A 56263-nucleotide genomic window follows, 5' to 3' on the forward strand; every position below is an offset into this window, starting at 1 on the left:
GCTCTACCTCGACGTCGGCAGCCACCCCGAGTACGCCACCCCGGAGTGCGACGACATCGTCGACCTCGTCACGCACGACAAGGCGGGCGAGCGCATCCTCGAAGGCCTGCTGCTCGACGCCGAGGCGCGCCTGCACGAGGAGGGCATCGCCGGCGACATCTACCTGTTCAAGAACAACACCGACTCCGCCGGCAACTCCTACGGCTGCCACGAGAACTACCTCGTCGGCCGCGCGGGGGAGTTCAGCAAGCTGGCCGACATCCTGATCCCGTTCCTGGTGACCCGGCAGATCGTCGTCGGCGCCGGCAAGGTCGTGATGACGCCGCGCGGGGCGTCGTACAGCGTGAGCCAACGCGCCGAGCACATCTGGGAGGGCGTCAGCAGCGCCACCACCCGCAGCAGGCCCATCATCAACACCCGCGACGAGCCGCACGCCGACGCGGAGCGGTTCCGGCGCCTCCACGTCATCGTGGGCGACTCCAACATGAGCGAGACCACCACGATGCTCAAGGTGGCGTCGTGCGACCTCGTGCTGCGGATGATCGAGGAGGGCGTGGTCATGCGCGACCTCACGATGGAGAACCCGATCCGCGCGATCCGCGAGATCAGCCACGACCCCACCGGCCAGCGCAAGGTCCGCCTGGCCAACGGCCGCGAGGCCAGCGCGCTGGAGATCCAGGCCGAGTACCTCGGCAAGGCCCGCGACTTCGTCGACCGTCGCCAGATCTCCACCCCGACCATCGAGCGGGCGCTCGACCTGTGGGAGCGCGGCCTCAAGGCCGTCGAGTCCGACGACCTCGGTCTCGTGGACCGCGAGATCGACTGGGTCATCAAGCTCAAGCTGATCGAGCGCTACCGCGCCAAGCACGGCCTGTCCCTCGGCGACGCCCGCATCGCGCAGCTCGACCTCGCCTACCACGACATCCACCGGGGGCGCGGTCTCTACTACCTCCTCGAGAAGCGCGGCGCGGTCGCCCGCGTGAGCAGCGACCTGAAGATCTTCGAGGCCAAGAGCGTGCCGCCGCAGAACACCCGTGCGCGCCTGCGAGGCGAGTTCATCCGTCGCGCGCAGGAGCGGCGTCGTGACTTCACCGTCGACTGGGTGCACCTCAAGCTCAACGACCAGGCGCAGCGCACGGTGCTGTGCAAGGACCCGTTCAAGGCGTACGACGAGCGGGTGCAGCGCCTCATCGACGGCATGTGACCTCCCCGTGACCTGCCCGCGCGGGCGTCACGGCGGTGTCGCGGCGGTGCGCGTGGGGTGTGCTGGATAGGGTGTCCGGGCAACGCCGACCGATCGAACAGGTGAATCCGTGTCTCGTGTACGTTCCGCTGCCCTCAGCGGTGTCCTCTCCCTCAGCATGCTCGGCCTTGCCGCGTGCGGCTCCGGCTCCAGCGACCCGCAGGAGGGCGGCGAGTCGCTCAGCTCGGTGACCATCGAGGGCGACCAGGGCTCGGAGCCGAAGGTCACCTTCGACGGCCGCCTCGACGGCTCGAAGGACGAGACCGAGGTCCTCGTCGAGGGCGACGGCGAGGAGGTCGCCGAGGGCGACACCGTGAAGGCCAACTGGTGGATCGGCAACGGCTTCACCGAGAAGAAGGCGCAGAGCACCTGGACCAAGGACGGTGCCCCGCAGTCGGTGGAGATGTCGGAAGACATCCTGCCGTTCCTGCGCGAGACGGTCATCGGCAACCAGGTCGGCGACCGAGTCGTGCTGCTCACCAGCGCCGAGGAGGCGTTCGGTGAGGGCGGGCGCCCCGACATCGGCATCGGCAACAAGGACGCTGTCCTGGCGGTCGTCGACATCCTCGGCCGGTCCGAGACGGTGCCGCCGCTCGACGGCCCGCAGGGCGAGGACAAGAAGCCCGCGGGCTGGGCGCCGGAGCTGGTCGAGAAGGACGGTGTCATCACCGGCCTCGACTTCAGCACCGCCCACAAGCCCAGCGGCAAGCTGATCGCCACCACCCTCGTGAAGGGCGACGGCGCCAAGGTGAAGGCCGGCCAGACCCTCACCGTCAACTACCTCGGCCAGGTCTACGACGCCGACAAGCCGTTCGACGAGTCCTACAGCGGCGAGCCGGCCGAGTTCCCGATCGGTGTCGGCCAGGTCATCCCGGGCTGGGACGAGCGCCTCGTGGGTCGCACCGTCGGTTCGCGCGTGATCCTCGAGATCCCGCCGGCAGACGGCTACGGCGAGCAGGGCAACGAGCAGGCCGGGATCAAGGGCACCGACACCCTGTTCTTCGTCGTCGACATCCTCGGCGCTTCCTGACCCGACCGACCGGCGCAGGGGAGAGGGGGACAGGCATGGTGCAGCCACGGGCAGAACGGCTGATGAACCTCCACATCCTGCTGCTCGGCGCCAAGCGCTTCATCGGCAAGGACGCGATCCGCGAGGCGTGCTACCCCGAGCACGCCCGCGGGCCGGCCGGCGACGAGGCGTTCGAGCGTGCTTTCGAGCGCGACAAGGACGCCCTGCGCCAGATCGGCGCCGTGATCGAGGTCGGGAGCGCTGACGCGTTCTTCGACGACGAGATCGGCTACCGCATCCCGACCGAGCAGACCTCGCTCCCCGAGATCCGGTTCGAGTCCGACGAGGCGGCCGTGCTCGGGCTGGCCGCCCAGGTCTGGCAGCAGGCGACCCTCGCGAAGGCGACGGGCCGGGCGCTGGCCAAGCTGAAGGGACAGGGCGTCGAGATCGACCCGTCACGCCTCGAGGTCGTCGCCCCGGCCATCACCGCCGACGAGCCGGCCTTCGAGCCGCTCTGGGACGCGATCGGCAAGCGTCGTCAGGTCAGCTTCCCCTACCAGCGCGCCGACGAGACCGCACCCACCACCCGACGGCTCCAGCCCTGGGGTCTCGCGCGCTCCTCGGGCCGTTGGTACGTCGTGGGCTTCGACGTCGACCGCGGTGCCGAGCGCGTCTTCCGGCTGTCCCGCATCGTCGGCACCGTCCGTGCCAGCGGCAAGTCCGGGGCGTACGACGTCCCGCCAGGCACCGACGTGCGCGAGGTCGCCCGGCGGCTCTCGCCGTCGTACCCCTCCGTCCGGGCCGAGGTCCGGGTGCGGCAGGGCACCGGCGTCGGCCTGCGGCGGCGAGCGGAGTCGTTGACGCCGATCGCCGACCGCCCCGGGTGGGACGCCGTGGTCGTCCAGGGGCCCGTGCACGAGCTGGCCGACGAGGTGCTCACCTACGGCGCCGACGTGGTCGTGGTGGCGCCGCAGTCCCTGCGCGACGACGTCGTCGCCCGGCTCCGCGCCGTGGCCTCATCGCGTGAGTCGTCATGAGCCACCCCACGAAGCTCTCGTCCTCCCCCGCTTCGCTCCTCCGGTCGACACCTCCGAGGGGACCCCGACCATGACCGCGCAGACCGGCGACACCGCGCCCGACCAGGTGGCGCGCCTGCTCGCGCTGGTGCCCTACCTCCTGGCACGCGGCGAGGTGCGCCTCGAGGACGCCGCCGCCCACTTCGGCACCCACGCGGACCAGATCGAGCGCGACCTGCGGCTGCTGTTCATGACCGGGGTGTCGCCCGGGCTGCCCGGCGACCTCATCGAGGTCGACCTCGAGGCACTGGAGGGCGACCGGATCATCCGGGTCGACAACGCCGACTACCTCGCCCGGCCGGTGCGTTTCTCGCCCGCCGAGGCCACCTCGCTCGTCGTGGCCTTGCGCACGATGGTCGACACCGCCCCCGCCGAGGCACGCGAGGTCATCGAGCGGACCCTGGCCAAGCTCGAGGAGGCCGCCGGCCAGGACGGCGAGGGCCTGCTCCGCCTGCACGTCACGCCGACGCCGCTCGAGAGCAGCGCCGTCGTCCCGGTGCTGGAGTCGGCGCTGGCCCACGGCCACCAGGCCGAGATCACCTACCACGTGCCGTCCCGCGACCGGGAGTCCCGCCGCGTCGTCGATCCCCGCGGGCTGGCCCGGGTCGAAGACCTGCTCTACCTCGACGCCTGGTGCCACACCGCCGGGGGCGACCGCGCCTTCCGGGTCGACCGCATCGTGGCCGCCACGGAGCTCGACAGCCCCGTCGCCGACCCGGGCGCACGCGCCCGCGACCTCACCGGCGGCTGGTTCACCGACGCCGAGACCACGACCGTCACCCTGCGCCTGGCACCCCCGGCGCGCTGGGTCGTCGAGTACTACCCGGTGACCGGCCGGCGACCGGGTCCCCACGGCACGATCGACGTCGACCTCGAGGTGGCCAGCGAGGAGTGGGTGAAGTCCCTGCTCCTGCGCCTGGCGCCCCACGCCGAGCTGCTCGCACCGGCCGCGTACGCCGACGCTTTCACGACCGCGGCCCGGGCGGCGCTCCGCATGTACGAGGACGACGGCGTAGACTCCGACTGACCCCCAGCACGTGATGCACCACACCACCAATGACGGAGTGACCCACATGATCAACCCGATGATCGGCATGCCGCAGGGCCTGGAGTGGCTCGTGATCCTGGCGATCGTGGTGCTCGTGTTCGGTGCCGCCAAGCTCCCCGACCTGGCCCGCAGCTCGGGTCAGGCGCTGCGCATCTTCAAGACGGAGACCAAGAGCCTCCGCGACGACGAGGACGACGACAAGACCCCGGAGCAGCGCGAGATCGAGGCCCGCAACGAGGCCCGCGACCCGGCCGCGGGTGGCGAGGTGCGCAACGACACCTCCGGTGAGGTGCTGCGCGAGCGGCGCGACGACACCACCGCCTGATCGCCGGAGTCCAGATTGAGGATCGCCGGTCTCGTCGGCCTGTTCAAGGGGCCGTCGTCCGACGCCGTCGGCCCCGACGGGCGGATGGCACTCGCCGACCACTTCCGCGAGTTCCGCGCGCGGCTGCTGCGCTGCCTGCTGGTGTTCGGCGTCGCGCTCGCGGTGGCGATCGTCTTTCGTCACGCGATCTACGACGCGGTCTACGGCCCCTACCAGGAGGCCCAGAAGACACTGGCGGCCGGCACGTCGATCGCCACGACCAGCGGCGCAGGCGCAGGCCTGCTCCTCTGGCTGACCCTGTGTGGCTTCGCCGCCGCCATCGTGACCGCGCCCTACTGGCTCTACCAGATCTGGGCGTTCGTGCTGCCCGGGCTCTACGCCCAGGAGCGGAAGATGAGCCGCGTCTTCGTGGCCGTCGCCGGACCGCTCTTCCTCACCGGCATCGTCCTGGGCTACGTCACCCTGCCGATCGCGCTCGAGGTGCTGATCGGCTTCAACCCCGACGGCGTCACGAACCTGATCGACTTCAACGACTACCTGCAGTTCTTCACCCGCACGCTCTTCGTGTTCGGGCTGGCCTTCAACATCCCGGTCTTCGTCGTGCTGCTCAACTTCGCGGGCGTGGTGAAGGGGTCCGCCCTCAAGGCCTACCGACCGTGGATCGTCATCGGCACCTTCATCTTCGCCGCCGTCGCGACCCCCTCGGCCGATCCCTTCACGATGACCCTGATGGCGGTCCCGATGGTGCTGCTGTTCTTCGCCTCCGAGGCCATCGCGCGGTTCAACGACAAGCGCCGCGCCCGCCGCGCTCCCAACGCCGGCCTCTCGCCGGACGAGCTGTCCTCCATCTGAGGCCCCCCAACCGGTTCTGACAGGGTGGACCCATGCAGGCCACCCTCACCGACATCGACCCGTTCGACCTGCCGGAGTGGCTCGGCACCGGCGACGTGGTCTGGCGCGCCGACGAGGGCCTCCAGACCGGGCACCTCGTCCGCGGTCGGCTGGCGGCGGACCAGTCCGACCACCTGGCAGGGGCGTCGCAGGAGATCGTGTGCGACCTGCTGGCTGTCGACGAGGCCTACCCGGAGCCGGTCGTGGACGACGCGACCCGGCTGCGGGTCCACCAGGCGTGGCGCCACGGGCAGGTCGTGATCGGCGAGCACGGCTCGCGCATGGTCCTGGCCGTCCCGGGGACCCGCTTCGGCCCCGAGCTGGTGCTCGACGCCCTCGGCCGGCTGGCCCGCGCAGTCGGAGCACGCGCCGAGCGGTACGCCGTCCTGCTGCGGCTGGGCTGACCGCCACCGCCGTCCGGGCGTACGGGAGAGTCGAGCCGACCGGTCGGTGCCGGGGGATAGGTTGGCGCCATGCACGACCCGGCTGCGCCCGACCGCCTCGTGCGGGGGCGGGAGATCGCCCTGCTGACCAACCCGACGTCGGGTCGCGGGCGGGGAGCACGCCACCGCGACGTCGCCCTGGCCCGGCTGCGGGAGAGCGGCTTCGTCGTGCGCAACCTCGCGGGTCGCGACGCCGACGAGGCGGCCGACCTGGCGCGTGCGTGCGTCGCCGACGGGGTCGAGGCTCTCGTGGTGTGCGGCGGCGACGGCCTCGTGCACCTCGGGGTGCAGGCCGTGGCCGGCACCGGCGTACCCCTGGGCGTGATCCCCAGCGGCACCGGCAACGACTTCGCGCGCTACCTCGACCTCCCGCGCACCGATCCCGTGGCGGCTGCCGACCGGGTCATCGCCTCGCGGCGGCGCACCATCGACCTGGCCCGCAGCGGCGACCGGTGGTTCGTGACCGTGCTCGCCGCCGGCTTCGACGCGATCGTCAACGAGCGGGCCAACGCGATGACCTGGCCCCGTGGCCAGATGCGCTACAACCTCGCCACGCTCGCGGAGCTCCGCACCTTCCGCCCGATCCCCTACGTGCTGCAGCTCGACGGCGAGACCGTCGAGCACGAGGCGATGCTCGTCGCCGTGGGCAACGGACCGTCGTTCGGGGGCGGGCTCCGGATCACCGAGGGCGCCCTCCTCGACGACGGGCTGCTCGACGTCGTCGTCATCACCCGGATGAGCAAGCCCAAGCTGGTCCGCTCCTACCCGCGGCTGTTCACCGGGAGGATCGACGGCGTGGCGGAGTACGTCCACCGGCGGGTGCGGACCGTCACTGTGGCGGCGCCCGGCATCGTGTCGTACGCCGACGGCGAGCGCTTCGGCCCGCTGCCCCTGACCGTCGAGTGCGTCCCCGGCGCGCTGGACGTGATTGCATGAGGACCTGATGAGCGAGCACGACGACCAGCCCACGCCCGCCGAGCGCTACGCCGCGTTCCAGCGCGAGAAGCCCTTCCCGATGCTCAAGGACTTCGAGGGCCTCTACGGCTTCGAGCTCGACGACTTCCAGCTCCGCGCCTGCCGGGAGATCGAGGACGGACGCGGCGTGCTCGTCGCTGCCCCGACCGGGTCCGGCAAGACGGTCGTGGGCGAGTTCGCCATCCACCTGGCGCTCCAGACCGGACGCAAGGCCTTCTACACGACGCCGATCAAGGCCTTGTCCAACCAGAAGTACCACGACCTGGTCAAGCGCTACGGCGCCGACAAGGTCGGCCTGCTGACCGGCGACAACGTGATCAACGGCGAGGCACCGGTGGTCGTGATGACCACCGAGGTGCTGCGCAACATGCTCTACGCCGGATCGCGCACGTTGCTCGGCCTCGGGTTCGTGGTCATGGACGAGGTGCACTACCTCGCCGACCGGATGCGCGGGGCGGTGTGGGAGGAGGTCATCATCCACCTCCCGGAGTCGGTGACGCTCGTGTCCCTCTCGGCGACGGTCTCCAACGCGGAGGAGTTCGGCGAGTGGCTGGCCACCGTCCGCGGTGAGACCACGACGATCCTGGAGGAGAAGCGGCCGGTGCCGCTGTTCCAGCACGTCATGGTCGGCCGCCGCTTGCTCGACCTCTTCGCCTCCTCCGACGTCGACGCCAGCGCCGGCTTCGTGAAGGAGGGCGCGCCGGTCAACGACGAGCTGACCCGCATCGCCCGCGACGACTGGGCGAGCTCGCGGCTGATGCGCGACCGGCGTTCGCCGCGCAAGGGCAAGCCCGGGTCGCCCAAGAACCCCCGATCGGTGGGCAACGGACGCCGGGTGTGGATCCCGAGCCGCGTCGAGGTCGTCGAGCGCCTCGACCGCGAGGGCCTGCTGCCGGCGATCGTGTTCATCTTCAGCCGGGCCGGGTGCGACGCGGCCGTGACCCAGCTCGTGCAGGCCAACACCCGCCTGACGACCGCCGCCGAGCGCGACGAGATCTTCGCCCGGGTCGAGGAGGCGTCACGCACACTGCCCGAGGAGGACCTCCACGTCCTCGGCTACCACGAGTTCCTCGACGGGCTGACCCGCGGCGTCGCCGCCCACCACGCCGGGCTGCTGCCGGCGTTCAAGCAGGTCGTCGAGGAGCTGTTCCAGGAGGGCATGGTCAAGGTCGTCTTCGCCACCGAGACCCTGGCCCTCGGCATCAACATGCCCGCCCGCACGGTGGTGATCGAGAAGCTGTCGAAGTGGAACGGCGAGACCCACGCCAACCTGACGCCGGGGGAGTACACCCAGCTCACTGGTCGCGCGGGGCGGCGTGGCCTGGACATCGAGGGCCACGGCGTCGTGCTCTACCAGCCGGGGATGAACCCCGGTGAGGTCGCCGGCCTCGCCTCCACCCGCACCTACCCGCTCCGCTCCTCCTTCCGGCCGTCCTACAACATGGCGGTCAACCTCGTGCACCAGTTCGGCCGGGCGACGTCGCGTGAGCTGCTCGAGCAGTCCTTCGCCCAGTTCCAGGCCGACAAGGCCGTCGTCGGGCTGGCCCGGCAGGTGCACAAGGCCGAGGAGGCCCTCGACGGCTACCGCGAGGCCGCGACGTGCCACGTCGGCGACTTCATGGAGTACGCCGCCCTGCGCCGGCAGATCTCCGACCTCGAGAAGGGGGCCGCGCGGGAGCGTCGCATGGACCGCCGCGAGGAGGCGATGCGGTCGCTCGGGAAGCTTCGCCCCGGCGACGTGATCCACGTACCCGCCGGCAAGTTCAGCGGCCTCGCGGTCGTGATCGACCCGGGCCACTCCGGCGACGAGCCACGCCCCTACGTCCTCACCGCCGACCGCCAGGCGCGGCGCCTCGCACCGATGGACTTCCCGACCCCGGTGGAGGCCATCGGGCGGCTGCGGATCCCCAAGTCGTTCAACGGGCGCAACCCGGCCATGCGGCGCGACCTCGCGACGGCACTCCGGTCCAAGGCCCACGACCTCGACGCGCCGGGGGAGCGGCGCGCCAAGCAGCGCGACTCCTTCGGCGACACCCCGACCGACCGGGAGGTCGCACGCCTGCGCACCGAGCTCAAGGCGCACCCCTGCCACCAGTGCCCCGAGCGCGAGGACCACTCGCGGTGGGCGGAGCGCTGGTTCAAGCTCCAGCGCGACACCGAGACCCTGAAGCGGCGGGTGGACAACCGCACCAACACGGTCGCCCGCACCTTCGACCGCGTCTGCGACGTCCTGGCCGCGCTCGGCTACCTCGAGGGCGACAAGGTCACCGAGAAGGGTTCGCACCTGCGGCGGATCTACACCGACATGGACCTCGTCGCCGCCGAGGCGATCCGGGCCGGGCTGTTCGACGGGCTCGCCCCCTCCGAGCTGGCCGCCGTGCTGTCGGCGCTGGTGTTCGAGGCCCGGCGCGCCGACGACGCCACCTCGCCCAAGATGCCCGGTGGCCAGGTGCGGCCCGTGCTCGGCGAGCTCGTACGCCTCTGGGGCCAGCTCGACGCGCTCGAGCGGGACCACCACCTCGACTTCCTCCGCGAGCCCGACATGGGCTTCGCCTGGGCAGCGTGGCGCTGGGCCGAGGGCGACGCCCTCGACGACGTGCTGATGGTGACCGGGCTGTCCGCCGGCGACTTCGTGCGCTGGATGAAGCAGCTGCTCGACCTGTGCGGCCAGGTGGCCGACGCGGCGGGCGAGAAGGAGCTGCGCGAGACGGCGCGGGCGACCGCCCGGCTGCTCAAGCGCGGCGTGATCGCCTACAGCGTGCTGGCCGACTGACGCGCGAGCGAGTCGACGGGCTCGCTGCGGTGCGGGGTCGGAACCGGCCACCCCGTGATGTGGAAGGCTTCCGGCCATGGCCACCGGCGACCGCCTCCTGCTGCTCGACACCGCCTCTCTCTACTTCCGGGCGTTCTTCGGCGTTCCCGACTCGGTGCGGGCGCCCGACGGCACCCCCGTCAACGCCGTGCGCGGACTGATGGACTTCATCAGCCGACTCGTGGGGGAGTACGACCCGACGCACCTGGCGTGCTGCTGGGACGACGACTGGCGACCGCAGTGGCGCGTCGACCTGCTTCCGTCCTACAAGGCCCACCGGGTGGTGCGCGAGGTGCCGGGGCCGAAGCCGGACGTCGAGGAGGTGCCCGACCCGCTCGAGGCGCAGATCCCGATCATCCTGTCGGTGCTGGAGGCCTACGGCATCCCGGTCGTGGGGCACGCCGAGATGGAGGCCGACGACGTCATCGGAACCCTCGCCACCGACGCCGGCATGGCGGTCGACATCGTGACCGGCGACCGCGACCTCTTCCAGCTCGTCGACGACGCCGCCGAGGTGCGGGTGCTCTACGTCGCGCGCGGCGTCAGCAAGCACGAGCGGGTCGACAATGCGTGGGTGCGCGGCAAGTACGGCGTCGACGCCCACCAGTACGCCGACCTCGCGACACTGCGCGGGGACGCGTCCGACGGCCTGCCCGGGGTCGCCGGCGTGGGGGACAAGACCGCTGCGACGTTGCTCAACAGGTTCGGCACCATCGACGCCGTCATCGCCGCGGCCGGCGACCCCGACTCCGACATGGGCCCCGGACCGCGCGGCAAGATCAAGGCGGCCGCCGACTACCTCGCCGTCGCGCCGCGCGTGGTCGCCGTACGCCGTGACCTCGACCTCGGCGGGCACGACCTGACCCGTCCCCGTACGCCTGCCGACCACGACGCGGTCGTCGCCCTCGATGCGCAGTGGGGGCTCGGCTCGTCTGCCGTGCGCCTGATGGAGGCGCTGTCCGGCTCGCACTAGTGTGTCGCGCGTGAACTCCTCCGAGGTCGAGTCCAAGGACCGGCAGATCCTCGCGCTGCTGGCCGCTGACGGGCGCATGTCCTTCACCGACCTGGGCAAGGCGACCGACCTGTCGACGTCCGCGGTGCACCAGCGTGTCAAGCGTCTCGAGCAACGCGGGCTGATCACGGGCTACGGGGCGACCGTCGACCACGACCAGCTCGGTCGACCGCTGACGGCCTTCATCTCTATCACGCCGATCGACCCGTCACAGCCCGACGACTACCCCGACCGGCTCAAGGGCATCACGGAGATCGAGTCGTGCTGGTCGGTGGCCGGCGAGGAGTCCTACATCCTCAAGATCCGCGTCGCCACGCCGCTCGCGCTCGAGGAGCTGCTGGCCCGGATCCGCGCGGTCGCGAGCGTCTCCACCCGCACCACGATCGTGCTGTCGACGCCTTTCGAGAACCGCCCCGTCGAGAACCGTCGCGTCGACTGACCGCGGGATGGTCGACCGTCGCACGCTGCTGCTCGACGCGGCCCTCGAGCTGGTCGGGACCCAGGGGATGCGCGGGCTGACGCACCGCGCCGTCGACGCGGCCGCCGACCTGCCTGCGGGGTCGACGTCCAACTACTTCCGCACCCGTGAGGCGCTGGTCCTCGGCATCGTCGAGCGGTTCATCGTCCGCGAGCGGGAGATGGCCACCTGGCCGCGCGACGAAGTCGACCCGACGCCGGCGGGTGTCGCCGAGGCCCTGGGCCGCTTCGTCGACCGCGCGCTGGGTCCCGACCGGATGGTGACGCTCGCCCGCTACGCCATCCTCGTCGAGACCGCACAGAACCCCGGACTGCGCGCGGGGATGGCGTCCGGTGCCGACCAGGTCGACACGTGGTCCCTCGACCTCGTCACCCGCGCCGGCTCCCTCGACCCGCAGCGCGACCTCGGCGTCCTCGCCAACTACGTCACCGGGCTCGTGCTCCACGAGCTGGCGCTGCCCTCACCCGACCTCGATGCCGCGACGCGGATCCGTGCCGTGATCGACACCCTGGGCTGGCCCGGCGCCGATCGCTCTTGACCGCCGCCTCACTACAGGCGTAGTTTCCAGGGATGCGAGGTCCCTGGCCGTGATGGTCACCGCCGCGGTGCGGGACCTGACCCGCGCCCACCGACAGGGCTTCGTCGAGACCCTCGAGCGGCTCACCCCCGACCAGTGGGAGAAGCCTTCGCTGTGCAGCCAGTGGCGGGTGGTCGACGTGGCCGCCCACCTCGCGTGGGCCCCCGTCCTGGGCGTGGGTGCCGGCGCGGCTGCCATGGTCCGGCACGGGTTCTCGATGAACCGGATGATCGCCCGATCGGCCGTCGGCTGGTCCGAGCGCGGCCGAGACGCCGTCCTCGCCCAGCTGCGCGACAACGCGCGGACCGGCGCGACCCCGATCGGCATGCCCCCGGTCGCCGCCCTGGCCGACGCCGTGGTGCACGGGCTGGACGTACGCCGCCCCCTGGGGCTCCCGGGACAGGTGCCCGTCGAGTCGCTCGCCCCGCTCGCCGGGTTCGGCCTCGGCACGCCCTGGCCGATGAACGTCGTCGTCGGCGGGAGTGCGCGACGCCGGGTCGCCGGCGTACGCCTCGTGGCGAGCGACACCGACTGGACGTGTGGGTCCGGCCCGGATGTCCTGGCGCCGGCCGAGACCCTCCTGCTGGTCCTCTACGGCCGCCCCGTCGCTCCCGAGGAGCTCACCGGCCCCGGCGCCCCGGCCCTCCTCGCCCGGCTCTGACAAGCCTCTGCGTGCGGCAGCGATCCCCGGTCGGCCGGGGATCGCTGAACTTGTCAGGCCGTGCACGGGCCGACAACCTCCAGGAAAGCCTGACAACCCTGGGTCAGGCCGCTTCCGTACGGAACAGCCGGCGGATCCGGGCGGCTGTCTCGTCCGGACGGTAGAGGTCCGCCCAGACCAGGCGGATGCACCGCCATCCCGTGAGCTCGCAGATGAGCGACTCGCGTGCCTTCTCGCGGAGCACACAGTCCGTCACGCTCTCGCCCAGGCGCCGGCGCTCCTCGTACTTGACCCTGCCATCGAACTCGAGGAACACACCCAGCGTCGGCCACGCCAGGTCCACGCGCGCGATCTCGCGTCCATGTGCGTCGTGGATCGCGTAGTTCGGGATCGGAGCCGGCAGCTGTTGGGCCCAACAAAGGAACCGTGAACGCGTCTCGCCGACGGACTCCGACCGTCCGTCCGCCAGCCGCAGGACCAGGTCGGTGGTGAGCGTCCGTGGCCACTCGGTCATCGATGCATACCGCTCGCGCAGCAGCTCCGGCGTCGTGAGCCTGCGGTGCAGCAGGTGGTCGATCTCGACGAGCGCGTGCTCGACGTCCAGCACGGTGGTCAGCTCGAGTGCGGTCCTGGTGGCACTCATCGTCGTGACACCGTCGAGGTGGACGACGTCCCCCGGCTGGAGCCGGCCTCGGTGCTGCACGATGCCTGCTTCCGCGCGACCCGCCCGGTGGTCCGTCCGCGTGAGGTGGACCTGCGTCATGTCCAGGTCCCACATCGGAGCGCCGTGCTCGTTCGCAGCACTGATGTGGCTCAGCGCGACGTCGGTGCGCGCCTGTCGCAGGGCAGCGCGGCACAGCACGGCGTACCTGTCGTTCGGGCTCAGGTCGGCCCAGGCGTCGCCCAGGACATAGGCACCTCTTCGCACACGCACCCACGCGCCGGACTTCACGAGCATCGAGATGGCGTGGTCGTGGTAGCCGAGCGCCAAGGCTTCGTGGCGGGTGAAGACGCCATGGTCCGAGATGAGCTTGCGCAGCCGGAACTCCATCGCGCCACCGTCGCATCGCCTGACGTGCTGCGTAGGCCGAACCGCGTCCGCCTGTGGATAGACGCACGATCGTCTGACCTGTGGACAGCTCACGGCTCTGATGGGCGTACGAAACCGCGCCTCAGCCGCGCGACCCCACGACGTTGTCAGGCTCTTCCGGACGTTGTCAGGCCGTGCACGGGTCGACAAGCTCAGCGATCCCCGGCTGACCGGGGATCGCTGAAGAGGAGCGGAGCGGAGCGACCCCCGAGGACCTACCAGGCCTGGAGGGCGGCGGTGCGGCGGGAGGCCTCGGCCATCTCGGCAGCCTTGAGCGAGGCCTCGTCGAGGCGCCCGTGCTGCTCCCACCACTGCTGGCCGGACTCGGGGAGGGTGTGGATCGGGTCGTAGTACTCGTAGTAGCGCGACAGGGCCTCGACGTCGTCGGCCTCGATCGAGGTGCGGTAGTTCTTCGTCCAGTAGGAGATGCCGTGCTCGGTGTCGTAGTCGGCGTTCTGGTGCACCCAGCGCTTGCCGACGAACGGCACGTCGCACACGATGCGCGGCGTCGCGAAGCCCGGCAGGTAGCCCATGATGTGGTGCTGCAGACGCTGGGCGTCGGCGAGCGAGACCCGCCAGTGCTCCGAGAACGGGATCATGTCGCACATGTAGAAGTAGTAGGGCATGATCTGCGCGCCGTCGAGGAGCCGGAAGCACAGGTCGAGCAGGGCGTGCGGGTCGGCGTTGACGCCGTCGAGCAGCACCCCCTGGTTGCGTACGTCGCGCAGGCCGGCGTCGAGCATCGCCCGCGAGGCCTCGGCCACGATCGGCGTGATGGAGTTCGCGTGGTTGGCGTGGGTGTGCATCGCCAGCGAGACGCCGCGCGAGCGGGCGACGGCGGCGACGCGGGCGACGCCCTCGACCACGTCGGGCTGCAGCCAGTGCTGCGGCAGGCCGATGAGGGCCTTGGTCGCGAGCCGGATGTCGCGGATGTTGTCCACCTCGAGCACCGACATCAGGAACGCCTCCAGGCGCGGCCACGGCATGTTGGCGACGTCGCCACCGGAGACCACGACATCGCGCACGGACGGCGTACGACGCAGGTAGTCGATCATGTCGCCGAGCCGGTCGTTGGGCTTGCCGGCGAACTTCAGCTTGTCGATGACCGCGGTCGAGTTGCCGACGAGGTCCATGCGGGTGCAGTGGCCGCAGTACTGCGGGCACGTCGGCAGCAGCTCGGCGAGCACCTTGGTGGGGTAGCGGTGGGTGAGGCCCTCGGTCGCCCACATGTCGTGCTCGTGGAGCGAGTCGCGCGCGGCGTGGGGGTGGGAGGGCCAGTCGGTGCGGCGGTCGCTGAAGACCGGGACCATGTAGTGGCGCACCGGGTCGGCGTAGAACGCCTCGGTGAGCGAGCCCGGGCCCGCCGGCGTCACGGTCGGCACCATCGTGTTCATCATCTGCGGCGGCACGAGCATCGACATCGTGGCCCGCTCGGCCTGGTCGCGCTCGAGGTCGGCGTAGAAGCGCTCATCGAGGAGGTCGCCCATCAGCTCGCGGAGCTGCTTGACGTTCTTGATGCAGTGGGCGCGCTGCCACTGGACGGAGGCCCAGTCCGCAGCGGTCACGTCGGACCAGCCCGGGAAGCGCGTCCAGTCGGGCTCGACGAGCTCGACCCGCTGGTAGGGGTAGGGCTGGCCGGTGGCGAGTGCCTCCTCCAGCGAGGTGGCGGTCTCGATGCTCATGGGTTCTCCTCGCGGTGGCCCCGGACCGCGGTGGGCGGCGGGGGTCAGGTCTGACGGCGCGCCGGTTGTGTGTGCGGCGACACATCTGGGAGAGTACGTGGAGAACATGCGGCGCGTCCAATGCCACGCCGCAAGATTTGCGGTTCTACGCGACGAACCTAGAAGGATGCCCTGCATGAACACCTCCTCGGACATCCAGGCGGACGTCCGCACCAGCGACCCGACCGGCCTGCACCGTGTCCTCGACGACGGAGCCGTGCTGCCCCAGGCCGCCCGGCGGCTCGACACCCGCGCGGAGCTCTGGCCCGACGAGGTGCGCATCCGCGTCGAGCGGCTCAACCTCGACGCCGCGTCGTTCCGCCAGCTCGAGCGCAAGCACACGAAGTACGGCGAGAAGCACGGCGACGCCGTCCGCGCCGAGGTGCTCGACATCGTCGCCACCCGCGGCAAGATGCAGAACCCCGAGACCGGCTCCGGCGGGATGCTCGTCGGCACGGTCGAGGAGGTCGGTCCCGAGTCGCCGCTCGGCCTCGCGGTGGGGGACCGCGTCGCGACCCTGGTCAGCCTCACGCTGACCCCGCTCGTCATCGAGGACGGCCTGGCCCGCTGGGACGGCGACAGCGAGCAGGTGCCGTGCGACGGATACGCCGTGCTGTTCGGCCGCTCGATCGCCGCCGTCATCCCCGACGACCTCGACCCGGCCCTCTCGCTCAGCGTGATGGACGTCTGCGGCGCTCCGGCTCTCACCGCCCGCCTCGTGGAGGAGTACGTCGCCCGCGGGCACGCCCCGGTCGTCGCGGTCATCGGGGGAGCGGGCAAGTCCGGCTCCCTCAGCCTGGCCGCCGCCCGCAAGTCCGGCGCCTCCCGCACGATCGGCGTCGTGCCCCACGAGGCCGAGCACGACCTCCTCACCGCCGCCGGCCTCGCCGACGCCGTCGCGGTCTCCGACGCCCGCGACCCGATCGCGCTGCGGGACGCCGTCACCGCCGCCGGCGGGCCGGCCGACGTCACCGTCGTGTGCGTCGACGTCCCCGGGTGTGAGGGCGGCGCGATCCTCGCCACCGCCGAGGGCGGCACCGTGATCTTCTTCTCCATGGCCACCAGCTTCAGTGCCGCCGCCCTGGGCGCCGAGGGCCTGGCCGCCGACGTGCGGATGCTCGTCGGCAACGGCTACGTCCCCGGCCACGCGGCCTACGCGATGGAGCTGCTGCGGGGCGACGCCGGTGTCCGCGGACTCTTCGAGCGGAGGATCTGACATGGCCCGCCCCACGAGCGCCCTCGGCATCGACCGCGGCGACGTACGCCGTGCCCGCACGCTGGCCCGCCAGGTCGGCAAGCCGATCGTCGACCTCGCCCAGCGCCACACCACGGTGAGCGTCGAGCGCGCCACCCTGCGGCTGGCCGGGCTCGGCGGCGCCGACCCGGACGGCACCCCGTGGGTCAACCGGCTCGCCGACGTCGTACGCGCCGACGTCGGGCTCGAGCACGGCGTCAGCCTGCCGGTGTGGGACGCCCTGCTCCGAGGCGAGGGTGACGACCTGCTCACGCTCGCCCAGAAGGCGGCCGCCGGCTCGGTGACGTTCCGCGTGCCCGAGGGCAAGGACGCGAAGCGCGCGAGCACTGCCGCCCGCAAGGCGGTCGGGGCCGGCATCAAGCAGGTCGACCGGCAGCGTGTCGCCCGCGAGCGGATGATCGCGAAGGTCGGGGACGCCCCGAGCAAGCCCTGGATCTACCTCATCGTCGCCACCGGCGACATCCACGAGGACATCCCGCAGGCGCAGGCCGCCGCCCGCGAGGGTGCCGACGTCATCGCCGTGATCCGCTCGACCGGCCAGTCGCTGCTCGACTTCGTCCCGGAGGGCGCCACCCGCGAGGGCTTCGCCGGCACCTACGCCACCCAGGAGAACTTCCGCCTGATGCGGGCCGCCCTCGACGAGACGTCGAGGGAGCTCGGTCGCTACGTCCGCCTCACCAACTACGCCTCCGGGCTGTGCATGCCGGAGATCGCGGCGCTCGCCGGGCTCGAGCGGCTCGACATGATGCTCAACGACTCGATGTACGGGATCCTCTTCCGCGACATCAACCCGATCCGCACCTTCGTCGACCAGCGCTTCAGCCGCCAGGTCCACGCCCGCGCGGGGATCATCATCAACACCGGCGAGGACAACTACCTCACCACCGCCGACGCGATCGAGGCCGCCCACACGGTCACGACGAGCCAGCTGCTCAACGAGTACTTCGCCAAGGAGGCCGGGCTCGAGGACTGGCAGCTCGGCCTGGGCCACGCCTTCGAGATCGACCCCGAGGTGCCCGACTCGTTCCGGCTCGAGCTGGCCCACGCCATGCTCGCCCGCGAGCTGTTCCCGGACGCGCCGCTCAAGTGGATGCCGCCCACCCGGCACATGACCGGCGACATCTTCAAGGGCTACCTGCTCGACGGCTTCTTCAACCTCGTCGGCGCCATGACCGGCCAGGGCATCCTGCTCGTCGGCATGATGACCGAGGCGGTCGTGACGCCGTGGATCTCTGACCGCGACCTGGCCCTGCAGAACGTCCGCTACGTGATGAACGCCGCCGGCAACCTGCGCGAGGACTTCCACCCCTCGCCCGACGGCTTCATCGCCTCGCGCGCCCGGGAGGTGCTGGGCGAGGCGATCGGCCTGCTCGAGGACATCAAGGCCGACCGCAGCGTGCCGGGGGAGCCGCCGCTGCTCTCGGCGATCGCCGACGGCACCTTCGGCCTGATGAAGCGCCCGGCCGACAAGGGCAGGGGCCTCGACGGCGTCGCCGAGAAGGCGCCCGACTACTACAACCCGGCGACCGAGATCCTGGAGGAGAAGTGAGTCTGATCCGCCCGTATGGCGACACGACCGGCGACGGCATGGTGCAGCTGTCGTTCACCCTCCCGATCGAGCACTCCAAGGTCGCCGAGGGCGCTGCCGCGCAGCTGGCCAACAAGATGGGCATGGACCCGGCCCTGGTCGTCCACGCCAAGCCGATGGGGGAGGGCTTCACCTTCTTCGTCGTCTACGGCCGGGTCAACCACCTCGTCGACCCCAGCACGGTCGAGGTCGTGGAGCGCGACTACCCGCTGCTGACGCCCAAGGAGGCCAACGCCGCGATCAAGCGGTCGATGCGGCGCCGCCTGGTGGTCGTGGGCGGCTGCATCGGCACCGACGCCCACACCGTCGGCATCGACGCGATCCTCAACATCAAGGGGTTCGCCGGGGAGAAGGGCCTGGAGTACTACCGCGAGCTCAAGGTCGTGAACCTCGGCGCCCAGGTCTCCGTCCCGCAGCTCGTCGAGGCCGCCCGCGAGGAGAAGGCCGACGCCGTGCTCGTCTCGCAGGTGGTCACCCAGCGCGACGCCCACCTGCTCAACACACGTGAGATGTCCGCGGCCTTCCGCGAGGCCTACCCGGCCGCCAAGCGCCCCCTGCTCGTCGTCGGCGGACCCCGCTTCGACGAGACGATGGCCGGCGAGCTCGGTGTCGACCGCGTCTTCAGCAGGGGTACGACGCCGGGCGAGGTCGCGTCGTTCATCGTCCACCGACTCACCCAGGAGAAGGCCTCATGAACGACCGCACCGGCACCGTGGTCACCCACCGCCGCTACGTCCCCTACTCCCACGCCCACTACGCCGGCAACCTCGTGGACGGGGCCTACAGCCTCGGCCTGTTCGGCGACGTGGCCACGGAGATGTGCATCGTCCTCGACGGCGACGAAGGGCTGTTCGCGTCCTACTCCGACGTCCAGTTCCGGGCGCCCGTCCGGGCCGGCGACGTCCTCGAGATCACCGCGACGCTGGTGAAGGAGGGGACCCGCAGCCGGGTGATGGACTTCGCCGTGAACGTCGTCGGGAGGGGCGTTCCGAGCGACGCCGCACCGGGGCGCGCGGACGTCCTGGACCCGCCGGTGGTCGCCACGACCGCCACGGGCACGGTCGTCGTCCCGCCCACACCGCGCGACTGATACCCCATCGTCGGCGTGTCATGCGCCGACACGCCGACGGGGCTGAGATTTGTCGGACGAGTTTCGCCCGGCCCCCGGTCCGTTGACCTGCAGGAACGCACGTCGTCGCAGGTCAGGGACGTGTTGACACCTCCTCGCGAGGACGAGAGGGTTCCGGGGTCCGCCTGTGCAGCTCGCGGGTGGCGCCTTCGGCAGAGCGGAGACGAGCGTGGGGCACGCGGAGCCAGCGGTGCCCACCGCCCGTCGACCGGTCGACGGCGCCCCGCGGGGGCTGGATGCGGGAGGGACCACAGGGCCGTAGACAACTTCGCGCGCTCGTCAGCCAGACGAGTGCGTGTTGGTCCGAAGCCCCCCGGTTCCTCCCGCACCGCTGCAGGCGCTCGATCCTCCCCATCGGGCCGTCGGCTACGGTCTGTGCGTGTTGCTCCGCTGCCTCCTCGCCCTCGCCGGCGGGCTCGTGCTGGCGGCGGCGTTCGAGCCGGTCGGCTACTCGTGGCTGATGCCCCCCGCGATCGCGGTGCTCGTCCTGTGCGTGCGCGGCCTGGAGCCGCGTCGGGCGTGGCTCCCGAGCCTGGTCTTCGGGGTGGGTTTCGTCTACGCCGTGATGGTCTGGATGCGCTCGGTCGGCACGGACGCCTGGATCGCGATGTGCGCCATGGAGGCGGCCTTCTTCGTGCCCCTCGGCATCGGGATCTCGTGGAGCATGCGGGTGCGCGCGTGGCCGGTCCTCGCCGCGCTGTGGTGGGTCGGGGTCGAGACGTTGCGCAGCGGGTTCCCCTTCAGCGGGATGCCGTTCGGCCGGCTGGTCTACGCGACGGCCGGCACCCCGTGGGCCGACGCCCTGCCGTGGATCGGCATGGTCGGCGTCAGCTTCCTCGTCGCGCTGACGGGCACGACGCTCGCGTGGGTCGTGCTGCAGGTGCGCTCGCCCACCCGCACGACGTACGCCGTCGTGGCCGGGCTGGCCGTGGTGACCCTCGCGCCCGCCCTCGTGCCGTTCCCACTCGAGCGCAGCGGCACGGCCACGGTCGCGGCCGTGCAGGGCGACGTGCCCGGCACGGGCCTCAACGTGCCGGCCGTCCACCGCGAGGTGACGGCCAACCACGTGCGGCTCACCGAGGACCTCGCTGACGCGGTCGCCGCGGGGGAGAAGCCGCTCCCCGACTTCGTGGTCTGGCCGGAGAACTCCACGGCCGTCGACCCGTTCCTCGACACCGAGGTCCACGCCGGCATCGTCGCGGCCTCCGACGCGATCGGCGTGCCGATCCTCGTGGGCGGCACCAACAGCAACCCGCTCGACGACACCCAGGTGCTCAACCAGGGGATCGTCTACCAGCCGGGCCTCGGCAGCGGCGACCGCTACACCAAGCGGCACCCGGTGCCCTACGGCGAGTACATCCCCTTCCGCGGCAGCAGCTGGATGCCGTCGACCTACGGCCGGCTCACCGAGGTCCCGCGCGACATGGTCCGCGGCACCAGCCTGGAGCCGATCCGGATCGGCGGCCTGCGTGTGGCCGACGCGATCTGCTTCGACGTGGCCTACGACGAGGGCATCGCCGGCCAGGTGTCGCGAGGCGCCGAGCTGGTCACGGTGCAGACGAGCAACGCGATGTTCAGCCGCACCGGCCAGCTCGCGCAGCAGTTCGAGATCAGCCGTCTGCGGGCGCAGGAGACCGGACGCTGGGTGGTGGTGGCCGCGATCAACGGCATCTCCGGCGTCGTACGCCCCGACGGCACCGTCGTCGCCTCGGTCCCGGCGCGCGGGCAGGAGGTCCTCGTGGAGGACGTCGGCCTCAGCACGACCCGCACCCTCGCCGTCCGGCTCGGCGTCTGGCCGGGACGACTCGTGATGCTCTTCCTCGTCCTGCACACAGCGGTGGTGCTCATCACCTATCGTCGTCGCCGGCAGCGCGACCGCGTCGGCCACGAGCTGCAGCAGCCCCTGCAGCCCCCGCAACCAGTGGAGCGAGGTACGCCCGCGTGAGTGTCGACGGCCTTGGCCGCTGCGTGATGGTCGTCCCGACCTACAACGAGTCGGAGAACCTCGAGTGGATCGTCGGGCGGCTGCGTGCCGCCCAACCCGGCGTCGACGTGCTGGTCGTCGACGACAACAGCCCCGACGGCACCGGTGACCTCGCCGACCGCCTGGCGGCCGCCGACCCGGCCGTGAAGGTCGTGCACCGCACCGAGAAGGCCGGACTGGGCGCCGCGTACCTCCACGGCTTCGACGTCGCGCTCCGCGCGGGCTACGACGTCATCGGCGAGATGGACGCCGACGGCTCCCACCAGCCCGAGCAGCTGCAGCGGCTCCTCGACGCGCTGCACACCGCCGACCTCGTGATCGGCTCGCGCTACGTCCCGGGCGGGTCGGTGGTCAACTGGCCCGTCCAGCGTCTGCTGCTCTCGCGCGGCGGCAACCTCTACGTCCGGCTGCTGCTCGGCATCCGCGTCAAGGACGCCACCGCTGGCTACCGCCTGTTCCGTCGTACGACGCTCGAGGCGATCGACCTTGGCTCGGTGAGGTCTACTGGATACGTGTTCCAGACCGACCTCGCCTACCGCACCGTGAGCCGTGGCCTCCGCCTGACGGAGGTGCCGATCGAGTTCATCGAGCGCGAGCGCGGCGACTCCAAGATGAGCGGGCACGTCGCGAGCGAGTCGCTGCGGATGATCACCCGGTGGGGGCTCTCCGAGCGTCGCCGGCAGCTTCGACGGGCCAGGGCGCGGGCATGACCGCTCCCACCCCGCCCACAGGTCCGCGACGCCGCCGCCGATGGGTGCGCCCGGTCCTCGCCGTCGCGTTCGTCGTCGTGCCGCTGGTCGAGATCTGGGCCATCCTGCAGGTCGGCCAGCTCGTCGGACCCTGGTGGACCATCGTCCTGCTCGTCCTCGACAGCATGCTCGGCGCATGGCTGATCAAGCGTGAGGGCGGTCGCGCGTGGATCGCCCTGCGCGAGGCGCTCCAGAGCGGCCGGATGCCCGCCCGCGAGATCGCCGACGGAGCCCTGATCCTCATCGGCGGCACGCTGATGCTCAGCCCCGGCTTCGTCCTCGACATCGCCGGGATCGTGCTGATCCTGCCGTTCACCCGGCCGGTGGCACGCCGACTGCTCACCAAGCTGGTCGAGCGCCGTCTGGTGGTGGCGCCCAGCTTCGGTACGCCGTTCGGACGCCCGGGGGGCGGACCGGGGTTCGGCCCCGGGTTCGGAACCGGTTTCGGTCCCGGAGACGACGAACGCCCCGGACCGGGGCCCGGAGGCCCGGTGGTCCGGGGCGACGTCGTCGAGTGAAGGGTCTCGCAGGCACCTGTCAGGTGATCAGCTGACCCGCTTCTTCTTGTTGGCGCGGTGCAGGTGCGCCGGGCCGATCTCGCCGCCGCGCAGCAGCTCGAGGCGCTCCTTGAGGATGTCCTCGAGCTCCTTCTCCGAGCGACGCTCCAGGAGCATGTCCCAGTGCGTACGAGCCGGCTTCTCGACCTTGGCCTCCGGGAGGATGCCCGCGGTGCTCAGCGCCTCGGCGCCGCAGCGCGGGCACTCCCACACTGCCGGGATGTCGGCCTCGACCGACATCGTGACCTCGAAGTCATGTCCTTGCTTGCACCGGTAACCGACCTGCTGACGAGCTGCGAACTCGATGCCGCGCTCATCCTCGAAACTCTGGCCGCCGAGCCGTGCGCCACGTAGTGTGCGCTCCGCCACCGTGCCCACCTCCATTGGGTTGCTGACACCCGTTGTGTTGTGTTCGGGTTCTCCAGGTGCAACGAGCCAGACCGTGGATCGTGACGCCGCTCATGACGACGCGGCTCGGCTGCGCCTGGAACTTCTACGATCTTCAACGGTAGCGGGGACACCACAATTCCGTGGATTCGTGGTGGTGTGGGCCACGCTCAGGCGAGACGAACTTCACCCCAGGGGGTGATGTCTGCCTTCCGGGGTGCAGGTCGTCGGTCGCTCAGATCACGGCGGGCACGTCGTTGCCGGCCTCGCGGATGCCCCGCTCGGTGTCGACGCGGGTCAGCAGCAGCCCACCGATGACGAAGAAGGCGATCAGGGCGAACAGCGCCGGCCGGTAGGAGTCCGTGATGGCCAGCACGATGCCGAAGGTCGCGGTGCCGAACCACGACGTCCCGCGATCCATCGCGTGGTAGAAGCTGAAGTACTCCGCCTCCTTGCCCCGGGGGATCAGGAGCGAGAAGTACGACCGGGCGAGCGCCTGGGTGCCGCCGAGCACGATGCCGATCGCGACGCCCATCAGCAGGAAGAGCGCGACGTTGCCGGCGGGCAGGAACAGGCCCGCGGTCACGATGACGCACCAGATCACGAGGCCCATCAGGATGGTCCGCTTGGCCCCGATCCGGCCCGCGAGCCGGCCGAAGAGCAGCGCACCGCCGAAGGCGACGAACTGCACCATGAGGATGGTCGCGATCAGGATCGTCTGGCCGTGGCCGAGCTCCTCGGAGCCGTAGACCGACGCGGAGGCGATGACGGTCTGGATCCCGTCGTTGAAGAACAGGTAGGCGATCAGGAACGTCAGCGCCATCGGGTACTGGCGCATGTCGCGCAGGGTGGCGACGAGCTGGCCGAAGCTGCGGCGGATCGCGTTGCCCTCGACCTGCTCCACGGCCACGGGCGGGTGGTCGTTGAGCCGGAGGTAGGGGATGAAGGTGAACCCGGCCCACCACACGGCGGCCGACAGCATGCACAGGCGGGCGGCGAGCGCCTCGTCGAGCCCCAGGGCCTCGTGGCCGAGGTAGACCGCCAGGTTGAGCACGAGCAGGAGGCCGCCGCCGAGGTAGCCGAACGCCCAGCCGCGCGAGGAGACCCGGTCCCGGTCGTCCTCGTCGGAGATGAGCGGGAGGATCGAGTCGTTGACCACGCCGGCCGCGCCGAAGAACAGGTTGCCCAGCACGATGCCGACGGCGGCGAGCTGCCAGTTGTCACCGGTGGCGAAGAAGATCAGGGCGGCGAAGAACGAGCCGATCCAGGCCAGGGTCGCCAGCAGCCGCTTCTTGTTCGCGACACGGTCGGCGTACGCCCCCAGCGGCGGCAGGACCAGCGCGGACAGGATCGTGGAGACCGTGATCAGCCAGAAGAACAGCGAGTCCGGCGGGAGCGAGAGCCCGGCCACCTCGAAGCGGCCGTCCTCGCCGCCGACGGCGTTCTCGGCGAGGTTGATGAAGTACGGGCCGAAGAAGACGGTGCCGATGGTGGTCGTGTAGGCGCTGTTGGCCCAGTCGTACCAGTACCAGGCCTTCTGCTCCCGGGCCTGCTCCAGCGGCTTGAGGTTGGCGATCCCGCCGTCCACGTCGGTCATGCGTTCCCCTCCATGCGGTCCCCGGACCTCACAGGTCGGGGCCGTTCCACTGTCCGCGTGCGCGGAGCACGTCCCTGAGTATGTCCGTGCGATCGGTCATGATGCCGTCGACACCACGGTCCAGGAGGGCGTTCATCTCAATTGGGTCGTCGATGGTCCACACGTGCACCTGGACGCCTACCGCCTGCGCCCGTCGTACGAGCCCGCGTGAGACCACGAGCACCCGACCGCGGCGGTGGGGCACCTGCAGCGCCACCGGCCGACCGCGGGTGAGCCACCGGGCGAGCCGGGCGCTGGGGGAGAGCACGTAGGCGACCACCTCGAGCGGGTGGGCGGACGTGGCCACCCGGCCTCCCGTGCGCCGGCGGAACGCGTTCATCCGGCGGCCGGAGAACGAGCCGACCAGCACCCGGTCCCACGCCTGGTGCTCCTCGATGAACTCCGCGAGCGAATCGACCGCGTCCTCGGACTTGATGTCGATGTTGAACCGCGCGCCCGGGAGGGCGTCGAAGAGGTCGGCCAGGGTCGGCACCCGCTCCCGCCCGCCGATCATCGCCTGCTGCACCTCGTCGTACGTCGAGTCCGCGATGCTGCCGGTGCGGTCGGTCACCCGGTCCAGGACCGTGTCGTGGAAGGCCAGCAGCACCCCGTCGCTGGTCACGTGGACGTCGGTCTCGAGGTAGGTGTAGCCCAGCTCCACCGCATGGGTGAACGCCGCGAGCGTGTTCTCGAGGCCCTCGATGTCCGGGTGGTAGGCGCCGCCGCGATGGGCGAAGGCCAGCGGGCGTCGGGCGTCGAGGTAGGCCGGTCCAGTCGGGTGCGGTGGTTCCACGCGAGAAGTATGGGGGTCAGCGGTACCGTCGGGGGATGGAGAGCATGACGTGTCCCCGGTGCGGTGTCGAGATGGATCAGCGGACCCTTGGCGAGGCGACGGTCAGCTCGTGCCCCGAGGGGCACGGGGTGTTCCTCGCGCGCGCCGACCTGGGCATGCTGGTCGAGGCCGAGAACGACTGGCACCGCAACGCGGGCCAGCACACCGCACCCCTGCCCCGCATCACCGCTGACATGACCGCCCCGCCTGCCGCCGGCAAGGTCTCACGTGCCTGGGTGGAGACCCTTTTCAACTGAGCGTGACGGTCGCTGCGCGACCTCCTCAACCAGCGAGAGCTGGTGTCAGATGTCCCGGAAGGTCTCGATGTTGGCGCCGAGCTCGTTGAGGCGCTCGGCGAGGTCCTCGTAGCCGCGGTGGATGACGTACGTCGAGCGCAGCACGCTGCGGCCCTTCGAGGCGAGCATCGCGATGAGCAGCACGACGGCCGGGCGCAGGGCGGGCGGGCAGACGATCTCGGCGCCGGAGAAGTGCGTCGGGCCCTCGATCAGCACGCGGTGCGGGTCGAGGAGCTTGACCTGGGCGCCGAGCTTGTTGAGCTCGGTGAGGTAGATGGCGCGGTTCTCGTAGACCCAGTCGTGCAGCAGCGTCTGGCCCTCGGCCACGGCGGCGATCACGGCGAAGAACGGCAGGTTGTCGATGTTGAGGCCGGGGAACGGCATCGGGTGGATCTTGTCGAGCGGCGCGCGGAGCTCGGAGGGATGCGTGGTGATGTCGACCAGCCGGGTCTCACCGTTGAGCGCGGCGTACTCGGGGGAGCGGTCGTAGCGGAAGCCCATCTCCTCCAGGGTCGCGAGCTCGATCTCGAGGAACTCGATCGGCACCCGGCGGATGGTGATGGAGGACTTGGTGACGATGGCGGCCGCGAGGAGCGACATCGCCTCGATCGGGTCCTCGGCGGGGGCGTAGTCGACGTCGACGTCGATGGACGACCTGCCCGTGACCTTGAGCGTCGTGGTGCCGATGCCCTCCACCACGACGCCGAGGCGCTGGAGGTAGAAGCACAGGTCCTGGACCATGTAGTTGGACGAGGCGTTGCGGATCACCGTGGTGCCCGGGTGGAGGGCGGCCGCCATCAGCGCGTTCTCGGTGACCGTGTCGCCGCGCTCGGTCAGCACGATCGGGCGGGACGGCTCGATGGTGCGGTTGACGCTGGCGTGGTAGCTGCCGTCGCTCGCCTTGACCTCGAGCCCGAAGGGACGCAGCGCCGACATGTGCGGCTCGACTGTGCGCTCACCGAGGTTGCAGCCGCCGGCGTAGGGGAGGTCGAACTCGTCGTAGCGGTGCAGCAGCGGGCCGAGGAACATGATCACCGAGCGCGTCCGTCGTGCTGCCGTCTCGTCGATCGCGGCCAGGTTGAGGTCCGCGGGCGGGATGATCTCCAGGTCGTTGTCGTCGCCCACCCAGCGGGTGGCCACGCCGAGGGAGTTGAGCACCTCGAGGAGGCGGTTGACCTCCTCGATGCGCGCGACCTTGCGCAGCGTCGTACGACCCTTGTTGAGCAGGGAGGCGCACAGCAGCGCCACGCCGGCGTTCTTGGAGGTCTTGACGTCGATCGAGCCGGACAGCGTCGTCGGACCGTCGACGCGCAGGTGGGTGGGCCCCGCGCCCAGGGCGACGATCTCCGAGTCGAGGGCCGCGCCGATGCGCGCGAGCATCTCGAGCGAGAGGTTCTGGTGGCCCTTCTCGATGCGGTTGATGGCGCTCTGGCTCGTGCCGAGCAGCTCTGCCAGCTGGTGCTGGGTGAGCCCGCGGTGCTTGCGGGCGTCGCGGATGAGGTTGCCGATGCGACCCTTGTAGTCAGCCATGCCGATCACGGTATCTCAGATATGAGATAAAGCCAGATCGGCACTCCGGGGTCGGACTGGGACGCTCGCCCCCAGGGAGGGGTCGGCTGCCGACCGCCGTGGCAGGATCGCCGCATGCGTGCAACCACCATCCATGCGCCCGGTGACATCCGCTTCGAGGACGTGCCCGACCCGCGGATCGAGCAGCCCACCGACGCCATCGTCAAGGTGGTCGCGGGCTGCATCTGCGGCTCCGACCTGTGGCCCTACCGCGGCGAGAACGACGTCACGGCGGGCTCGACCATCGGCCACGAGTGCGTCGGCGTCGTGGAGGAGGTGGGCTCGGACGTCTCGACCACCAAGGTCGGCGACTTCGTGATCGTGCCGTTCTGCCACTGCGACAACACCTGCGCCCACTGCCGTGCCGGCATGCAGTCGGCGTGCGTCAACCTCGGGGTCACCCAGAGCGGACAGGGCGAGTACGCCCGGGTGACCCAGGCCGACGGCAGCCTCGTCGCCACGGACGGGATGCCCGACGACGCGCTCATCCCGTCGCTGCTGGCCCTGACCGACGTGATGGCGACCGGGTGGCACGCCGCGGTCGCCGCAGGCGTGCAGCCCGGCCACACCGTCGTCGTGGTCGGCGACGGCGCGGTGGGCCTCAGCGGCGTCCTGGCCGCGGCCCAGATGGGCGCCGAGCGCGTGATCGCGATGTCGCGCCACGAGCCCCGCCAGGAGATCGCCCGCGCCTTCGGGGCGACCCACGTGGTCGCCGAGCGCGGCAAGGAGGGGGAGGCGCGCATCGCCGACCTCACCGACGGGGTGGGGGCCGACGCCGTCCTCGAGTGCGTCGGCACCGACGGCGCGATGAAGACGGCCTTCACTGTCGCCCGCCCGGGCTCGACCGTCGGCTTCGTCGGCGTGCCCCACGGTGTGGAGCTGCCGGTGCGCCGGATGTTCCAGAAGAACGTCGGCCTCGCCGGAGGCATGGCTCCCGTGCGTCGCTACCTGCCCGACCTGCTCGACCGCGTGCTGTCGGGTGCGATCGACCCGGGCAAGGTCTTCGACCTGACGCTGCCGATGGCCGAGTCGGCCGAGGGCTACAAGGCGATGGACGAGCGCCGCGCGATCAAGGTGCTCCTCCACCCATGACGACACCCGACGACCGACTGCTCCTGGGCCCGCTGCTCCGCTACGTCGACGAGACGTCGGCGAGCATCTGGGTCGAGACGGCCGCTCCCGCGGCCGTCACCGTCACCCGGGGCGCCGCCTCGGCAACCGCCCAGACGTTCGTGGTCCACGACCACCACTACGCCATCGTCGAGCTCGACGGCCTCGAGCCCGGCACCACCGACGCGTACTCCCTCGCGATCGACGACGACCGGGTCTGGCCGCCCGCGGGGTCGCCGTTCCCGGACCCCGTCATCGCCACCCTCGAGGCGGGACGTCCCCTCCACCTGTCGTTCGGCTCCTGCCGCACCTCGGTCTCCCACGACGAGAAGGGGAACAAGACCCACGGCGTCGACGCCCTGCGCGCGTGGGCGCTGCGCGTCGCCGGCCAGGTCGAGGCCGCCGACCCGTCCGACGCCGACCTCGACCCGGACCGGCTGCCCGACCTCGTGCTCTTCCTCGGCGACCAGGTCTACGCCGACGAGACCACCGACGCGATGCGGGAGTTCATCGAGTCGCGGCGCGACATCGAGCAGGCGCCCTGGACCGAGCTGAAGGACTACGAGGAGTACGCCCACCTCTACAAGCTCGCGTGGTCCGACCCCGCCAACCGGTGGCTGCTGTCGACCGTGCCCAGCGCGATGATCTTCGACGACCACGACATCCGCGACGACTGGAACACCTCGATGGACTGGCGCCGCGAGATGGAGGCCACGTCGTGGTGGCACGGTCGCATCGTCTCCGGCCTGGCGTCGTACTGGGTGTACCAGCACCTCGGCAACCTGTCGCCCGCCGAGCGGGAGAAGGACGAGGTGTACGCGCAGGTGCTGGCACACCGTGGCGACGCCGAGCAGGACCTCGGTCCGTTCCTCGACGAGTTCGCGGACCGGGTCGACCAGCAGCCCCAGACGTACCGGTGGAGCTACACCCGCGACTTCGACACGCAGGCCCGCCTCGTGGTCGTCGACTCGCGCGCAGCCCGCAAGCTCGACCCGGACGACCGCGCCCTGCTCGACGACGACGAGGCGGCCTGGCTCGACGAGCAGCTGCGCGGCGACGTCGATCACCTGCTGATCGGCACGTCGCTGCCCTTCCTGCTCGCCCGCGGCCTGCACCACCTCGAGGCGTTCAGCGAGGCGCTCGCGCAGGGCGCGTGGGGAGAGCGCGGCGGCCGGGCGGGGGAGAAGCTGCGCCAGCTGGTCGACCTCGAGCACTGGGGTGCGTTCCAGACCAGCTTCCAGCAGGTCGCCCAGCAGGCGATGGAGGTCGCTGCCGGGAAGCGCGGCCGGGCGCCGTCCACGGTCACGTTCCTCTCCGGCGACGTGCACCACAGCTACGTCAGCGAGGCCCGTCCCGCCCACGGTGGTCCGGCGTTCCGCTCGACCGTGCTGCAGGCGGTCTGCTCGCCGATCCGCAACCCGCTCTCTCGCAACATGCGTTTCGCGACGGCCGTGCTCTCCTACGGCGTCGCCGGTCCGTTGGGGCGGCTCGCGTCGAAGTCGGCGCGGGTGCCCGACGCGCCCCTCAGGTGGACCTACGCCGAGGGGCCGTGGTTCGACAACAACCTGGCCTTCCTCCGGCTGGCCGGACCGAGCCTGCGCATGTGGTGGGTCACCGGTGAGGTCGTGGACGACCACGACCGGCCGCGGCTGGCGAAGGTGGAGTCGTACGCCCTGGACGAGGACGGCAACCCGCCGCCGCGCGAGAGGTTCGTGGCCAAGGTCGGGCGTCGGGTCAGGCGGCGTGCGAAGGACGACTCGGTGCGCGAGCGCTGAGGTCCGACTCTGGGGTGGCGGCCGGCGGCTCAGGCGTTGCTGAGCATGCGGTCGCGTCCGTGGGCGCAGCTGCAGGTGTCCGAGCACGGCAGGTAGGTGTGACGACCGTGGCCGCACTCGCTGCACGGCAGGTCGTGAGAGAGGTGGACCGAGCTGGTCTCGACGGTGTCCCACATGCCGTCCACGGTCGCACCGCCGGGCGCGGTGCGGGCGGGAACCCGCCGGTAACGCCCGATCTGGGTCAGGAATGACCCGTTCGGGCCATGCCGGCGTGGCCCCGACACGCCACGCCCCGGTCCTAGGATCGCGGCATGGGCGCCCCTCCGAGCCTCGAGCTGACGCCGCGACAGGCTCGCCGCATCGCCGTGTGCGCCCAGCTGCTGGCCGCACCGCGGCCCGGCGACGTGCTCGAGGTGGTGCGACACCTCGGCTTCCTGCAGGTCGACCTCACCCGCGTCGTGGCCCAGCACGCCGACCTCGCCCTGTGGACCCGCCTCGGGAACGCGTACGAGCCGGAGGACCTCGAGGAGCTCGTCGGCGACGGCGCCCTCGTCGAGCTCCGGGCGATGCTGCTGCCCAGCGAGGACGTCGCGCTGCACCGCGCCGACATGGACGCCTGGCCCGGCGAGCCGCCCCTGAAGGAGTGGCAGGAGGACCTCGCCGACTGGGTGGCCGCCAACGACGGCTGTCGCCGCGACATCCTCGCGCTGCTGCGCGCGGAGGGCCCGACCGCCGCCCGTGACCTGCCGGACACCTGCGAGGTGCCCTGGCGCTCGACCGGGTGGACCAACGACAAGAACGTGATGAAGCTCCTCGAGTGCCTGGAGGCGCGTGGGGAGGTCGCGGTCGCCTCGCGCGAGGGGCGGGAGCGGCGCTGGGACCTCGCCGAGCGCGTCCACCCCGGCGACCCGGCCGTGCCCGCGGAGGAGGCGCACCAGACGCTTGCCGCCCGGCGACTGCGGGCGCTCGGCATCGCCCGCCCGCGGGCCCTGGAGGCGTGGGACGAGAGGTACGACGTCCGCGGCACGGGCGCGGCGGCCCGCGTCGACGGCGCGCGCGGGGTGTGGCGCGTGGACCCCGACCGGTTGGACGACCTCGACGACTTCGAGGGTCGCACCGCGATCCTGTCCCCGCTGGACCGGCTGGTCTTCGACCGGAAGCGGATGGAGGACGTGTTCGGCTTCGACTACCAGCTGGAGATGTACAAGCCCGCAGCGTCGCGCCAGTGGGGCTACTGGGCAATGCCGGTGCTCGACGGCGACGAGCTCGTCGGCAAGGTCGACGCGACGGCCGATCGAGAGGCAGGCGTGCTGATCGTCGACGCGGTGCACGAGGACGACGACTGGTCCGCGGCGCGGCGTCGGCGGGTGAATGCCGAGCTCGATGCGCTGGGGGAGTGGCTCGGGCTGGAGGTGGCGCGGTCCTGAGCGGCGCCTAGCTTCGGCGCAGGACGGCGAGGACGATCCGCTCGTCGGACTCGCCGACCGTCCCGTCGAGGTACGTGCCCTCGCCCAGCGGCGTACCCACGGTGCGGGCGACAGCGAGGTCGACCGTGCCCGCGAGCACGGTCGTGACGGCGCCGTCGTCGGTCACGGAGTCCACACGGGCGATGTCGGGCACGTCAGCGTCATCGCCACTACCGCTGCCGCGCACCTCCATGCGCGGCGGGATGTCGATCCTGCGGCCGTCCTCCTCGAAGAACATCTGCGACTGTCGCGCACCGGTGAGGATCGCTGCAACCAGGGTCCGTGCCCACACGGGGTCGCCGCACCCGTCGTAGACCCACCGTTCGCCGAGGACGGAGTGGGCGGTCGTGGTGATGAGGTGCGACTCGGCGCCGGCGAGCGGGGCGGCGCGGTAGGTCAGCGGGGTCTGCAGCACGGAGCCGTCCTCGGCTCGCCAGAGAATCGTCTCGACACCCACCTCGCCGTCGGGGTCGTCGAACCTGTACTCCGCGACCTTCCCGGCGATCGTGCGGCCCTCTGCCCACGGGCGGCTGGGCAACCAGGCCTCGACGAGCTCCTGCTTGGACGGCGACAACGTGGCCTTGTGCACGATTCCCATATCGGGACCCTAGGGCGGCGACCCCGTTTCAGTCCTGCTGCGCGGCGGACGTGTCGGCGCAGATGACGCCCCGGTTGCCCTCCTGGTCGGCGACCACGGTGAGCCCGGGCGCATCGCTGTCGTCGACGACGGTCCCGCCCGCGGCGACAGCGGCGGCGACCCGCTGCTCGACGACCTCGAGCGCCACGTAGACCTCGACGTGGAACCGCTGGCCCGAGGTCGCGTCGGCGGCGAGGTCGTCGAACCACAGGTTCGGGACGCGGCCCGTGGCGTCGCGCACCTCGTCGCTGGGCGAGCCCCGGCCCTGGGACGCGGCGTCGCCCGTCAGGAGGGCCGCCCACACGGGGGCGACCACGGCTGAGGCCGCCGCGTCGAGGCCGAGCTCGACCTCGCTGACCGAGGCGGGGTCGGCGTCCAGACCGTGCTCCGCTGCGATCTCGGTGACCCGGCGGGCGAGGTCGACGTCCTGCTGGGTCACCCACTCGACGACGTGCTCGGTGCCCTCGTCGTCGCGGTAGATCGCGTCGCCGGTGACCAGCTCGAGGTCGACCTGCCCCTGGCCGATCGTCACGCGCGGGTGGTGCCCGACCTCGTCGCCCGCCTCGCCCACCGCGGCGAGGAAGCGCACAGCGGTGGCGAAGTCCGCCGTCAGGTAGCGCGCGTGCAGTCCCTGCGCCAGCTTGCGCCACTCGGTCAGTCCGGCCTCGGCGATCTGTGCGCCCCGCAACATGTCCATGCTCCGCGACCCTAGCCCCGACGGGTCTCCGGCACCCGGCTACTCATCGAGCGTGAATCCGAGCGCCGACGCCAGCCGGCGTGGGTCGGCTGCGGCGATCGTGGCGCCCGGGTGGGTGATGGTGCCGGTGGGGTCGATCGCCGGGACGGGCTCGTGGAAGGTCAGGCAGAGGGCACGGTCGCCGTTCGTCGTGAACGAGACGCCGCGGTCGCTGAGCGACAGGTGCGGCGGACCCGCGGTGCGGTGCCACGCGAAACCACCGGAGAGCTCGGCCGAGGCGATGTTGGACCGCGGGGTCACCAGGCGCCACGGGCCGTAGCGGACGAAGAGCCACGCCGGGCCGACCTCCACCGTGGTCGAGGCCGGGGTGACGCCGAAGGCGCGTGCGGGGGCGACGTAGTTCGGTGCGAAGGCGAAGTCGAACGACTCCACGGCCTCGGGCGCACCCTCGCCGCCGGGCTCGCGCACGAGCCCGCGCAGCGCCGCACCGGCGGGCAGCCGGTAGGGCTGGAGCAGGGCAGCGGCGGGTGCAGGCACGCGGAGCATCGCCCGGCTGCCGCCGCCGGGCGCCGGGACGACGTGGTGGTCCATCGAGACCGCGGCGGGCCCACGTCCGACCCGCCAGGTCCACGACCGCAGGGCCGGGTCGACCCGGGTGACCTCGAAGTCGACGGCCACGCCGCCCGGACCGTGCACGCGACCCGTCGTACCGACGGCCAGCACGTCGTCGGACGCCTCGACCTCACGGATCAGCGGTGCCCAGGTCGGCCAGGTCTCGGGCGTGGTGAAGCGCAGCCACGACTCGTCGGCGGTGGCGGGACCGTGGGCGTCGACGAGCACGAGGCGCCCCCGCTCAGAGCTGCACGGTGTCGTTGTCGCCGAGGTCGGGCTTGTCGTCGCTGACGAGCCCCTTGGCCATCTGGACAGCGACGGCGACCTTGCCGGGGGACTCCCAGTACTCCGCCGTGGCGCCGTCGATGCGCAGCAGCACGTTGTCGGGGTCGTCCGGACCGCCGGACATGAAGGCGCCGGCGGAGGCGTCCCAGAGGTCGTGGAGCTTGGCACGGTCGTCACTGACGTGGGCGGTGCCGGTCAGCGAGACCCAGCCGGCCTTGCTGGAGTAGGACACGTTGACCCGCGGGTCGGCCTCGATGGCGCGCACCTTGTCGCTGCTGCGCTCGGTGAGGAACCAGGTGGTGCCCGGGTCCTCGAAGTCCTGCGTGCCCATCGGCGTGGAGACGAGGTGTCCGTCGAGCGACACGTAGGTCAGCACGGCGATGTCGGTCTCCTCCATGATCTCGGCAACGGTCGTGGTCCGGTCGTCGTGGGTGCTCATGTCTCGACACTGGCACGGTGGACAAACCGTGCACCCCACCCGAGGGGCGGGTGCCGGTCACACCAGGGGCGCGCGAGGCGTCGTACTGGCAGGATTGCCCCCGCCACGGGAGGGCTCGGGTCCGGCACGGCCGGCCCGTCAGACGACAGGCCACACACAGGGGAGACGCGCACCATGACCACCACACATCCGGCCGACGACCACGCGTTCCTCCGTGTCGAGGGAGCGCGGGAGAACAACCTCAAGAACGTCAGCATCGAGCTGCCCAAGCGCCGCCTGACCGTCTTCACCGGGGTGTCCGGCTCGGGCAAGAGCTCGCTGGTCTTCGCCACCATCGCGGCGGAGTCGCAGCGGATGATCAACGAGACCTACAGCGCGTTCGTGCAGGGCTTCATGCCCACCCTCGCGCGACCCGACGTCGACCACCTCGAGGGCCTCACCACGGCGATCATCGTCGACCAGGAGCGGATGGGCGCCAACCCGCGCTCCACGGTCGGCACCGCCACGGACGCCAACGCGATGCTGCGGATCCTCTTCAGCCGGCTCGGCGACCCGTACGTCGGCCCGCCGACGGCGTACTCCTTCAACGTCCCGACCCGCAAGGCGAGCGGGATGATGACCACCGAGAAGGGCGGGCGCACCGAGCGCCGGATCGCGAAGCAGGAGGTCTACCTCGGCGGCATGTGCCCGCGCTGCGAGGGCATGGGCAAGGTCAACGACATCGACCGCACGGCGCTCTACGACGAGAACAAGTCGCTCTCGGAAGGTGCGCTGACGGTGCCCGGCTACTCGATGGACGGGTGGTACGGCCGGCTGTTCGAGGGCATGGGGCTCCCGATGGACAAGCCGATCAAGTCGTTCACGAAGAAGCAGCTCGAGACGATGCTGTGGTCGGAGCCGACCAAGATCAAGGTCGAGGGGGTCAACCTGACCTTCACCGGCATGATCCCGCAGATCCAGAAGTCCATGCTCTCCAAGGACCCCGAGGCGATGCAGCCGCACATCCGTCGCTTCGTGGAGCGGGCGGTGACCTTCCAGACCTGCCCCGACTGCGACGGCACCCGCCTGACGCCGGAGGCGCGGAAGTCGAAGATCAACGACAAGTCGATCGCCGACCTGTGCGAGATGCAGATCAGCGACCTCGCCGACTGGGTGCGCGACCTCGACGAGCCGTCGGTGGCGCCGCTGCTGAAGGGCCTGCAGCACCTGCTCGACTCGTTCTCCGAGATCGGCCTGGGCTACCTCTCGCTCGACCGGCCGGCCGGCACGCTGTCGGGCGGTGAGGCCCAGCGCACCAAGATGATCCGTCACCTCGGGTCGTCGCTCACCGACATCACCTACGTCTTCGACGAGCCGACGATCGGGCTGCACCCGCACGACATCGAGCGGATGAACAACCTGCTCCTGCAGCTGCGCGACAAGGGCAACACCGTGCTCGTCGTGGAGCACAAGCCCGAGACCATCGGTATCGCCGACCACGTGGTCGACATCGGCCCCGCGGCCGGAGCAGCGGGCGGGAGCATCTGCTTCGAGGGCGACGTCGACGGCCTCCGCAGGAGCGACACCATCACCGGCAAGCACCTCGACGACCGCGCACGGCTCAAGGAGTCGGTGCGGGAGCCGTCCGGGACGATGGAGGTGCGGGGGGCGAGCACGCACAACCTGCGTGACGTGGACGTCGACGTCCCACTCGGCCTGCTGACCGTCGTCACCGGGGTCGCCGGGTCGGGCAAGAGCTCGCTGATCCACGGCTCGCTGGCCGGCCGCGACGAGGTCATCGTCATCGACCAGGGCGCGATCAAGGGGTCACGCCGGAGCAACCCTGCGACCTACACCGGTCTCCTGGATCCGATCCGCAAGGCGTTCGCCAAGGCCAACGGCGTCAAGCCCGCGCTCTTCAGCTCCAACTCCGAGGGGGCCTGCCCGACCTGCAACGGCGCCGGCGTGATCTTCACCGAGCTCGGTCCGATGGCGACGGTGGAGTCGCCGTGCGAGGAGTGCGAGGGTCGCCGCTTCCGGGCCGAGGTGCTCGAGCACACCCTGGGCGGCAAGGACATCGCCGAGGTCCACGAGATGTCGGTCGTGGACGCGCGCGCCCACTTCAGCGAGGGCGAGGCCAAGATCCCGGCCGCGGTGAAGATCCTCGACCGGCTCGCCGACGTGGGCCTGGGCTACCTCTCCCTCGGCCAGCCGCTGACCACGCTGTCCGGCGGCGAGCGCCAGCGCCTCAAGCTCGCCACGCAGATGGGGGAGAAGGGCGACGTCTACATCCTCGACGAGCCCACCACGGGCCTGCACCTCGCCGACGTGCAGAACCTCCTGGGCCTCCTCGACCGCCTCGTCGACGCCGGCAAGTCCGTCATCGTCATCGAGCACCACCAGGCCGTGATGGCCCACGCCGACTGGATCATCGACCTCGGTCCCGGGGCGGGCCACGACGGCGGCACCGTCGTGTTCGAGGGTCCGCCGGCCGACATGGTGGCGGCGAAGAAGCCGACGCTGACCGGCAAGCACCTCGCGGCCTACATCGGCGCCTGACGCTGCTGCTCGGCTGCTCCGCTAGGCCTGGCAGACCGGGCACCAGAACAGGCGCCGGGCCGCGATCTGCGTGTCCTGGACGGGCGTCCCACAGATCCGGCAAGGCAGCTCGGCGCGCCCGTAGACGTAGTGGGCGTCGATGCGGCGCGGGCGGCCCGACGGACGCTCGCGGTCGGCGGGCAGCGTCGTGATGATCCGTCCCGCCCGGACGCCGGCGCGCAGCAGCACCACGAGGTCGTCCCACAGCGCGTGCAGGACGGCCGCGTCGTGGAGGCGCCCCGGACGCAGCGGGTCGAGCCGCTGCCGGAAGAGCACCTCGGCGCGGTAGACGTTGCCGACGCCGGCCACGACCGACTGGTCCATCAGGAGGGTGGCGACCGGGGCGCGGCTGCGCAGCACCCTGGCGACGAACGCCTCGGCGTCCGGACGCCGCCGCAACGGGTCGGGACCGAGCCTGGCCAGGACGACCTTGCGCTCCACGTCGGTGAGCACCTCGCACGCGGTCGGTCCACGCAGCTCCAGCCAGTGGCCGCCGCCCACGAGCCGGAGCCGCAGGGCGCCACGCGCGGCCGGCGCCGGGAGCATTCCGTCGCGGAACTTCCCGTAGAGGCCCAGGTGAACGTGCAGCCACAGGTCGTCGTAGCGGTGGAACAGGTGCTTGCCCCACGCGTCGGTCGCGCCGAGGACGCGACCGTCGAGCAGGCTCGCGCCGTCCTCGAAGCGGCCCTGCGGGCTGTCGGCGGACACGTGCTGCCCGCCCAGCAGCCGGGCATGGCGGCGGGCGAGTCGGTGGATGGTGTGTCCCTCTGGCACCGGGTGATCGTCGCCGACGAGACCGGCCGGTCGTCACACCCCTCGGGTGCCAGACTCTGGGCATGACCCGCACGGACCTCCGCACCGCCATCGCCGAGCGCCCCGTCGTCCTCGACGGCGGCCTCGCCACGCTGCTCGAGGAGCACGGCCACGACCTGTCGAGCGACCTGTGGTCGGCACGACTGCTGCGCGACGACCCGGCGGCCATCGAGCGGGCCCACCGGGAGTTCTTCACGGCCGGCGCCGACGTGGCCACGACATCGTCGTACCAGGTGTCGTTCGAGGGCTTCGGCGCCGAGGGGGCGGACCGCGACCAGGTCGAGCGCCTGCTGCGCCGGAGCGTCGAGCTGGCCGCGGCCGCGCGTGACGCCGTGGCGCCCGATGGATGGGTGGCCGCCTCGGTCGGGCCGTACGGCGCGGTGCTGGCCGACGGCTCGGAGTACCGCGGCGACTACGACCTCGACGTGGCCGGGCTCCGGGCGTTCCACCGACCGCGGCTCGACGTGCTCGCCTCGACCGTGGGGGAGCACGCCGACCTGCTCGCGATCGAGACCGTCCCCTGCATGGCCGAGGTCGAGGCTGTGCTCGCCGAGCTCGACGGCAGCGGCGTACCGGCGTGGCTGTCGCTGTCCACCGCCAACGGGCTCACCCGGGCCGGCGAGCCCATCGGCGAGGCGTTCGCGATGGCGGCCGACGTCGCCGAGGTCGTCGCCGTCGGGGTGAACTGCTCATCGCCAGCCGACGCCGGCGCTGCCGTGCCGGTCGCGGGGGCGCACGGCCCCGCGGTCGTCTACCCCAACTCCGGACAGGGCTGGAACGCCGCGACCCGGTCGTGGGAGGGCCGCTCGGCGTTCGACCCGGCCGACGTCGCGGCCTGGGTGGCAGCGGGCGCGCGCCTCGTCGGCGGGTGCTGCCGCGTCGGCACCGCCGACATCACCGCCCTGCGGGCCACCCTCGCCCGCACCGATCTCACGTCGTGAGCACCACCAGCCGTTGCGTGGCGCGGGTCATCGCGACGTAGCGGTCCACCGCGCCGGCCACGCCGTCCCCGAAGCCGTCGGGGTCGACGAGCACGACGAGGTCGAACTCGAGCCCCTTGACCAGCTCGGGCGTGAGTGAGCGGACGCGACCGCCCCAGCGCTGGTCGAGAGCGGCGTCCGGGCCACCCTCCGCAGACCGGCCGCGCTCGACGACCACCGCCGTGCCCTCGGCGTGCTCGGCCAACCAGCCGTCGATGATCGCATCGCCTTCGGCGACGGGCGCGTGGAGCACGGGGATCCCGCTCTGGCGGACCGACGTGGGCACGTTGGCCGCGGGGAGCGCGGCACGGATCACCGGCGCGGCCTCGGCCATCACCTCGGTCGGCGTGCGGTAGTTGACGGTCAGTGGCGCGACGGTGACGTCCGTGAGGCCGACGCGTGCCAGCCGCTCCGTCCACGTCTCGGCGAWGCCGTGGCGGGCCTGGGCGCGGTCGCCGACGACGGTGAGGCTGCGCGAGGGGCAGCGACGCAGCAGCATCGCCCACTCGGCGTCGCTGAGCTCCTGCGCCTCGTCGACGACGACGTGGGCGAACGGCCCGGTCAGGAGGTCGACGTCGGACGTCGGGAGCGCCGCGTCGTCGACCAGCGCCGTCTGCAGGTCGTCGTGGACGAGCATCGACACCAGGCCGTCGCCGAGCTCGTCGGCGCCCGTCTCGCGCGCCGTGGTGCGCAGGTCGTCGATCACCTCGCCCATCCGGGCGCGCTCGCGGGCCTCGGCGGCCTGCGTACGCCGTCGCCGCTGCGACGCCTCGGGATCGCCGAGCCGCAGCCGGGCGGCGTCGAGCAGCGGAAGGTCGGCGTACGTCCACGCCTCGGGGTCGTCGCGACGCAGGGCCCGCACCTCCTCGGGCTCGAGCCAGGGAGCGCAGTGGCGCAGGTAGGCCGGCACCGTCCAGAGGTCGCCGACGAGGTCGGTGTGCTCGATCAGGGGCCAGGACCGGTCGAAGGTGTCGCGCAGCCCGGCGTGGCGGTCGAGGACGCGCCGGAGCTCGTCGGGGGAGAGGTCCTCGACGACGTCCGCTGCCTTGTCGACGAGGATCGTGAGGACCTCGTCCCAGACGTCGTCGCGGGCGAGGTTGTGGGGGGTGCCCGGGTCGGGGGAGTCGAAGGCCTCGGCCCACTCGGACGCGCTGATCCGGACGTCGCCCCAGGCGGTCTCGACGAGGTACGACTCCCTGGGCGGCTCCTCGTAGAGCGCCACAGCCGGCTCGATCGACTCGACCATCCGCAGGTCGGCCTTGAGCGCGGCGACCTGCGCGTCGCCCTCGGGCCCGCGGGCCGCCTCCGGCACCAGGTCGCGGACGGTGCAGGTCTGCACGCCTTCCTCCCCGAGGCTCGGCAGCACGTCGCCGACGTAGGCGAGGTACGGCGCGTGCGGGCCCACGAAGAGCACGCCACCGCGCCGGTGGCCCAGCCGCGGATCGGCGTAGAGCAGGTACGCGGTGCGGTGCAGCGCGACGACCGTCTTGCCGGTGCCGGGACCACCGTCGACGACCAGGGCCCCGCGCGACCCGGCCCGGACGATGGCGTCCTGGTCGGCCTGGATGGTGCCCAGCACGTCGCGCATCCGGGGCGTACGGCTCCCACCGAGGGTGGCGATGAAGGCCGACTGGTCGTCGAGGGCCGCGGTGTGGGTCAGTCCCTCCTCGGTGAACGCCTCGTCCCAGTAGTCGACGATCCTCCCCGCCACCCAGCGGTAGCGACGCCGGCTCACCAGGCCCTGAGGGTGCGCGTGGGTCGCGGCGAAGAACGGCTCGGCGGCGGGTGAGCGCCAGTCGACGAGCAACCGGCGGCCGTCGGCGTCGGCGAGCCCGAACCGTCCGATGTACGTCGTCTCGTCGTCGCCCTTCTCAGGGGTGGTGTGGACGATGCGGCCGAGGCAGAGGTCGAGGTCGTAGCGGCGCAGGGCTCGCAGCCGGGTGGTCAGCCGGTGCACCTCCTGGTCGCGCTCGAGGGCGGCGGTGCCGTGACGCACCGCGGTCCGTCGCACCTCCGCCAGGCGCTGCTCGAGGTCGGCGATCGCCCGCTCGAGCCCGGTGGCGATCCGGGTGAAGTGCTCCCTGTCGCGGTCGATCAGGGACGGGTCGGACTTGGCCGCGAGGGTGCGGGGAAGAGCGAAAGGAGTGATGTCGTGGGGAGTGTCGTGGTGGTGGTCCTGCTGCGTCACGCCGTGCAGTGTGGAGGCTGACCAGGGCCTTGCGGCAAGCCCCCTGATGGCCTATACGTTGAGAGTGGAGGCAGTCCAGGCCGTTGGATCGGTCCCGATCCTGGAGGCCATGGGGATCCGCGTCGTCGAGGTCCGGCCGGGTTTCGCCGCGGCCGACCTGCCGCCGGAGCCCAACGTGAACCACTTCGGCGTCACCTACGCGGGCTCCCTGTTCAGCGTCGCCGAGATGCTGGGCGGACTGCTGAGCCTGACCACCTTCGACCTCGAGGGCGAGCTCGCCGGGTTCGTGCCGCTCGTCAAGGAGTCCTCGATCCGGTTCCGTCGGCCCGCGCTGGGCGTCGTACGCGCCTCGGCGTCGCTGTCGGAGGACGAGGTCGCGCGGGTGCGTGCCGACGCGCTGGAGACGGGCCGTGGCGAGTTCGTGCTCGAGGCGACGCTCACCGACACCGCAGGCGAGGTCGTGGCGACGACCGTCGGGACCTACCAGCTCCGACGTCTCGGGTGAGGCGGGATCGTCCCGTGCCGGAGCTGCCCAGGTTCGTCCTGCACGACCACCGCCGCCCGAGCCCGCACTTCGACCTGCGGCTCGAGGAGAACGGCGTGCTGCGCAGCTGGGCGGTGCCCAAGGGGCTGCCGGAGGACGGGCGGCACGACCGCCTGGCCATCGCTGTCGACGACCACGACCTGGACCACGTCGACTACGAGGACGAGCACAAGCTCGTCGCCGACACCGGGACGTGGGAAGAACATTCGCGCGACGAGCGACGACTCGTCCTCACCCTGCACGGTCGTGAGGTCTCCCGGCGCTTGGCGCTGATCCACACCGGCGGCTCGCAGTGGCTGCTCCACCTGACCAAGGAGCAACCTGCCGCCAGCCGGAAGATCGCGGAGGCGTGAGGTCACCAGGTGACACTGGGGCTCCGCGATCATCGACCGATCGTCAACAGGGGTTGACAGCATGCGTTATGTCAACGACAGTTGACGCATGAGGACCGCCGTCGATGCCCAGGACCCGGGGGAGGAAAACCCCCTGGAAGAGCTCATGCGCATCTCCCGCGCCAAGCACGAGCTGGCCGCAGCCGAGGCCGTCGCCGTACGACGAGCTCGCATCCACGGTTTCTCGTGGGCGGAGATCGGCACGATGCTCGGCGTCTCCAAGCAGGCCATGCACAAGAAGTACGGCAAGTAAGTTCGCCTAGGTCACGGCCCACGCCGGCGGCCCACGTCCTCGGGCCCAGATGACCGGGGAACGACAGCTTGCCCAGGACGAGCCCGGTTTCCCGATGTGGCTGGCTGTGACGAGCGAAGGCCATGGAGCGGGGCTTCCCGGGCACTCCCGCGTACGTCGATATCGCCGATAACTGACATTATGTCAGATAGTCCTGATCGACGAACGACACCAGTGTGATCCCCCGAGATGGGGTCCATCCCCCATCTTTCCGCTGCACCCCTCCGAGCGGCCGGATGAGGCGTTCTGCGCCTGTACGGTTGAGAAAACTCCACCGAGGGACGAGGACCACCGCTTGTGCTGTTGCTGATCGCCGCTCTGCTGGCGGCGGCGGTCATGTCTCCATGGCTGTTGCTCCGTGCCGGCCGACGCGCCTTCCTGGCGATCGCGCTGGTGCCGTTGGCCGGTACGGCGTGGGTCGCCGCGCAGGGCGCCGCCGTCCACGACGGCGAGACGCTCGTCGAGGTCCACCCGTGGGTCGGCAGCATCGGCCTGGACCTGGCACTCGCCATGGGCACCCTCCAGTGGGTCATGGCGCTGATCGTGCTCGGGATCGGTGCGCTCGTGCTGGCCTACTGCGCGTGGTACTTCGACGACGACGAGCCGGGCGTCCCGCGCTTCGCCGGCGTGCTCGTCGCGTTCGTGGCCTCGATGCTCGGCCTGGTGCTGGCCGACGACCTGCTGCTCCTCTACGTGTTCTGGGAGCTCACGACCGTCTTCTCCTTCCTCCTGATCGGACACGACTCCGAGCGGCGGGCCAGCAGGCGCGCCGCCATCCAGGCGCTCGTGGTGACCACGTTCGGCGGCCTCGTGCTGCTCGTGGGCGCGATCGTCGTCGGCCGGGCCGCCGGGACCTTCCGGATCACCGAGATCCTGGCCGACCCGCCCACCGGTGTGGCCGTGACCATCGGTGTCCACCTCCTCCTCGTGGGCGCCATCAGCAAGTCGGCCCTGCTCCCCTTCCACTTCTGGCTCCCGTCGGCCATGGCGGCGCCGACCCCCGTCAGCGCCTACCTGCACGCCGCGTCGATGGTCAAGGCCGGCGTCTACCTCGTCGCGCTCCTGGCGCCCGCGTTCGCCGGCGTGACCGGGTGGCGCACGGTGCTCCTGGTGCTCGGCCTCACGACGATGGTCCTCGGCGGCGTACGAGCGCTCCGCCAGAACGACCTCAAGCTGCTGCTCGCCTACGGCACCGTCAGCCAGCTCGGCTTCCTCGTGCTCGTCCTCGGCACCGGCACCCGCAGCGCGATGCTCGCCGGGCTCGCCCTGCTGATCGCACACGCGCTGTTCAAGGCGACCCTCTTCCTCGTCGTCGGCGTGATCGACCACAGCACCGGCACGCGTGACCTCCGCGAGCTGACCGGGCTCTCGCGACGGCTACCGGTCCTCGCCGTCACCGCGACGCTGGCGGCCGCGTCGATGGCGGGTCTCCCCCCGCTCATCGGCTACGTCGCCAAGGAGAGCGTGCTGGTCGCGCTCGTCGACGTCGCCCGCGACGGTCACGGCACCGGGATCGGTACGGCGGGCGGCTGGCTGCTCGTCGTCGGGGTGGTCGTCGGGTCGATCCTCACCGCGGCCTACTCGGCCCGCTTCGTGTGGGGCGCCTTCGGCAACCGCGAGGTGGAGGCTCCGGTGTCGGTCCACTCCCCCTCGCCCGCCTTCATCGCGGCCCCCGTCATCCTGGCGGCCCTGTCGCTGGTGCTCGGCTTCCTCGGCGCCCCGCTCACGTCGCTCCTCGACCCCCAGGCCGACAAGTTCCCGCCCGGGGCCCACGAGCCCGAGCTCTCGCTCTGGCACGGTGTCGGGCTGCCCCTGGTGCTGACCCTCGTCACGCTCGCCGCCGGTGCCGCGCTGTTCGTCGCGCGCGAGCCCGTCGCCCGTCTGCAGGCCGCGCTGGTCCACGACTGGAGCCTGGAGCGGGCCTACGGCGGCGGCATGCGCCTGCTCGACCGCACGGCGGTCGAGGTCACCGGTGTCGTGCAGCGCGGCTCCGCGGCGGCGTACCTCGCGATCATCCTGATCGTGCTGGTGCTGCTGCCGGGCTCGACGCTGATCGGCGGCCTCGACGACGTGAAGGTGACGGCGTGGGACAACCCCGCGCAGGCCGTCATCGGCGCCGTCATCGTCGGGGCAGCCATCATGACGGCGCGCTCGCGGCGCCGGATCCGCGCGGTCCTGCTCGTCGGCGTCACCGGCTACGGCACGGCCCTCCTCTTCGTCCTCCAGGGCGCGCCCGACCTCGCGCTCACCCAGGCACTGGTCGAGACGCTGACCGTGGTGGTCTTCGTGCTGGCCCTGCGCCGGCTCCCCGAGTACTTCACCGACCGCCCGCTGAGCCGCCAGCGCTACCTGCGGGTCGCGCTGGGCGTGGCCGTCGCGGTCGTGACCGCCGGCTTCCTCCTCGTGGCAGGCGCGGCGCGCACCGCCGACCCCGTCTCCCTGGCGTTGCCGAAGGAGGCGCTCGAGTTCGGCGGCGGCGGCAACATCGTCAACGTCATCCTGGTCGACACCCGTGCCTGGGACACGCTCGGCGAGCTCGCGGTGCTCGTGGCCGCAGCGACAGGCGTCGCGAGCCTCGTGTACGTCAACGCACGCGGCGCCGACATCCGCCGCGTCCACGACATCCCCTACCCGGCCGGCGTCGAGAAGGTCGCCACCGCTCCGGGTCGGCGTGCCTGGCTGCCCGGCTCACGGACGCTGCCGCCGGACAAGCGCTCGATCATCTTCGAGGTCATCGTGCGACTGCTCTTCCACACGCTGGTCGTCATCTCGATCTACCTCCTGCTCGTGGGCCACAACGAGCCCGGCGGCGGGTTCGCCGCGGGCATGACCACCGGGCTGGCGCTCGTCGTGCGCTACCTGGCCGGGGGTCGCTACGAGCTCGACGAGGCGGCACCCGTGGACGCCGGGCGCCTGATCGGCGGCGGCCTCGCCGTGGCGGCGCTGGCGGCACTGCTGCCGATGGCCTTCGGCGGTGTGGTGCTGCAGTCCGCGGTGATCGACCTGCACCTGCCGCTGCTCGGCGACCTGCACCTGGTCTCGTCGGTCCTCTTCGACGTCGGGGTCTACCTGGTCGTCGTCGGGCTGGTGCTCGACCTGCTGCGCGCCCTCGGCTCCCACATCGACCGCGACATCCAGCGCGCCATGCGCGAGGCGGAGGCGGAGGCCGCATGACCATCAACCTGACCCTCGTCCTCGTCGCCGCCGCCCTCCTCGGCTGTGGTGTCTACCTGGTGCTCGAGCGCAGCCTGTCGCGCGTGCTGATCGGCATCGTCATGATCGGCAACGGCGTCAGCCTCTGCTTCATGGTCGCCGGCGGCCCCGCGGGACGCGCCCCGATCGTGTCGAAGGGTGGTGACACGACCGGCCTCTCGGACCCGCTCCCCCAGGCGATGGTGCTCACCGCGATCGTCATCACCCTCGCCACGACGGCGTTCGTGCTCGCCATGGCCTACCGCAGCTGGCAGCTCAATGGCCACGACGACGTGCAGGACGACATCGAGGACGACACCATCCGCAGGCTCGCCCTGCGGGACGTGACGTCGGAGGCCTACTCCGCCACGACGTCCGACTACCCCGGTGACGACTCCAGCGGTGACCACGGGCAGGGCCCGGACGACGACCCGCTGGCCGCCGACGCCGAGGAGATGAGGTCGCAGTGAACTCCCTCGTCCCCCTCCCCGTCCTGCTGCCGATCCTCGGAGCTGGTGCCTCGCTGGCGTTGCTCCACCACCCGCGCATCCAGCGCTGGCTCAGCCTCGCCGTGCTCGGCTCCGTCGTCGCCGTGGCGGCGGTGCTCCTGGTGCAGGCAGACCGGCACGGCCCGCAGACGGTGTGGATCGGCGCGTGGCCCGAGACCCTCGGAATCGTCCTGGTCGCCGACCGGCTCGCCGCCCTGATGCTGCTGGTCAGCGCCATCGTGACCCTGGCGGTCCTCGCCTACTCCGTCGGACAGGGCATGACGGAGGACGAGGAGGGTGCGCCGATCTCGGTCTACCACCCGACGTTCCTCGTGCTGGTGGCCGGCGTGGCCAACGCGTTCCTCGCCGGCGACCTGTTCAACCTGTTCGTCAGCTTCGAGATGCTGCTGTTCGCGAGCTACGTCCTGCTGACGCTCGGCGGCACCGCGGCCCGGGTCCGCGCCGGCACGATCTACGTGCTGGTCAACCTGCTCTCGTCGACGCTGTTCCTCATCAGCCTCGCGGTGACGTACGCCGCCACCGGCACGCTCACCCTCGCCCACCTCGCCGAACGGCTCGCGGAGCTGCCCGACCACGTGTCGATGATGATCCAGCTGCTGCTGCTGACGACGTTCGCGATCAAGGCGGCCGTCTTCCCCCTGTCGCTCTGGCTGCCGGACAGCTACCCCACCGCGCCCGCGCCGGTGACGGCGGTGTTCGCCGGGCTGCTCACCAAGGTCGGCGTCTACGCGATCCTGAGGATGCAGACGCTGCTCTTCCCCGACAGCCCGCTCACCGACCTGCTCCTGTGGGCCGCCCTGCTCACCATGATCATCGGCATCCTCGGCGCGATCGCCCAGTCCGACATCAAGCGCATGCTGTCCTTCACGCTCGTCAGCCACATCGGCTACCTGATCCTCGGCATCGCGCTCGACAGCCGCACCGGCACGGCAGGCACGACGTTCTACGTCGTCCACCACATCACCATCCAGACGGCGCTCTTCCTCGTCCTCGGCCTCGTCGAGCGCCGGGCCGGCAGCACCGCGCTGATGCGCATCGGCGGGCTGGCGCGCATCGCCCCGGTGCTGGCCGTGCTCTTCTTCGTGCCGGCGATGAACCTCGCCGGCATCCCACCGTTCTCCGGCTTCATCGGCAAGGTCGGGCTGTTCCAGGCCGCGCAGCTCGACGGCAGCCCCCTCGCCTGGACCCTCGTGGCGGCTGGGGCAGCCACCAGCCTGCTGACGCTGTACGCCGTCGCGAAGACGTGGGCCGTGGCGTTCTGGCGCACCCCCCGCGAGGCCCACGAGGCGCTCGAGGCGATCGGCGAGACCGTCGGCGGGGCGGCGACCGAGCCGGTGCCCGGGCACGACACCCGCGCGGTGCACCAGCACCGGGGCCACGTCCACACCGCTGCGGGCACCGTGTCGCGACGCGACATCGAGGAGGCCCGCCGCCTCGGCGACGACAACGAGCCCGACCGCGACTTCTACACCCTGATCGAGGCGGGCGACGACAACCGCCACTCCCCCCTCGGCATGCTGCTGCCAGCGGCCGGTCTCGTCGCGGCCAGCGTGCTGCTGTCCGTGATCGCCGGGCCGCTCTACGCACTGGCCGACCGGGCCGCGGGCGACCTGCACGAGCGCACCCCCTACCTCTCCTCCGTCCTCACCGAGGAGCACCCGTGAGCCCGGTCATGCGCACCCGCCGCGACGGGTCCACCCGTCCCGCGCGACACCGCGCCGTCCAGCCGCTCGCCGTCGCCTGGCTGCTGCTCGTCTGGCTGGCCCTGTGGGGCGCCGTGACGCCGCTGCTCCTCGTGGGGGGCGTGCTCGTTGCGGTGCTCGTGTGCGTCACGTTCCCGCTGCCCCCCATCGACCTCGGCTCCTCGGTGCGGCCCCTGCCCCTGCTCGGCGTCATCGCCCGCTTCCACCTCGACGTCGTGCGGGCCAGCTTCGAGGTGGCCGGCGTCGTCCTGCGGAGACGTCCGGTGCGCAACGCCGTGGTCGCGGTCGACCTCGAGACCAAGTCCGACTTCATGATGACCCTCGTGGCGTCCATGCTGTCGCTGATCCCGGGGTCGGTGGTCGTCGAGGCCCGCCGGTCCACGCACACGCTCTACCTCCACGTCATCGACGTACCCGACGCGGAGGCCGCCGACGAGTTCCGCCGCACCGCGCTGGACCTCGAGCAGCGCCTGCTCCGTGCGCTGCCGCCCCGACCCGTCGACCGGGAGGACCCATGACCGTCGTGCTCGTCCTCGGAGCCACGCTGCTCGCCGCTGCGGCCGTGCTCCTGCTCGTACGCCTCACCATCGGACCGACGATCCTCGACCGGAGCGTCGCGCTCGACGTGCTGGTCGCGGTCACCGTCTGCGCGACCGGCCTGTACGTCGCCCACTCCGGCGTGACGTACCCCCTCCCCATGCTCGTGGTGCTCGCCGGCTGCGGCATGGTCGGCGCGGTGAGCGTCGCCCGCTACGCGAGCCGCAGCGACGACCTCGAGGCCGGCGACCGCGACGACCCGGGCACGGGGGGCAAGTGGTGAGCTGGACACAGGTCGCCGACCTCGCCGCCGCCGTGTGCATCCTGCTCGGCGCGGTCCTCGCACTCATCGCCGCCATCGGCGTCGTCCGTCTGCCCGACCTGCTGACCCGGATGCACGCGGCGACGAAGCCGCAGGTCCTCGGCACGGTGCTGGTGATGACCGGGGTCGCGCTGCGCCTGCGCGACCCGGGGGTGGTCGGCATCCTCGCCCTCATCGTGCTGCTGCAGATGGCCACGAGCGTGGTCTCCAGCCACATGGTCGGCCGGGCCTCGTTCCGCGCCGGTCAGGTGCGCCACGACCTCCTCGTGGTCGACGAGCTCAGCGACCGCCCGAGCCACGAGGAGCCACGCGGCGCACCCTGACGCCGCCCGACCCTCGCTACCCTGACGGGCGTGGAGCTGCTGACCCTCGCCGTCGCCGCCCTGATGGCGATCGTCGTGGCGGCCGTGCTGTCCCGGCGCACCGGGATCGCCACTCCCCTGGTCCTGCTGGTCCTCGGCATCGCCTTCAGCCTCGTGCCGGGCACGCCCGACTTCGAGCTGGAGCCCGACTGGATCCTCCTCGGAGCCCTGCCGCCGCTGCTGTACGCCACCGCGGTCCAGGTGCCCGTCATCGACCTGCGCCGGAGCATCGGCATGATCACGTGGCTCTCGGTCACCCTGGTCGTCGTCTCAGCGCTCGCCGTCGGTGCCGTCGTGCACCTCGTCGTGCCCGACGTCTCCTTCGCGGCCGGCGTGGCACTGGGCGCCGTCGTCAGCCCGACGGACGCGGTCGCCGCCACTGCGATCGGCAAGCGCCTCGGGCTCCCCCACCGCCTGATGACGGTGCTGGAGGGCGAGAGCCTGTTCAACGACGCCTCCGCCCTGGTCGTGCTGCGGACGGCACTGCTGGCCATCACCGCGGGCTTCAGCCTGGGCGACGCGGTCCTCGACTTCGTCCGCGCGGTCGCGCTCGCCGTCCTCATCGGCTACGTCGTGGGCCGCTCGACCGTCTGGCTGCGGAGCAAGCTGGACGACCCGGTCCTCATGACCGCGGTCAGCTTCATCGTGCCGTTCCTGGCGTTCCTGCCAGCCGAGGAGGCCCAGGCGTCGGGCGTGGTGGCCGTGGTCGTGGCGGGCCTGGTCACCGGGCACCACGGCGTGCGGACCTTCAGCGCCCGCGAGCGCCTCACCGAGCGCACCAACTGGCTGACGATCCAGTTCCTCGTCGAGAACGGGGTCTTCCTCCTGATGGGCCTGCAGCTCGAGTCACTCCTGCGCGACCTCGACGACTCGTCCAGCAGCCTGCCCGAGGTGCTGGGGACCGCCGCCCTGGTCCTCCTCCTGCTGCTCGTCCTGCGGATCGGCTTCGTCGGCGTCCAGGTGCTCCTCGAACGGCGACGCCGACCGCGACTCGATGCCGTGCGCCAGCGGCTCACGCGCATCAGCCACCGCGTCGACACGATGGCGCAGGAGGGCGGACCGCGCGTCGACAGCCCCCGTGGTCAGCACCGCATGTCGCAGTTCCGGCGCCGGATCGAGCGCGGCCGGGCCGACGTCGCCTACCAGGAGAGCGAGCCGATCACCGCGCGCGGTGGTGCGGTCCTGTCGTGGGCCGGGATGCGAGGCGTCGTCACGCTCGCCGCCGCCCTCACGATCGGCCCGGAGGTCGACGAGCGGACGTTGCTGATCACGGTCGCGTTCGTCGTGGCGGTCGTCTCGCTCCTCCTCTACGGCGGCACCCTGCCGTGGTTGATCCGCACGCTGGGCGTCTCGGGTGTCGACCCGGACCGGCAGCGTGCCGAGGTGGCCGAGCTCGTGAACGACATCACCGCCACCGCGGCCGCCGCCATGGGACCCACGGACCGGATCGTCATCGACGGCACCCCGATCGACCCGGACGTCGCCAGCGAGACGCTGGCCTGGCTGGAGCGCGTCCGCGACGCCCGCACCGAGAGGGGTCCGGAGGCCGTGACCCTGGCCTCGCAGCGGGTGCTCCTGCACCGCCAGATCATCGCGCTGATGCGCGACGCGCTGCACGAGGAACGCGCGATCGGCGCCTACAGCACGGCGGCGCTGACCCGCGCGTCAGCACTCATCGACGCCCAGGAGCTCCAGCTCGAACGCTGAGGCGCCCGCTTGCCGGGCGACCTAGGTTGGGGCCCATGGCCCACATCCCGACGTACGACCTCAACGACGGCACGAGCATCCCCGCGATCGGCTTCGGCACCTACCCGCTGCGTGGCGACGACGGCACCGAGGCCATCCGCACCGCCATCGAGGCCGGCTACCGGCTCGTCGACACCGCGGTGAACTACGAGAACGAGGTGGAGGTCGGCGAGGCCGTCCGCCGCTCCGGGGTCCCCCGTGACGAGCTGGTCGTCGCCAGCAAGATCCCCGGCCGCCACCACGCGTACGACGCTGCGATCGCGTCGGTGCGCGAGTCGCTGGGCCGCCTCGGGCTCGAGCGCACGGACCTCCACCTCATCCACTGGCCCAACCCGAGCCAGGGGTCGTACGTCGAGGCGTGGCGGGCGCTGGTGCAGCTGCAGAAGGACGGCCTGGTGCGGTCCATCGGCGTCTCCAACTTCACCGAGGAGCACCTCGAGCGCATCATCGACGACACGGGCGTGACGCCGGCGGTCAACCAGGTCGAGCTGCACCCGAGGTTCCCGCAGGCGCACATGCGCGAGGTCCACGAGCGCCTCGGCATCCGCACCGAGGCGTGGAGCCCCATGGGCAAGCGGCGCGCGCCCCTCGAGGAGGACGCCGTCCGGACGGCCGCCGAGGCGCACGGCGTCTCCCCCGGCCAGGTCGTCCTGCGCTGGCACGTCGAGCTGGGCTCGCTCCCGATCCCGAAGTCGGCCGACCCCGCCCGCCAGGCGCAGAACCTCGACGTGTTCGGCTTCGAGCTCACCGACGACGAGGTCGCGGCGATCTCCGGGCTCGCCGAGCCCGACGGCCGCCTCTTCGGCGGCGACCCGGACACCCACGAGGAGATGTGACAGGGCGCTGGCTACCATCACCCGCATGCTGAAGCGACTCGCCACCGTGGCCGCCTGCCTGTCCGTCCTCGCCCTCTCCGCGTGCGGCAACGAAGCGGACGGGAAGGACACCGCGGCCGACCCCGCGGCGTCCGAGACCACGAGCGAGTCGACCGACGCGTCGCCCGAGGAGTCGCCGGAGGCCTCCGGCGCGACGACCACCTGCGACTACCCCGAGGACGGCCAGGAGCCGGCGCGCGACGTCGACGCTCCCGACGCCGAGGCTCCCTCCGAGGGCACCGCGTCCGCGACGATCACGACGAACTTCGGCGACATCGGCCTGACCCTCGACGCGGCAACCGCGCCGTGCACGGTGCACTCGTTCGTCTCGCTCGCCGAGCAGGGGTTCTACGACGACACGCCGTGCCCGCGGATCGGTGACCAGGACGGCTTCGGGATCCTGCAGTGCGGCGACCCGACCGGCACCGGTTCCGGCGGGGCCGGCTACTCCTTCGCCGACGAGCTGAGCGGTGACGAGACCTACCCGGCCGGCACGCTCGCCATGGCCAACGCCGGCCCGGACACCAACGGGTCGCAGTTCTTCCTCGTCTTCCGCGACTCGCAGTTCCCCCCGAACTACACCGTCTTCGGCACCATCGACGAGGCCGGCCTCGAGACCATCGACGCGATCGCGGCCGAGGGCAACGACGGTGCACACCCCGCCGGTGGAGGCGCCCCCAACAAGGACGTCACCATCGAGAAGGTCACCGTCGGCTGACGCCGCTCTCCTCGCCGGCGACCTGAGTCACGACACCGGGTCGTAGACCACGTCCGCGCCGAGCTGCACGGTCCGCGAGACCGTGCACAGCCGGTCGTGCGACATCTCGATGGCCGCCTGCACGCGGTCACGTGCGGCATCGCCGTCCGGCCCCTCGGGGAACGCGAGGTCGAACGACACCCTGATACCGGTGAGGTGGTTGCCCTCCGCGTCACGCACCTTGTGCCCCTCGGCATGCACGTCGAACGTCGTGCTGGAGGTGCGCTTGTGCGTGATGGCCTCGACGTCGAGAGCGCTGCACCCTGCGATCGCGGCGAGCAGCAGCTCGATGGGCGTGAAGTCGGGGTCCTCTCCCCCGGTCCCGAAGAAGGTCTCGCCGCCGCGGGCGTTGGTCGCCTTGAACCTGGCCGGGCCGATGCGGGTGAGCTCGACGCTGCGCAGCGTGTCGTCCGTCATGGCGAACACCCTGCCAGAGCACGCTCGGGCAGGGTGTTCGGTCCCCGACGGTGGGGTCTCCGCGGACTACCTCGCAGGGGGGTCAGCGGGTGACGCGTCGCGCGGCGCGTCGGGCTCGACGCTCCTCACGGAGGGCGATCTCCACGTTGCGCTGGAGCGCTCGGTCCTCGGTGGAGCGCGCTCGTTGATCGACGAGGCTGAGGGCCAGGTGCAGCTGCGTGGTCATGGATATCTGTCCTCTCGAGGGCCTCTGGCCCTCACGTGATGAGCAAGAGATGTAAGAACTAACCGCTCCGTTGCGGCTCTTACATCCTACGGACCGGTAGCTTTCCGTCCGGCATCCTCGAAGGGGTGATCTCGGCCACCAGCCGGACGCGTCCGCGGGCTAGTGTCGTGGCGTGACGACCCAGCGAGCGCGACGGCCCGGACCATCGGTCCGGACGCGTGTGGTGGAGCACACCGACGCCTCGGAGCTGGCCCGCGAGGACCGGCTCATCACCGAGGAACCGCTCGAGATCCGGGTGCGCGCCGGGAGCCTGGAGCCCCGCCGCGCGTGGGTGACCATGCGCACGCCCGGGCACGACTTCGAGCTCGCCGCCGGCTGGCTCGTCAACGAGGGGCTCGCGGCGCCGTCGTCGATCAGCCAGGTCGCCTACTGCACCGACGACGACCTCGACCCCGAGCAGGAGTTCAACGTCGTGACGGTGAACGTCAACGGCCTGACGTCGCTCCCCCACCGGCACGAGAGCGCCTCTTCGGGCTCGTCCGCCTGCGGGGTGTGCGGCAAGGACAGCGTGGTCGAGGCGCTCGCGACCAGGACGGCGCGACCGTGGGCGGGTCCGCGCCCCGACGCGTCCGTCGTACGACGACTGCCGGAGGCGCTGCGCGAGCGTCAGACCCTGTTCGCCCGGACGGGCGGCGTGCACGCAGCCGGGCTGGCCGACGAGCTCGGCACGCTCTCCGTGGTGCGCGAGGACGTCGGGCGTCACAACGCCGTCGACAAGGTCGTCGGGGCGCGGGTGCTCGCCGGCGACCCGGCTGCCTCGGCATGCCTGGTGCTCAGCGGGCGGGTCGGCTTCGAGCTCGTGCAGAAGGCCGCGGCCGCCGGCATCGGGTCGATCGTGGCGGTCGGCGCGCCGACCAGCCTGGCTGCCCAGCTGGCCGCCGAGGCCGGCATCGACCTGTGGGGCTTCACCTCCGCAGGGCGCACCGTGCGCTACTGACCGGACCCCGCGCGGCGTGGTGGGACGGCCCTGTCGGTGCCGCGATCTACGGTCGTCCCGTGCGCATCCTCCACACCTCCGACTGGCACCTGGGGAGGTCCTTCCACCGCGAGGACCTGCTGGGCCACCAGGGGGCGTTCGTCGACCACCTCCTCGAGGTCGTCGCCGCGGAGGGCGTCGACGTGGTCGTGGTCTCGGGAGACGTCTACGACCGTGCCCTCCCCCACGTCGACGCGGTCGCCCTGGCCGACGAGGCGTTCGCCCGGCTCGCTGCCTCCCGGGCACGCGTCGTGGTGAGCAGCGGCAACCACGACAGCGCGCGGCGCCTCGGTTTCGGCTCGCGCCTGATGGACGCCGCAGGTGTCTTCGTCCGCACCGACGCGTCCTCGGTCGGCACCCCCGTCGTGCTCGCCGACCAGCACGGGGACGTGGCGATCCACGCGATCCCCTACCTCGATCCCTCGGCGCTGCTCGAGCCGTGGGCGCTCGGCCGCCGCAGCCACGAGGCTGCCCTGTCCGAGGCCATGACGCGGGTCCGGTCCGACCTCGGCGCGCGCCCCGCCTCCACCCGCAGCGTGGTGCTGGCGCACGCCTTCGTCGCCGGCGCGACCCCCTCGGAGTCCGAGCGGGACATCAGTGTCGGCGGGGTGTCCCGGGTCGCGACCAGCCTCTTCGACGACATCGACTACACCGCCCTCGGCCACCTCCACGGCCCCCACGTGCTCGACGAGCGGCTGCGCTACTCCGGCTCCCCGCTGGCCTACTCCTTCTCCGAGGCCGACCAGGCCAAGGGCTCGTGGATCGTCGACCTCGACGCCACCGGGTTCGCGTCCGCGACCTGGGTCGACGCACCGGTCCCCCGTCGGCTGGCCCGGCTCTCAGGCACGCTCGACGAGCTGCTCGGCGACCCGACGCTCACCACCCACGAGGACGACTGGGTGCAAGTCACCCTGACCGACGTCCGACGCCCGTTGCGCGCCATGGAGCTGCTGCGCCGACGCTTCCCCCACACGCTGGTCCTGCAGTTCCCGACCCCGACGGTCGACGCCCGGACCCCTCCCCGGCCCGCGCCCGGCACGAGCGACCACGCCATCTCGCTCGACTTCGTGCGCCACGTGCGCGGGTCCGACGCCACGCCCGGTGAGGCCGCCCTGCTCCGCGAGGCCATCGACGCCTGCTGCCACGACCCCGACCAGGACGTGCTCGTCGGAGCTCCCCCAGCCTCTGCTCCCCGCACGGCAGGTGCTCCGTGAGGCTGCACCAGCTGCAGGTGGTCGGCTTCGGCCCGTTCGCCGATCCGGTCTCGATCGACTTCGACGCCCTCTCCGACGCCGGGCTCTTCCTGCTGAGCGGGCCGACGGGAGCCGGCAAGTCCAGCGTCCTCGACGCGGTCTGCTTCGCGCTCTACGGTGACGTCCCCGGTGACCGCGCCGTCGCCAAGCGGCTGCGGTCCGACCACGCCGCCGATGACGTCGCTCCTCGGGTGGTGCTCGAGGCGACCCTGTCCGGCCGACGGTTCCGCATCGACCGCTCGCCCGCCTGGACCAGGCCGAAGAAGCGCGGCACCGGCACCACCACCGAGCAGGCCCGCGTCGTGATCTCCGAGCGCCGCCCCGCCGACGACGGCCAGCACCTCTGGCACCCGCTCAGCACCCGCCTCGACGAGACCGGACACCTCGTCACCCGTCTCGTCGGCATGACTCTCCCCCAGTTCTGCCAGGTCGCCATGCTCCCGCAGGGACGGTTCCAGGCCTTCCTGCGAGCGCGGTCCGAGGAGCGCCACGCCCTGCTCCAGCAGGTCTTCCAGACGGAGCGCTTCGACCGCACCGAGCGCTGGTTGCGCGAGCGGCGCGTCGGGCTGAGGCGCGCCTCCGACACCCACCGCGACACGGTCGCCGACCTGGTCAGCCGGGTCAGCGAGGTCGGCGACGACGGTGCGCCCGACGACTGGCCGGCCGACCCTTCCTGCCTCGATGACTGGGTGACCGGGCTGACTGACGCCGCCTCGGCGGCATCGGCCGACCAGTCGGCCCGGGCGCAGGCGGCAGCCGCAGCCGAGACGGCGGCTGCCGACGCCCGAGCCGCAGGCACCGAGCTCGCTGCCCTCCAGGCAACCCATGCTGCGGCACGTCGCGACCGCGACGCGCTGGAGGCAGCGTCAGTGGCACACGCCGACCGCGTGCAGCTCGCCGACCTGGCCCAGCGCGCCGCCGGCGTACGCGCCCTCCATGACCTCGCGCTCGCCTCGCGAGCCACCTCCGACGACCTCGAGCAGCGCCACACTGCGTCCCTCGCATCGTTGGGCGCGCTGCTCGGAGTGACGACCCCCGACGACTCGCAGGTCGCCGAGCACCACCGCAGTGCCACCCGCGCGCTCGACGACCTCGCCCGCGTGCGCCCGCTGCTCCGCCAGGTGACCGAGGTCGAGTCGGCCCTCCGGCAAGCCGGGCGGAGCCGGGAGGGGCTCGCA

At 71.7% G+C, this 56263-nt stretch carries 56 protein-coding genes (1 of these 56 cut by a window edge); 41 read left to right on the forward strand and 15 right to left on the reverse strand.

Annotated features, from left to right (window positions below; all coding sequences use genetic code 11):
- From pafA to AC1DP1_RS12810, 13 genes are all read left to right on the forward strand, one after another.
- Positions 1–1204 (forward strand): Pup--protein ligase (pafA, locus tag AC1DP1_RS12750; RefSeq protein WP_477507160.1); only part of this gene is annotated, 1204 nt, incomplete at its 5' end.
- A gap of 109 nt (positions 1205–1313) precedes the next feature.
- Positions 1314–2273, forward strand: a complete 960-nt coding sequence (locus AC1DP1_RS12755; protein ID WP_300053334.1) for an FKBP-type peptidyl-prolyl cis-trans isomerase — start codon at positions 1314–1316, stop codon at positions 2271–2273.
- 35 nt (positions 2274–2308) lie between these two features.
- Positions 2309–3289 (forward strand): helix-turn-helix transcriptional regulator, encoded by a 981-nt coding sequence (locus AC1DP1_RS12760; RefSeq protein WP_477507161.1) that lies wholly within the window; start codon positions 2309–2311, stop codon positions 3287–3289.
- 70 nt (positions 3290–3359) lie between these two features.
- Positions 3360–4355, forward strand: a complete 996-nt coding sequence (locus AC1DP1_RS12765; protein WP_477507162.1) for a helix-turn-helix transcriptional regulator — start codon at positions 3360–3362, stop codon at positions 4353–4355.
- Positions 4356–4401: 46 nt separating this feature from the next.
- Positions 4402–4701 (forward strand): Sec-independent protein translocase subunit TatA, encoded by a 300-nt coding sequence (tatA, locus tag AC1DP1_RS12770; RefSeq protein ID WP_300053672.1) that lies wholly within the window; start codon positions 4402–4404, stop codon positions 4699–4701.
- A gap of 15 nt (positions 4702–4716) precedes the next feature.
- The gene (gene tatC, locus AC1DP1_RS12775) at positions 4717–5553 is read left to right on the forward strand and encodes a twin-arginine translocase subunit TatC (RefSeq protein ID WP_477507163.1); all 837 of its coding nucleotides are present in this window, start codon (positions 4717–4719) and stop codon (positions 5551–5553) included.
- A gap of 32 nt (positions 5554–5585) precedes the next feature.
- Positions 5586–5996, forward strand: a complete 411-nt coding sequence (locus AC1DP1_RS12780; protein WP_477507164.1) for a hypothetical protein — start codon at positions 5586–5588, stop codon at positions 5994–5996.
- 69 nt (positions 5997–6065) lie between these two features.
- On the forward strand, positions 6066–6971 hold the full coding sequence (locus AC1DP1_RS12785) for a diacylglycerol kinase (RefSeq protein ID WP_477507165.1): 906 nt from the start codon (positions 6066–6068) through the stop codon (positions 6969–6971).
- Positions 6972–6978: 7 nt separating this feature from the next.
- A complete protein-coding gene (locus tag AC1DP1_RS12790) occupies positions 6979–9783 on the forward strand; it encodes a DEAD/DEAH box helicase (protein WP_457190097.1) in 2805 nt (934 codons plus the stop codon).
- A gap of 76 nt (positions 9784–9859) precedes the next feature.
- A complete protein-coding gene (locus tag AC1DP1_RS12795; RefSeq protein ID WP_477507166.1) occupies positions 9860–10795 on the forward strand; it encodes a 5'-3' exonuclease in 936 nt (311 codons plus the stop codon).
- 10 nt (positions 10796–10805) lie between these two features.
- Positions 10806–11273, forward strand: coding sequence for an Lrp/AsnC family transcriptional regulator (locus tag AC1DP1_RS12800; RefSeq protein WP_477507167.1), 468 nt, complete (start codon positions 10806–10808; stop codon positions 11271–11273).
- 7 nt (positions 11274–11280) lie between these two features.
- Positions 11281–11850: a TetR/AcrR family transcriptional regulator gene (locus AC1DP1_RS12805; protein WP_457190103.1), complete on the forward strand. Its 570-nt coding sequence runs from the start codon at positions 11281–11283 to the stop codon at positions 11848–11850.
- 52 nt (positions 11851–11902) lie between these two features.
- Positions 11903–12550 (forward strand): maleylpyruvate isomerase family mycothiol-dependent enzyme, encoded by a 648-nt coding sequence (locus tag AC1DP1_RS12810; RefSeq protein WP_477507258.1) that lies wholly within the window; start codon positions 11903–11905, stop codon positions 12548–12550.
- Between the two features lie 103 nt (positions 12551–12653).
- On the opposite strand, the gene AC1DP1_RS12815 is transcribed toward AC1DP1_RS12810, so the two are convergent.
- Both AC1DP1_RS12815 and AC1DP1_RS12820 read right to left on the reverse strand, forming a co-directional pair.
- Positions 12654–13601 carry a type IV toxin-antitoxin system AbiEi family antitoxin domain-containing protein gene (locus tag AC1DP1_RS12815; protein ID WP_477507168.1) on the reverse strand — a complete coding sequence of 316 codons (948 nt, stop codon included), beginning with the start codon at positions 13599–13601 and terminating at the stop codon, positions 12654–12656.
- A gap of 254 nt (positions 13602–13855) precedes the next feature.
- Positions 13856–15322 carry a KamA family radical SAM protein gene (locus tag AC1DP1_RS12820; RefSeq protein WP_477507169.1) on the reverse strand — a complete coding sequence of 489 codons (1467 nt, stop codon included), beginning with the start codon at positions 15320–15322 and terminating at the stop codon, positions 13856–13858.
- 175 nt (positions 15323–15497) lie between these two features.
- Here AC1DP1_RS12820 and kdd point away from each other — a divergent pair, with 175 nt between their 5' ends.
- The 7 genes from kdd (at position 15498) to AC1DP1_RS12855 (ending at position 22584) form a co-directional block, all read left to right on the forward strand.
- On the forward strand, positions 15498–16577 hold the full coding sequence (kdd, locus tag AC1DP1_RS12825; protein ID WP_477507170.1) for an L-erythro-3,5-diaminohexanoate dehydrogenase: 1080 nt from the start codon (positions 15498–15500) through the stop codon (positions 16575–16577).
- A gap of 1 nt (position 16578) precedes the next feature.
- Positions 16579–18165 (forward strand): lysine 5,6-aminomutase subunit alpha, encoded by a 1587-nt coding sequence (kamD, locus tag AC1DP1_RS12830; protein ID WP_477507171.1) that lies wholly within the window; start codon positions 16579–16581, stop codon positions 18163–18165.
- Complete coding sequence (gene kamE / locus AC1DP1_RS12835) at positions 18162–18899, forward strand: lysine 5,6-aminomutase subunit beta (protein ID WP_191195630.1); 738 nt, start codon at positions 18162–18164, stop codon at positions 18897–18899. Before kamD ends, kamE begins: the two co-directional genes overlap by 4 nt.
- Positions 18896–19294, forward strand: a complete 399-nt coding sequence (kal, locus tag AC1DP1_RS12840; protein WP_477507172.1) for a 3-aminobutyryl-CoA ammonia lyase — start codon at positions 18896–18898, stop codon at positions 19292–19294. Before kamE ends, kal begins: the two co-directional genes overlap by 4 nt.
- A gap of 418 nt (positions 19295–19712) precedes the next feature.
- Positions 19713–21278 (forward strand): apolipoprotein N-acyltransferase, encoded by a 1566-nt coding sequence (gene lnt, locus AC1DP1_RS12845; protein WP_477507173.1) that lies wholly within the window; start codon positions 19713–19715, stop codon positions 21276–21278.
- 26 nt (positions 21279–21304) lie between these two features.
- Positions 21305–22027 (forward strand): polyprenol monophosphomannose synthase, encoded by a 723-nt coding sequence (locus AC1DP1_RS12850; RefSeq protein WP_457190166.1) that lies wholly within the window; start codon positions 21305–21307, stop codon positions 22025–22027.
- On the forward strand, positions 22024–22584 hold the full coding sequence (locus AC1DP1_RS12855; RefSeq protein ID WP_477507174.1) for an FxsA family protein: 561 nt from the start codon (positions 22024–22026) through the stop codon (positions 22582–22584). Before AC1DP1_RS12850 ends, AC1DP1_RS12855 begins: the two co-directional genes overlap by 4 nt.
- 27 nt (positions 22585–22611) lie before the next feature.
- On the opposite strand, the gene AC1DP1_RS12860 is transcribed toward AC1DP1_RS12855, so the two are convergent.
- From AC1DP1_RS12860 to AC1DP1_RS12870, 3 genes are all read right to left on the reverse strand, one after another.
- Positions 22612–22992 (reverse strand): RNA polymerase-binding protein RbpA, encoded by a 381-nt coding sequence (locus AC1DP1_RS12860; protein ID WP_191195626.1) that lies wholly within the window; start codon positions 22990–22992, stop codon positions 22612–22614.
- A 253-nt stretch (positions 22993–23245) separates the two neighbouring features.
- Complete coding sequence (locus AC1DP1_RS12865; protein ID WP_457190120.1) at positions 23246–24607, reverse strand: MFS transporter; 1362 nt, start codon at positions 24605–24607, stop codon at positions 23246–23248.
- A 28-nt stretch (positions 24608–24635) separates the two neighbouring features.
- Positions 24636–25439 (reverse strand): glycerophosphodiester phosphodiesterase family protein, encoded by an 804-nt coding sequence (locus AC1DP1_RS12870; RefSeq protein ID WP_477507175.1) that lies wholly within the window; start codon positions 25437–25439, stop codon positions 24636–24638.
- A 44-nt stretch (positions 25440–25483) separates the two neighbouring features.
- Here AC1DP1_RS12870 and AC1DP1_RS12875 point away from each other — a divergent pair, with 44 nt between their 5' ends.
- On the forward strand, positions 25484–25735 hold the full coding sequence (locus tag AC1DP1_RS12875) for a zf-TFIIB domain-containing protein (protein WP_477507259.1): 252 nt from the start codon (positions 25484–25486) through the stop codon (positions 25733–25735).
- A 45-nt stretch (positions 25736–25780) separates the two neighbouring features.
- On the opposite strand, the gene AC1DP1_RS12880 is transcribed toward AC1DP1_RS12875, so the two are convergent.
- The gene (locus AC1DP1_RS12880) at positions 25781–27304 is read right to left on the reverse strand and encodes a helix-turn-helix domain-containing protein (RefSeq protein WP_477507176.1); all 1524 of its coding nucleotides are present in this window, start codon (positions 27302–27304) and stop codon (positions 25781–25783) included.
- Positions 27305–27418: 114 nt separating this feature from the next.
- Here AC1DP1_RS12880 and AC1DP1_RS12885 point away from each other — a divergent pair, with 114 nt between their 5' ends.
- Positions 27419–28435, forward strand: a complete 1017-nt coding sequence (locus AC1DP1_RS12885) for a zinc-dependent alcohol dehydrogenase family protein (protein ID WP_457190126.1) — start codon at positions 27419–27421, stop codon at positions 28433–28435.
- Entirely contained in the window at positions 28432–30228 is a 1797-nt protein-coding gene (locus tag AC1DP1_RS12890; protein WP_477507177.1) for an alkaline phosphatase D family protein, read from the forward strand. The genes AC1DP1_RS12885 and AC1DP1_RS12890 overlap by 4 nt, the downstream gene beginning before the upstream one ends.
- A 29-nt stretch (positions 30229–30257) precedes the next feature.
- On the opposite strand, the gene AC1DP1_RS12895 is transcribed toward AC1DP1_RS12890, so the two are convergent.
- A complete protein-coding gene (locus AC1DP1_RS12895) occupies positions 30258–30404 on the reverse strand; it encodes a hypothetical protein (protein WP_300053402.1) in 147 nt (48 codons plus the stop codon).
- A 135-nt stretch (positions 30405–30539) separates the two neighbouring features.
- On the opposite strand from AC1DP1_RS12895, the gene AC1DP1_RS12900 reads away from it, so the two are divergent.
- Complete coding sequence (locus tag AC1DP1_RS12900) at positions 30540–31655, forward strand: DNA glycosylase AlkZ-like family protein (RefSeq protein ID WP_477507178.1); 1116 nt, start codon at positions 30540–30542, stop codon at positions 31653–31655.
- A 7-nt stretch (positions 31656–31662) separates the two neighbouring features.
- On the opposite strand, the gene AC1DP1_RS12905 is transcribed toward AC1DP1_RS12900, so the two are convergent.
- Genes AC1DP1_RS12905 through AC1DP1_RS12920 form a run of 4 tightly spaced genes read right to left on the reverse strand, consistent with a single transcriptional unit; the run spans position 31663 to position 34364 of the window.
- Positions 31663–32292, reverse strand: a complete 630-nt coding sequence (locus tag AC1DP1_RS12905) for a CG0192-related protein (RefSeq protein WP_477507179.1) — start codon at positions 32290–32292, stop codon at positions 31663–31665.
- A 28-nt stretch (positions 32293–32320) separates the two neighbouring features.
- Positions 32321–33028, reverse strand: a complete 708-nt coding sequence (locus tag AC1DP1_RS12910) for a 4a-hydroxytetrahydrobiopterin dehydratase (RefSeq protein WP_477507180.1) — start codon at positions 33026–33028, stop codon at positions 32321–32323.
- Between the two features lie 39 nt (positions 33029–33067).
- A complete protein-coding gene (locus AC1DP1_RS12915) occupies positions 33068–33868 on the reverse strand; it encodes an SRPBCC family protein (RefSeq protein ID WP_477507181.1) in 801 nt (266 codons plus the stop codon).
- Positions 33869–33881: 13 nt separating this feature from the next.
- Positions 33882–34364: a pyridoxamine 5'-phosphate oxidase family protein gene (locus AC1DP1_RS12920; protein ID WP_477507182.1), complete on the reverse strand. Its 483-nt coding sequence runs from the start codon at positions 34362–34364 to the stop codon at positions 33882–33884.
- A gap of 174 nt (positions 34365–34538) precedes the next feature.
- Here AC1DP1_RS12920 and AC1DP1_RS12925 point away from each other — a divergent pair, with 174 nt between their 5' ends.
- Complete coding sequence (locus AC1DP1_RS12925; protein WP_477507183.1) at positions 34539–36902, forward strand: ATP-binding cassette domain-containing protein; 2364 nt, start codon at positions 34539–34541, stop codon at positions 36900–36902.
- 21 nt (positions 36903–36923) lie between these two features.
- Here the strand turns inward: AC1DP1_RS12925 and AC1DP1_RS12930 are convergent, their stop codons facing one another.
- Entirely contained in the window at positions 36924–37715 is a 792-nt protein-coding gene (locus tag AC1DP1_RS12930; RefSeq protein WP_477507184.1) for an Fpg/Nei family DNA glycosylase, read from the reverse strand.
- 62 nt (positions 37716–37777) lie between these two features.
- Between AC1DP1_RS12930 and mmuM the strand changes: the two genes are divergently transcribed.
- The gene (gene mmuM / locus AC1DP1_RS12935) at positions 37778–38695 is read left to right on the forward strand and encodes a homocysteine S-methyltransferase (protein WP_477507185.1); all 918 of its coding nucleotides are present in this window, start codon (positions 37778–37780) and stop codon (positions 38693–38695) included.
- On the opposite strand, the gene helR is transcribed toward mmuM, so the two are convergent.
- A complete protein-coding gene (gene helR, locus AC1DP1_RS12940) occupies positions 38685–40922 on the reverse strand; it encodes an RNA polymerase recycling motor ATPase HelR (protein ID WP_477507186.1) in 2238 nt (745 codons plus the stop codon). The two genes, mmuM and helR, sit on opposite strands and share 11 nt — an antisense overlap.
- Before the next feature lie 46 nt (positions 40923–40968).
- Here helR and AC1DP1_RS12945 point away from each other — a divergent pair, with 46 nt between their 5' ends.
- From AC1DP1_RS12945 to AC1DP1_RS13000, 12 genes are all read left to right on the forward strand, one after another.
- Positions 40969–41427 (forward strand): PaaI family thioesterase, encoded by a 459-nt coding sequence (locus tag AC1DP1_RS12945; protein ID WP_477507187.1) that lies wholly within the window; start codon positions 40969–40971, stop codon positions 41425–41427.
- A gap of 14 nt (positions 41428–41441) precedes the next feature.
- Positions 41442–41819: a DNA polymerase ligase N-terminal domain-containing protein gene (locus tag AC1DP1_RS12950; RefSeq protein ID WP_477507188.1), complete on the forward strand. Its 378-nt coding sequence runs from the start codon at positions 41442–41444 to the stop codon at positions 41817–41819.
- An 88-nt stretch (positions 41820–41907) separates the two neighbouring features.
- Positions 41908–42111: a hypothetical protein gene (locus tag AC1DP1_RS12955; protein ID WP_457192357.1), complete on the forward strand. Its 204-nt coding sequence runs from the start codon at positions 41908–41910 to the stop codon at positions 42109–42111.
- 336 nt (positions 42112–42447) lie between these two features.
- Positions 42448–45324 carry a Na+/H+ antiporter subunit A gene (locus AC1DP1_RS12960; protein WP_477507189.1) on the forward strand — a complete coding sequence of 959 codons (2877 nt, stop codon included), beginning with the start codon at positions 42448–42450 and terminating at the stop codon, positions 45322–45324.
- Positions 45321–45812, forward strand: coding sequence for a Na(+)/H(+) antiporter subunit C (locus AC1DP1_RS12965; RefSeq protein WP_300053441.1), 492 nt, complete (start codon positions 45321–45323; stop codon positions 45810–45812). Before AC1DP1_RS12960 ends, AC1DP1_RS12965 begins: the two co-directional genes overlap by 4 nt.
- The gene (locus AC1DP1_RS12970) at positions 45809–47515 is read left to right on the forward strand and encodes a Na+/H+ antiporter subunit D (RefSeq protein ID WP_457192353.1); all 1707 of its coding nucleotides are present in this window, start codon (positions 45809–45811) and stop codon (positions 47513–47515) included. Before AC1DP1_RS12965 ends, AC1DP1_RS12970 begins: the two co-directional genes overlap by 4 nt.
- Positions 47512–48072: a Na+/H+ antiporter subunit E gene (locus AC1DP1_RS12975; protein ID WP_457192351.1), complete on the forward strand. Its 561-nt coding sequence runs from the start codon at positions 47512–47514 to the stop codon at positions 48070–48072. The genes AC1DP1_RS12970 and AC1DP1_RS12975 overlap by 4 nt, the downstream gene beginning before the upstream one ends.
- Positions 48069–48374 carry a monovalent cation/H+ antiporter complex subunit F gene (locus AC1DP1_RS12980; protein WP_191195602.1) on the forward strand — a complete coding sequence of 102 codons (306 nt, stop codon included), beginning with the start codon at positions 48069–48071 and terminating at the stop codon, positions 48372–48374. Before AC1DP1_RS12975 ends, AC1DP1_RS12980 begins: the two co-directional genes overlap by 4 nt.
- On the forward strand, positions 48371–48736 hold the full coding sequence (gene mnhG, locus AC1DP1_RS12985; RefSeq protein WP_191195601.1) for a monovalent cation/H(+) antiporter subunit G: 366 nt from the start codon (positions 48371–48373) through the stop codon (positions 48734–48736). The genes AC1DP1_RS12980 and mnhG overlap by 4 nt, the downstream gene beginning before the upstream one ends.
- Positions 48737–48766: 30 nt before the next feature.
- Positions 48767–50482 (forward strand): cation:proton antiporter, encoded by a 1716-nt coding sequence (locus AC1DP1_RS12990; protein ID WP_477507190.1) that lies wholly within the window; start codon positions 48767–48769, stop codon positions 50480–50482.
- Positions 50483–50517: 35 nt separating this feature from the next.
- Positions 50518–51357: an aldo/keto reductase gene (locus AC1DP1_RS12995; protein WP_457192347.1), complete on the forward strand. Its 840-nt coding sequence runs from the start codon at positions 50518–50520 to the stop codon at positions 51355–51357.
- A 25-nt stretch (positions 51358–51382) separates the two neighbouring features.
- Entirely contained in the window at positions 51383–52114 is a 732-nt protein-coding gene (locus tag AC1DP1_RS13000) for a peptidylprolyl isomerase (protein ID WP_457192345.1), read from the forward strand.
- 27 nt (positions 52115–52141) lie between these two features.
- Here the strand turns inward: AC1DP1_RS13000 and AC1DP1_RS13005 are convergent, their stop codons facing one another.
- Both AC1DP1_RS13005 and AC1DP1_RS13010 read right to left on the reverse strand, forming a co-directional pair.
- Positions 52142–52570 carry an OsmC family protein gene (locus tag AC1DP1_RS13005; protein WP_457192343.1) on the reverse strand — a complete coding sequence of 143 codons (429 nt, stop codon included), beginning with the start codon at positions 52568–52570 and terminating at the stop codon, positions 52142–52144.
- Positions 52571–52652: 82 nt separating this feature from the next.
- The gene (locus AC1DP1_RS13010) at positions 52653–52796 is read right to left on the reverse strand and encodes a hypothetical protein (protein ID WP_457192341.1); all 144 of its coding nucleotides are present in this window, start codon (positions 52794–52796) and stop codon (positions 52653–52655) included.
- A gap of 172 nt (positions 52797–52968) precedes the next feature.
- On the opposite strand from AC1DP1_RS13010, the gene AC1DP1_RS13015 reads away from it, so the two are divergent.
- The 3 genes in view from AC1DP1_RS13015 to AC1DP1_RS13025 are tightly spaced (at most 59 nt apart) and all read left to right on the forward strand, a layout consistent with a single transcriptional unit that may run on beyond the window.
- Positions 52969–53793, forward strand: coding sequence for a formate dehydrogenase accessory sulfurtransferase FdhD (locus AC1DP1_RS13015; RefSeq protein ID WP_477507191.1), 825 nt, complete (start codon positions 52969–52971; stop codon positions 53791–53793).
- A 59-nt stretch (positions 53794–53852) separates the two neighbouring features.
- Positions 53853–55046 carry an exonuclease SbcCD subunit D gene (locus AC1DP1_RS13020; RefSeq protein ID WP_477507192.1) on the forward strand — a complete coding sequence of 398 codons (1194 nt, stop codon included), beginning with the start codon at positions 53853–53855 and terminating at the stop codon, positions 55044–55046.
- On the forward strand, positions 55043–56263 hold the beginning of the coding sequence (locus AC1DP1_RS13025) for an AAA family ATPase (protein ID WP_477507193.1). 1764 nt of this gene lie beyond the right edge of the window; only the first 1221 of its 2985 coding nucleotides appear in the window; the start codon lies at positions 55043–55045; the stop codon falls past the right edge of the window. Before AC1DP1_RS13020 ends, AC1DP1_RS13025 begins: the two co-directional genes overlap by 4 nt.

The sequence above is a fragment of the Nocardioides sp. P4_G10 genome, assembly GCF_056401175.1.

Excerpts from the sequence above, each read along its gene's own strand:
- AC1DP1_RS12880 (WP_477507176.1), bottom strand. The coding sequence starts at position 27,304 with ATGGCTGACTACAAGGGTCGCATCGGCAACCTCATCCGCGACGCCCGC.
- AC1DP1_RS12875 (WP_477507259.1), top strand. The coding sequence starts at position 25,484 with ATGACGTGTCCCCGGTGCGGTGTCGAGATGGATCAGCGGACCCTTGGC.
- AC1DP1_RS12795 (WP_477507166.1), top strand. The coding sequence starts at position 9,860 with ATGGCCACCGGCGACCGCCTCCTGCTGCTCGACACCGCCTCTCTCTAC.
- AC1DP1_RS13010 (WP_457192341.1), bottom strand. The coding sequence starts at position 52,796 with ATGACCACGCAGCTGCACCTGGCCCTCAGCCTCGTCGATCAACGAGCG.
- AC1DP1_RS13000 (WP_457192345.1), top strand. The coding sequence starts at position 51,383 with ATGCTGAAGCGACTCGCCACCGTGGCCGCCTGCCTGTCCGTCCTCGCC.
- kdd (WP_477507170.1), top strand. The coding sequence starts at position 15,498 with ATGAACACCTCCTCGGACATCCAGGCGGACGTCCGCACCAGCGACCCG.
- AC1DP1_RS12905 (WP_477507179.1), bottom strand. The coding sequence starts at position 32,292 with ATGGGAATCGTGCACAAGGCCACGTTGTCGCCGTCCAAGCAGGAGCTC.
- AC1DP1_RS12900 (WP_477507178.1), top strand. The coding sequence starts at position 30,540 with ATGGGCGCCCCTCCGAGCCTCGAGCTGACGCCGCGACAGGCTCGCCGC.
- kamD (WP_477507171.1), top strand. The coding sequence starts at position 16,579 with ATGGCCCGCCCCACGAGCGCCCTCGGCATCGACCGCGGCGACGTACGC.
- AC1DP1_RS13005 (WP_457192343.1), bottom strand. The coding sequence starts at position 52,570 with ATGACGGACGACACGCTGCGCAGCGTCGAGCTCACCCGCATCGGCCCG.
- AC1DP1_RS12810 (WP_477507258.1), top strand. The coding sequence starts at position 11,903 with ATGGTCACCGCCGCGGTGCGGGACCTGACCCGCGCCCACCGACAGGGC.
- AC1DP1_RS12895 (WP_300053402.1), bottom strand. The coding sequence starts at position 30,404 with ATGTGGGACACCGTCGAGACCAGCTCGGTCCACCTCTCTCACGACCTG.
- AC1DP1_RS12995 (WP_457192347.1), top strand. The coding sequence starts at position 50,518 with ATGGCCCACATCCCGACGTACGACCTCAACGACGGCACGAGCATCCCC.
- kal (WP_477507172.1), top strand. The coding sequence starts at position 18,896 with ATGAACGACCGCACCGGCACCGTGGTCACCCACCGCCGCTACGTCCCC.
- AC1DP1_RS12820 (WP_477507169.1), bottom strand. The coding sequence starts at position 15,322 with ATGAGCATCGAGACCGCCACCTCGCTGGAGGAGGCACTCGCCACCGGC.
- mmuM (WP_477507185.1), top strand. The coding sequence starts at position 37,778 with ATGACCCGCACGGACCTCCGCACCGCCATCGCCGAGCGCCCCGTCGTC.
- AC1DP1_RS12780 (WP_477507164.1), top strand. The coding sequence starts at position 5,586 with ATGCAGGCCACCCTCACCGACATCGACCCGTTCGACCTGCCGGAGTGG.
- AC1DP1_RS12785 (WP_477507165.1), top strand. The coding sequence starts at position 6,066 with ATGCACGACCCGGCTGCGCCCGACCGCCTCGTGCGGGGGCGGGAGATC.
- AC1DP1_RS12765 (WP_477507162.1), top strand. The coding sequence starts at position 3,360 with ATGACCGCGCAGACCGGCGACACCGCGCCCGACCAGGTGGCGCGCCTG.
- AC1DP1_RS12850 (WP_457190166.1), top strand. The coding sequence starts at position 21,305 with ATGGTCGTCCCGACCTACAACGAGTCGGAGAACCTCGAGTGGATCGTC.
- AC1DP1_RS12980 (WP_191195602.1), top strand. The coding sequence starts at position 48,069 with ATGACCGTCGTGCTCGTCCTCGGAGCCACGCTGCTCGCCGCTGCGGCC.
- AC1DP1_RS12815 (WP_477507168.1), bottom strand. The coding sequence starts at position 13,601 with ATGGAGTTCCGGCTGCGCAAGCTCATCTCGGACCATGGCGTCTTCACC.
- AC1DP1_RS12760 (WP_477507161.1), top strand. The coding sequence starts at position 2,309 with ATGGTGCAGCCACGGGCAGAACGGCTGATGAACCTCCACATCCTGCTG.
- AC1DP1_RS12920 (WP_477507182.1), bottom strand. The coding sequence starts at position 34,364 with ATGAGCACCCACGACGACCGGACCACGACCGTTGCCGAGATCATGGAG.
- tatA (WP_300053672.1), top strand. The coding sequence starts at position 4,402 with ATGATCAACCCGATGATCGGCATGCCGCAGGGCCTGGAGTGGCTCGTG.
- AC1DP1_RS12865 (WP_457190120.1), bottom strand. The coding sequence starts at position 24,607 with ATGACCGACGTGGACGGCGGGATCGCCAACCTCAAGCCGCTGGAGCAG.
- AC1DP1_RS12890 (WP_477507177.1), top strand. The coding sequence starts at position 28,432 with ATGACGACACCCGACGACCGACTGCTCCTGGGCCCGCTGCTCCGCTAC.
- AC1DP1_RS12805 (WP_457190103.1), top strand. The coding sequence starts at position 11,281 with ATGGTCGACCGTCGCACGCTGCTGCTCGACGCGGCCCTCGAGCTGGTC.
- AC1DP1_RS12885 (WP_457190126.1), top strand. The coding sequence starts at position 27,419 with ATGCGTGCAACCACCATCCATGCGCCCGGTGACATCCGCTTCGAGGAC.
- AC1DP1_RS12910 (WP_477507180.1), bottom strand. The coding sequence starts at position 33,028 with ATGGACATGTTGCGGGGCGCACAGATCGCCGAGGCCGGACTGACCGAG.
- AC1DP1_RS12965 (WP_300053441.1), top strand. The coding sequence starts at position 45,321 with ATGACCATCAACCTGACCCTCGTCCTCGTCGCCGCCGCCCTCCTCGGC.
- AC1DP1_RS12925 (WP_477507183.1), top strand. The coding sequence starts at position 34,539 with ATGACCACCACACATCCGGCCGACGACCACGCGTTCCTCCGTGTCGAG.
- AC1DP1_RS12955 (WP_457192357.1), top strand. The coding sequence starts at position 41,908 with ATGAGGACCGCCGTCGATGCCCAGGACCCGGGGGAGGAAAACCCCCTG.
- AC1DP1_RS12790 (WP_457190097.1), top strand. The coding sequence starts at position 6,979 with ATGAGCGAGCACGACGACCAGCCCACGCCCGCCGAGCGCTACGCCGCG.
- AC1DP1_RS12855 (WP_477507174.1), top strand. The coding sequence starts at position 22,024 with ATGACCGCTCCCACCCCGCCCACAGGTCCGCGACGCCGCCGCCGATGG.
- AC1DP1_RS12945 (WP_477507187.1), top strand. The coding sequence starts at position 40,969 with ATGGCCTATACGTTGAGAGTGGAGGCAGTCCAGGCCGTTGGATCGGTC.